We start from the raw sequence: 57,671 nt of genomic DNA on the forward strand, positions 1-57,671 counted from the left end.
GCAAACATTTCTTCGGTGTGTTTCGTCCGATGATCTCTGTAGAAAATCCTGCATCTAAGAATATATCTAAAGGTGTTTTTCCTTGTTGATAGGCTTGGATACTAGCTACCTTAAACGTTGGTGAATAAGTGATGTTTTTTTCCGACACATGTAATACATTTGAATTTTTACTCAATAACTCTATCTCATGTTTAGTGAAGCTCTTTCTGATTCTTTTATTCATAATCCGCATCCTCATCTACTTCTCAATACTATGATTAAAACATAAAAAACCGTAAGAGGGCACTTTTTTTAAAAGTGTCCATCTTACGGGTTACAGTTCAATGAACAGTGAGGTGCCTTTTTATTTTTTAGCGTATGTAAATACCTCTAGATCGCAGTTGAAATGAGGAAGTTTATATTTGTAAAATAATATGTTTTTGTAATATTTTTGATATTGTTATCGTATAAAACTACGGCTAGTACAGAGAAATAGGGACAATAGTCCCTAAATTTCACAAAAAAATATTCAAATAGACGGTTTTCTTTTTAGGTAAATTAGGGTAAAATCTAATGGGCATATAGAGATGCTGATGAATTAGACACTTTACAAGGATGGGAGATCTGACTGTGAGTAAAAAATGGATGAAGAGCACACTTGTGCTTCTATTTGCAATGACATTAGTAATTGCTGGCTGTGGTCAAAAGGAAAGCCCAGCGGCTGCTTCTAAGACGGCTATGCAAAAAATGACTGAAATGAAGAGCTACGGCTTCGAAACGACTGTAAAGGTTAATGACCTTCAACTTCCACCATCATTGCTGCAAAGTGATCCAAGCACTGGAATGGTCGTTCAAATGTTGAAAAATGCTAGCCTTTCTGTGAGTGGTAAAATGCAAAATGAGCCGGTACAAGCTGAAATGGATCTAGATGTAAAATTGGAAGGCGACATGGCTTTCAGCTTCAAGCTTCCAATTATGATGAACAGCGAGAAAATGTATATGAAGGTTCCTAGTCTTCCTATCCCTGGTTTCCCAGCAGATTTGGCTGGTAAATTCATTGAAATGGATATGAAGGAACTAGCTAAAGAAGCAGGTCAAGATATTTTGCCAACAGCAAAAGATATAGAGCTTATGAACAAGTTCTACAATGATGTGTATACAAGTTTCGTTGCTAAGTTTGATGAGAAAACATTCTTCTCAGATGTAAATGTGAAGGATGCTAAGCTTCCAGAAGACATCAAAGCGAAGCAAGTTGTGAAATTCTCCATTACGAATGAAAATGTTGATCAAGCAGCAAACACGCTTGTAAAAGATGCTTTGCCAGCATTGCTTGATGTAGTGGCGAAGGATGAGTACAAAAAGTTGCTAGGTGGCGAATTAACAGCAGCACAGATAGAGGAAGCGAAAAAAGAGCTTAAGGCACTTACAGATGGCGACCTGAAAAAAGGTTTGGACGAAATGAAGAAAGTGCTTAAAATCAATGATGTCAGCTTCACTACAGCAATCGATAAAGACGGTTACCCTGTATACACTGCATTCGTCATTAATGTTGACCTAACAAATGAAGGGGAAACAATGAAAATCGGTGCTCAAATCGATACGAAGTTGAAAGATATCAACAAGAAGCAAGAATTCAAGCCAGCACCAACGGATACAATTACAATGCAAGAGTTGGAAGCAGGTAACTTCTAATACAGCAATTATATAATTATTATAATTAGAGAAAGTGCCTAGGTTATTCTACAGAATGACTTAGGCACTTCTTTTTTTCGTAAATATAGAGTGCATCTAATTGGTTGAGAGTTGATGAAAGGGCATTAGGAAAAGTGACGAAAAAAATCATACCTAATGATCTGTTAAACCCTATTTACAAATTATTGAAACAACGTAAAATACCTTTAAGGATGACTCTATTTCATTATCTAGCTATTTCTCTTCTATTCTGTGTAGGTGCTAGTGAAGATATGGGTAATAAATGGTACGGTGAAAAGCAGCAAGATAATATAAGTGAAGGAGTGGGTGATAACGATGAAATGCTCACTGCTGAAGCAACTGGACGAGCTTCGTGAGAAGCTGTGTGAGGTAGCTCTTCATTGCGAAGTACTGACTGATCCACGTGTATTGCGTATTAGTGAAGAGACTGATCAGGTCATTGTCAGGTATTATCAACATCAAAGAGAGCATAAGCAGACGGTTGTACAGACCTAGTCCATAACGGGCTAGGTCTGTTGTTTTCTTTTATGGCGTAGTTTACGGAAGAATGAAATAAGTAGTGAAGCACATTCCTCTCGCAGAACACCTTCGATTACTTCTGATTGATGATTGAAGCGGGACTCCTGAAGCAAATTCATAAGCGTACCAGCACATCCAGCTTTGGGATCTGTCGTCCCGTACACGATTCGCGGTATACGTGACTGTACGATGGCGCCAGCACACATTGGGCAAGGCTCTAATGTGACATATAGGGTACAGTCCAATAGGCGCCAAGCTTGCAGGCGTTCGCTTCCCTCTCGAATAGCTATCATCTCTGCATGAGCAGTAGAATCATGTGTAGTTTCCCGTAAATTATAGCCTCTTCCTATTACGGTACCTTCATGAACAAGAATAGCACCAATAGGGACTTCGCCTATTGCCTCTGCTTTATTCGCTTCTTCTATAGCGAGTCGCATCCAGTACTCGTGCTCTTCCATTTGATCAGGAGGTAAAGGATTGGATGGTTGTTGGGTCATACGATTGTTTCCTTCTTTCTAATTAGCAGTTATGATTTATCGTATAGGTCTATGTTATCAAAAGTGTGCAGGTGATTCGACATAAATTAGGTCTTATGCACCGAACAAATATTCGTTGTTAACACAATGTTAATAATCCTGTGTATAAGTATGTGGTTATCCACAGCTTTATCCACATATTATCCCTAATCCACACAAACTGTGTATAAAATGTTGATAACAACTCTAATTGTAGGTAACATATCGATCAATTGCAACTCTTTATACACAAGTGAGCTTTGTAGAAATCGATAGACAAATAGGGGTGGACTAGGTATGATCATAGTTGTTCCATAATAAACCATAATAATTTTATCGTGATTGCGTTGTGTTTAGAGGTGAATTATGCGGTTATCGATTAAAGGTAAGTTATCATTATCCATATCATGTACGGTACTGGTCGCATTGCTGCTCCATATGGTACTCAACTATTATACGACGAAGTCAAAGCTCGTTGATGCATTGGAAGACCAGATGGCAGCGTTAACACAGCAAATATCTTTATCTGTTGAACAAGCGTATGAGACCGAAAGAGTCATTGATGACTTATTGGCTAAGCAGTTATACACGGACTCGTTGTATATTAATGCGCGACTTCCTGTTGATGTAGACCAGATTAGCAGTGAGCAACTGAAGGAAATAAGTCAGGAACTTGGAATTGCTCATATTTCACTACTACAAAAGACTCCAGATGGCAGCGATATTGTTATTGTACAATCATCAGATCCTAAAGAAATTGGTTTATCCACAAAAGAATGGGGATTTTGGTACACTGCTATGCAGGAGCTGTTTGATCAGCGAGAGGTCACAGTAGGCCCAGGACAGAAATTCAAAAATTTCTGGTCAGGTCCATTTGATGCTTCCACATCAGATCCTCAGTATGATGATAAATGGGGATATTATTACGATGGCTCGCGGGACTATATGCTTAATCCTTTCATTCGCAATAATAACCTAGAATCTACTTTGCATATTACGAGGCCGGATACGGTTATTAAGCAAACGCTGAAGATGCAACAAAATTTGCTGGAAGTTACGGCCTTTAACCCAGTAACATTTGATAAACCTGCTGTAGTAACAGAACGTAGTGACGGTATTCGTTATATTAAGGTAGAGGACCAACCGATCAAGTATGGCTCTCATCTCTTTAAACATCAGGAGGACAAGCATCATATTCAAACAGCCTCAGCCGGCGAGCCTGTATTTATACAGACCAATATTCAAAATATGAATGTAATGAAGAGTTACGTTTCGATTGAAATGGATGGTCAGCCGCCGTACGTGCTCGGGGTCGTGATGGATGCGGAGCCGCTCCTTGCGACACTGCACGAACAACTGATGCACAATATTGCGATCGGTCTTGTGCTTATTGAGATCGTATTAGTTGGTTCGTATATTCTTGCGGGGACATTCATTCGTCCACTGCAGTTTATTCTGCAAAAGGTTAATATGATGGCAGTGGGTCAGTTCCACAGTCCTCTAGAGATAGAGCGTAATGATGAGCTAGGCACATTGGCATCTAGAGTTAATCTAATGGCAGATAATTTGGAGCAGTCCACGACAAGGCTTCGTTCCTTGTATGAAGAGAATCGAGCGATGAAGGAGCAATTAGAGTCATTTATCAATCAGTCAACAGATGCGATTCATGTTATGGACTTAACTGGAAAGCTGGAGCGGATGAATCAAGCTTTTGTTGATATGTTTGGATGGTCTGAGGAGGAACTGTTAGGCAAACCGCTGCCTAATATACCAGCAATGCTCAGTAATTCGCATAGCGAAGTAGAGCGGCAGCTGCTAGCTGGACGAGCGACAGGTGCGCTTGAGACTCAGCGGCTTACAAAAGATGGCCGATTGTTAGAAGTAAGCGTTAGTACCTCTCCTATTTATGATGAATACGGCAATTGTATAGCGTGGGCCAGTATAACGAGGGATATTACGAATCGCAAGCGGATGGAGGAGCTGTTGCGGCGCTCGGAGAAGTTGACCACGGTAGGGCAGCTTGCTGCGGGGGTTGCTCATGAGATTCGTAATCCGCTTACTACGCTGAAGGGATTTTTACAGCTTCAACAGCAAACACATAAAATGAATGAATATCATACGGATATGATGCTGTCAGAGTTGGATCGGATTAATTTAATTGTTAGTGAGTTTTTAATCTTATCCAAACCACAAGCTGTGCGCTTTATGGAGCAGGATCTTCGTGTCATTTTAAGTGAGGTACAATCTTTACTAGATAGTCAGGCTCATTTGCATAATATTGAATTTACTACACATTTTGATGACGTACCGTTAGTGCTGTGCGAAGAGAATCAATTGAAGCAAGTATTTATCAATGTAATCAAAAATGGTATAGAGGCGATGCCTACCGGTGGCGATATGGTCTTACGGCTTGAGAAGCTGAATGAGGATTATGTTCGAATTAGCATTCAAGACTTTGGGGTAGGTATTCCACCTGAGCATCTGGGACGTCTAGGGGATCCTTTCTTTACAAATAAGGAGAAAGGAACGGGGCTAGGACTGATGGTCTCACAACGAATAATTTATAATCACCGTGGGACAATGGAGATTACTAGTGAAGAGCATGTAGGTACAATTGTCAAAATCGTACTTCCAACAGCACATATGACGTCTCAGTACTTATCGGAAGAGCAGGTACAGCTCCAAATTCGTTAGAAGAGGGATTGCAGGTATCTGGGAAATGTTAAAAAGTTGGAGTTCTGTCGTTGCCGTCCAACTGTATAGAACATGTTAAAGGCTGCTCGTCAGAGCAGCCTTTTTCTTAATTTACTGGTGTAGTAATGGTTTTGTTGTGATTGCTGTATTTACGAACAATGGTAACCTCAACGCGCCGGTTCTGTGCACGTCCTGCCGTAGTATCATTCGAAACGATAGGATGATACTCACCCATTCCAACGGCTTGGAAATGTTTCGGATTGAGCTGGGAGCGTTCAAGTACGACTTTCATAAAACTAAGCGCACGAGCAGAGCTTAGGTCCCAGTTCGATGCAAAGCGGCTGTTTTTAATCGGGACGTTATCCGTATGTCCACGAATAATAATTTGGTAACCTTTGTACGGTTTCAGCATACTGCCGATCGTTTCAGCTAGTTTCTTAGACTCATCCTTTAGGTCAGCGTGACCTGAGTCAAACAAGGCGCTGTCCTTAATGGTAATCCGAAGCTCGGAATGATTAAGTTTCGTACTTAATTGATCGGATAGGCCGTTCTTTTTCATATATTCATTTAATTGAGCTTGCAGCTGCTCTAACTGTTCTTGTTCCTTTTGAGCTTGCAAGTCTTTAGCGCGTTCCTTCGCGGCTTCTATCTCTACATTATCCATCGTCTTCGGCGTCTTCGATGATTGTTCGAGCGGGACAGCTGAATCATGATCGAGGATATTGCTACCTCCACCGGTGCTGTTGAATGCTGAACTGAAGGCGGCACTCATCTGTTCGAACTTTTGTGCATCGGCAGCGCTCATTGCATAGAGGACAAGGAAGAGAGCGAGCAAGAGTGTCATTAAGTCCGCGTATGGAATAAGCCATGACTCATCGGCATGTTCTTCATGGTGTTCCTTGCGGTGCTTCTTACTCACCTCGACCTTCCTCCTTCTCATTCAGCATTGCACGCTCCGTCGGTGTCAAGAAGACGGATAGCTTCTGATTGATAGCAATCGTAGATACGCCAGACTGAATGGACAATAGACCTTCAACCATCATAAGGCGAATTTGAATTTCTGCTGCGGATAGTCGCTTCAACTTCGTTGCGATTGGATGCCACATTACGTATCCTGTAAATATACCCATTAGTGTGGCAACGAAAGCCGCAGCAATTGCTTTAGCGAGTGTTTCCATCTCTGACATATCAGAGAGGGCAGCAATTAGACCGATAACAGCCCCGAGAACCCCGAGTGTCGGTGCATACATACCCGCTTGTGAGAAGATAAGCGCACCTGCACGATGACGTTCTTCAGTTGCGTTAATATCCTCCATGAGCACATCACGAACGAAGTCTTGATCGTTGCCGTCTATAATCATCCGCATTCCACCACGTAGAAAATCGTCGTCGATTTCATCGATGCGTGACTCTAGTGCTAGCAAACCTTCGCGACGAGTGATGGACGCCCACTCCATAAATAACTGAATTAGTTGTACACGATCGACCAATTGCTGCTGCTTGAAGAGAATTTTTATCAACTGCGGGAACTTCTTAATCTCTTTCATAGGGAAAGCCATGAAGAGAGAAGCAGCCGTACCAACAAAAATAATCATAATTGCAGCAGGCTCGACTAGGCTGGTAACCGGGGCACCTTTAAGGGCCATACCTACCAATACGGCAACGATACCGAGTACTATGCCTATTACCGTAGATTTCTCCATAATCCTACATCCACCTCATCCATGAGAATATTGATGCTTCCTGCGGCTGCGTTCGCTGGTATTCATATTTGATATGACATGAAAATGCGATGCAACACCCTATTTATCGGCAAATTGCGGGCAAAAATTTAGATGTGAATCAAGGATGGATGAGGAAGGTTGTTAAATTTGGGAGATAGATTGAACATATGCTACAATATCGACAATAAGATGTTGCAGCAGGAGAGGGGTTATACGGATTATGGCAGTTTCCTTTACTCGACCTTACAAAGCGATACTCGATGACATGTCTGAGGCGCTTATTCGCATACCGAATGCGTATACTAGTTTAGATATGGAGCAAGATGATTGGACTGGATTGACTTCCGAGGAGCAAAAAGAGGTCATGGAGGCATTAGCCGATGATTTGTTCTATGGCTTAGGTAAGGAACGTCTGCAGTTTATTGGAGATGGCAGCATTCATTATGATCGGGAATTTAACCATTTTGAGTTTATGTTTAACAATGAGACAGTAGCAGTAGTTGGCCTAAAAGAAGAATAGTTTCTACTTTAATACATATGCTAGATTTGTAATTTTAATGTAAGTTCGATGCAAGTAGGTATAACTGAATGAAGACTCTACTGAAGGCAGAAACGCAGGGAATGCTGTTCTAGGTGATAGGCTGTACCATGTTGTACCGTACGATACTATTATTGCTATTCTCACAACGCTTTGAGGAAGGGATGAGTATATGGTTAGTTCAAGAATAAGTGAGCAATCTTTGTACATGGAAGTGACGGAATTAAAAGAGCAGTTGAAAAGACAAGGGCAGGGGCAAAAGCAACTGCACGTTGTCGATTGCCGTTTCTGGCTGGACCAGCCTGCTAAAGGTTATGAATCTTATTTGATTGAACACATACCAAATGCTATTTACATGGATCTTGACCGTGATCTGTCTTCTTCACGGAAGGAGCATGGGGGTAGACATCCGCTCCCTGAACCAGAGCAGTTGGCACGTACATTAACACTTCATGGAATTAGCAAGCAGGATACAGTTGTTGCTTACGACGAGCAGGGCGGTGCGATGGCAAGTCGTCTCATTTGGCTGCTGCAATGGATAGGCCATGAAGGAGACGTATATGTACTTGACGGAGGTTATGCCGCCTGGCAGCAGGCAGGGGTGGTGAGCGAGGCAGGTACAGCCAGTCCGCGTGCAGAGCTTAAGCAGCCCTATGAACCTAATGTTCGATCCGAGCTGGTGGTGGGCGTTGAACATGTACGTTCTAAGCTGGGCAATCCTACTGTGCGTTTCATTGATTCACGTGAACATGTACGCTATATCGGTGAGGTAGAACCAATCGATCCGAAGGCAGGCCATATTCCTGGAGCATTGAACCGATTTTGGCGTGACGGGTTGAATGAACAGGGATACGTACGTAGAAATAATGAAGAAAAAGCGGTTTGGCACCATCTTGTCGATGGGGCTGAAGAGATTATTGTATATTGCGGTTCAGGTGTGACTGCTTGTCCGAATGTACTGTCTTTATGGCGTTCTGGGTTCCAAAATGTGAAGCTGTACGCTGGTAGTTGGAGTGATTGGTGTTCGTATGAGGAGTCCCGGTCTCCTGTTGCGACGGGTGAGGCAAGTTTGAACGATCCAATTAAGGACAGCGAAGGGTAAATACAACTATAACACGTCGAATAAGGGTAGCGACACCTACATAGGTAGGCTGTTGCGCCCTTTTTTGTTTGCACTATATGTATGCTCAAATCATTACAAGTCGATAAGATGCAAGGAAGAAAATGTAGTGTACAAACGACTGTCAACATGAAATGGAATTTGATTTCTTATTGTAAAGTACCTAAAATAGTTAGGTACTATTTTTTCTAAACTTGTTGCCTATCATAATTGTTGTTATGATACTCTAGTAAATGGATTTCATTTCATATTCATTTTATTTTTTGTGTGTTGCATACATGGATACAGCAAGATTACGCAGATTGTATTTTAATATTGATTATTGAAGGAGTTTAATAATGGAAAACTGGATTACAGGTATTATGAATGATTTCGGCTATATCGGCGTCTTCTTATTGATCGCGATTGAGAATTTATTTCCGCCGATCCCCTCAGAAGTCATTCTGACGTTTGGTGGATTCATGACAACGTACTCGGATATGAGTGTCGTAGGTGTTGTCATCGCTTCCACATTGGGATCTATCGTAGGAGCCATTGCGCTTTATTACGTCGGTTATCTTGTTGATGTAAATAGAATGGAGCGCTTTGTCGGTAAATATGGCCGCTTCTTGCAATTAACTCCTAGTGATGTAACGAAAACGTACAGTTGGTTCACGAAATATGGGGTATGGGCGGTATTCCTTTGTCGCATGGTTCCTTTGCTTCGCAGTCTTATTTCTGTACCAGCGGGTAGTACGCGTATGAACTTCGGATTGTTTATGATACTGACAACGGTCGGTTCATTAATTTGGAATATCGCGCTAGTGTTGGTTGGAGCAGCTGTCGGTGCTTCATGGGAAACGATTGTTTCTTACATGGACACATACTCTAATATTGTCTATGCGCTTATCGCTCTAACGGGTCTAGGTGTACTCGTATTCATTTTCAAAAGAAAGAAAAAAGCAAACTAACCTTTAAATAATGATAAATCCACCTTAAAAAAGGGATTACAGGCTGTGATGGTTGTCGGATGATGACGGGTCACAGCCTTTTTGCAATCTGCTCCATTCATTTCAAAATAGAGGCTAGTCTCTGAACGCCTTTTTTTATTTGCTCCTCAGATAAATTTCCATAACCAAGAATGATGCGCTGCAGATGCTTTCCTTTTTCGATCGCATGAATTTCGACAGAATATACCCGTACACCGTTTTGCTCTAACTCCTCTAATCGTTGGGCTGTGAACTGGATATTTAAAAATTCAGCGATAAGATGAAGGCCAGTAGAATGTCCTAATACAGTGATCTGATCACCGAAGTTATCGGTTAGGCAGCCCACTAAATAATTTCTTCGCTTGCGATATATTTTTTTCATTTTAGCAATATGGCGCTCTAAGTGCCCTTCCTCAATAAAGCGCGTAAGAATCATTTGCTCCCATGTCGGTGTGTGCAGATCGGTTAACCATTTCAAATGGCGCCCCCTATTAATAAGTGTCGGAGGCAGTATTAAATATCCAATTCTCAATGCAGGGGATAATATTTTGCTAAAGGTTCCGATGTATATGACTCGCTCAGGATCTAACCCTTGTAAGGAGCTGATAGGGGCACCTTCATAGCGAAACTCACTATCATAGTCGTCTTCTACAATATAGCAGTCGGTTGTTCTCGCAAAGTTAATAAGCTGAACCCGTCGTTGTATAGGCAATACTCCTCCAAGAGGATATTGGTGTGAGGGCGTTACGTAAACAAAACCTGGTTGTGTATGAAGCGGGAGGTCTTGTGTAATCATGCCTTGCTGGTCTACTGGTACTGGACATAGACGTGCCCCAGGTTGGGTAAAAATCGTGTGAATTTCATGCGTAATCGGATCTTCTAAAATGACGTCGGATGTGTGTGTAAGCAGCAGCTTAGTGATCAGTGAAATAGATTGTGTAGCACCAGTTGTAACAATCAACTGATCAGGGTGGCACACGACCCCTCTTGTGCGAAGTAAATAACGGGCGAGTATAGTTCTAAGTTTCAGCAGTCCTTCTGGTTTCCCATATCCCCAAGCTTCATCAGGTGCATGCGTACATTCTTGTTGCGCGAGCTGCATCCATATTTTGCGTGGAAATAAGGACAATGCAGGAATGCCGGGGCGAAAGTCTACCAAATCATGCTGCTCAGAACTAATTTTTTTAATTAGCTCTGTTTCCAACTTACTTACAGTTTGATGACGCGATTCTAAGTAGGTTCCTTCTGCTACAAAAGTACCTGATCCATGTCGTCCTTCAATATATCCTTCTGCAAATAGCTGTTCATAAGCTTCAACAATAATGTTTCGTGAGACTTGTAGCTGAGTGGAAAGCTCTCGTGTACTGGGGATGCGCTCTCCACTTTGGAGTTCTCCGTTGAGAATTTTGGTTCGATAGCTTTTATAAACTTGGCGGTAAAGAGGAGTGCCTGACGAACGATCTAGCTCGATCCATGTCATATGATCAGTCCCTTATTATAAAAGTGGTACTCTCTGTTTGGTTATGGATTGGCCCTGTTATCATCCATTTTAACACGGTAAGCTGGTGGCTAATAAAACTCTTTTGAGTGTGAGGGAGATGGTAATGATGATAGGAACAGCAACTTCAGTATCAGTGTCAGCATGGGAAGCTTCAGCTTCTCAGGCGTTGAAGGCTATTGCCCGCAATGAAAAAATGAAATCCCAAGTTCAACGTGGTGAAGGTTTGTATCCGTTGTTATCAAGTGCTGCGAGGCGATTTGTCGTAGGCGAAACACGAGAGGAGGCCATTTCAGAAGCGAGTGAATTATTATTGAAAGGGTATGGCGTATCTTTGGAATGTATCCGTGAGAATGTCCGTGATGTACGAGATTGTATCTCGGCAAAGGATGAATTTCTTGCAATCATTCGCACTGTTGGCCAAGCGAATTTACAATCTACGGTGTCCCTTGATTTATCCTATATGGGAATGAACATGGATCCCCAGCTTACTTATGAACATTTACTAGAACTAGCGCAAGAAGCTGAACGCTATGGTATCACGATTATGATTAGTGCAGAGGAATCAACGAAGATCGATCAGATTATTAATATTTATAAAAGAATAGGTGAACAGTACGCAAATGTAGGGATAACGTTACAAGCTCATTTGCACAGGACACTCCATGATTATTTAGACATTCAGGCTTATCCAGGAAAAATCCGAATTGTAAAAGGGGCTTATCAAGAAGCTGCAGATGTTGCACTCCCCAGATCAGAGGAACTGAATGAAAGGTATTTAGATATAGTCGAAATGGTAGCTGCTTCAGGTCGCCAAATCTCTATTGCTACTCATGACGAAGCGATTATTGAGAAAGTAGTGAAGAAGGGATATTTACAGCAGCCGAATGTGGAAATAGAGATGCTCTACGGAGTTAGGCCAGAGCGACTGAAAGAGCTGAAAGATGAGGGATATCGAACAAAAGTTTATGTATTGTACGGGGTGGAGTGGTATTTATATGTCTGTCACAGGCTCGCTGAGCATCCCCCGAATATATACAAAGCAATTGAAGATATGGCTAATTTCTATGCAGAGACAGAGAAGGAATCTCTCTATTAAAAAGTTCCGCATGGGGCATACAAGGACTCATATTTATCAGAGCATGGGAATAGAGAATCGGGGAGTAAACGAACAAACGTGAAGGCCGGAAGTCTCCCCTTGGAAACTCCGGCCTTATATATGCTAAAACTATGATTCACTCACTTTGAATTTACCGATACTTGTAGAGACAACCTCACTAAGGGAATGTAGACGCTCTGCTGATGTATGTAACGACTGGAATGCCGCCAGTTGATCAGAGGACGAGGCACCTATCGTTTCCGTTGTCGCAGCTGCTTCGGCAGCAACATTGGATATTTCTTTGATGGCATCCAAAACATGACTTCTTAACTGTTCAATTTGTTGGATGTCACTATTAACCGTATGAATAGAAGTAACAATCTGCTCGAAAGTGACAAACATCGATTCAAAGACCGTGCCAGCTTCAGCAACAATTTGGCTTTGTTTGCTTGCAATCTGTTCAGTCGTTTTCATAATAGACAACGTGTTGCTGAATTCATTGTTGATACTGGAAATCGTATTTTTAATTTGTGCAGTAGCATCAAATGATTGCGTTGCTAGCTTGCGGATTTCAGTGGCTACTACGCCGAACCCTAGTCCTGCTTCGCCTGCGCGTGCCGCTTCAATACTAGCATTTAAAGCAAGCAGCTTCGTTTGCTCAGTAATCTCATTAATCGTTTGTACGACGACACTAATATTTTTCATATTATCGGCCAAACGGGCGAGCTCCACAGTAGCCTTGCGTTGTACTTCGTCGGCTTGTGCAGTGTTTTCCTGGAGATCACGGACTTTATCCATGCCACCGCCTAATACCTGTTCGGCTTGAGAAGATAGGCCGTTAATTTCCTTGCTCTTCTCACTAACTCGTTCAATATTATTAGACAATTCTAACGTACGCTGGTGTGCTGCCTCTGTCAATGAAGCTTGGAGAGCTGCACCATCTGCAATATTTACAATAGCTTTTTGAATACTCTCGCTCGTAGCGGTCGTCTCCTCTGAGATCGTACTCAATTCCTCGGCAGATTCACTAACATCCTGTATGGAACTACCTACCGTGGCAATGAGTGACTGGGTTTGGTCGATCATTGTTCTAAAGTCTTTAGATAGTGCACCAAGCTCATCTTCCGCCATAGACTGAATTTGCACCGTAAGATCCCCTTCTGCCATTCGTTTCACATTGTCACGCAAATGGCTAATTGGACGGTTAATAGAGCGAATAATACCCCAGCCTAGAAGCGAACTGAGTAGGACACATAGTAAGATAATGATAACGGTATACCACAGTAAACGCTGATAGTCTTGTTTGACTTCAGTACGCATCCGTTCATTTTCCTCATTATAAAGTTCGCCGATTGCATCCAGGTTTTCTTCCATGCTATTAAACTTGTCATATGCCTCACCATAGGAAAGTTGAATACCTTGTTGGCGTACAGCAGGATCTGTGGACGAGATGTCTTGTAGAACACGATCCGCAATGGCCTCAAACTCTCCCCTAGACTTGTTATAAGCTTCGATAAGTTCCATTTCTTTGGGAAGAGATAAATTGTTGGCGGTATATTCACTAAATCTTGAATGGGCCTGATTTTTTTGCTTTTCATAATATTCGAGCTGGCTTTTAAACTTATCCGTCCCGGGCTCATGCATATGAAGCGATCTTTCAGCCGTTATCCACTGATAAAGATCGATACCAACTGCCCGTATAAGTTCGGTATTTTGTGCGTGAACATTCAGACTTTTTTCCAGTGTGCTTTGTACTTTATAAAGATTGTACAAGCCAGTTCCCCCGATAAAAAGATTTGTTAAAAGGGCGACAGCGACGGCAATTAGTATTTTGGTACGAATAGATATTTTCTGAAAAACCTTTCCTAAGCGAATGGATTTCCCTTGTTGTTTCATCTCTCTATTATCCCCTTATTTTCATGGTAATTGTGTGAATCTAATAAATAGAAGTTCTAATATTGCATAAAATAAGAATATTATGGATTGAAATATTTATGTTAATGCTAACATAATGAACTCGGTTAATCTAGTAATTGGGGCAAAGGTAGAGCTTATCGTAGCATTAGTTAATCATTCTTGTTCGTCCCATCCAGTACTCCCTTCTAATAGCTGCTTTATTCAACTTTCCTACCGTGGTTCTGGGGAGATTGTCCATAATTTCTAGTCGAGTAGGAACCTTGTAGTTGGCTAGTTTTCGATAGAAGTATCGCTGTAATTCGCTTAATGTAATCCATGATTTTTTATTCAAGGTAATGACAGCCGTAACTTCTTCTCCTTCATCAGGCAGTGGAGTCCCTATTATAGCAATTTCACGAATAGAAGGGTGTCTGCTTAGTACTTCTTCGACTTCCGAACAGTAAACATTTGAACCGTTCACGATGACCATATCCTTTTTTCGATCAACGAGATATAAGTAGCCATCTTCATCAAATTTTCCTAAGTCTCCTGTGTATAGCCAACCATTTCGAATAGCCTGTTTTGTTTCTATGGGATTGTTCCAATAACCCAGCATCATCTGCTCGCCTTTACAAATAATCTCTCCTACAGTTCCTGATTGGACGTCGCGACCGAGCTCATCAACGATACGTATCTCAAAAGGCTGTTGGCCCCAAGTTGTTATATCAGAAGGGTTTCCTACAGATAAGAGACGCTCTAACTTACCATCGATCATGCACTGGTTAACAGATAAGAAGCTAATGCATTGACCGCTTTCTGTCTGCGAATACACTTCTTTAATGTGAGCGTTAGGAAAAACTTTACGTGCTTTATGTAAGGTATCCACGCTGATGGGTGCCCCTCCACAGGAGATGACTTCAATGGAATCTAGACATCGGTCTTGTATACCATCCATTGTAACGATATCTCTAAGCAAAAGACCGACCGTGCCGAGATTTTTTATTTGCTCGCGCTCAATCATATCAATAACTTCTTCAGCTCGCAAAGGATAAGATTGCGCATAAATAAGACAACCACCTTCATACAAGGTCGTCCAAAGCATAAATTGCCCAGTTATATGAGCCTGATTCAATACGATAGACTTCTTTGTAGGATTATGACCTCCCCCTTTATGAGGATTCATAAAAGACCAGTGACTTATACTGCGATGGGAATGCATAACACCTTTAGAATGGCTGGTTGTACCCCCTGTATAAATGATGAGTGCTATATCATCTGGATCAGGCTCATACCATTGTGATAACGATGGAGATGCAGCTATGAAAGTTTCTATGGAGTGTGTACCATCTCTAGCATGTAAAGGAATAGCGTAAGTACTGTTTAGTAAAGGGACATATTCTTCTGCTTGTAAATGATGAGAGTCGTATACGATAGCGATAGGGTCTGCACTTTGAAGTATTTGTTTGATTTCATTAGGTACTAAGTTGGGGAATAGGGTAAATGGAACAGCACCTATCACTACAGCAGCGCATTCTGCAATAGCGAGATAGGGACTAGGGTGGCCTAGCAAAGCTATTCGATCTCCAGGTTTGAAGCCTAGTTGATGAAAGCTGTAGGCTACGCAATTGACATGATGCAGCAACTGCTCATAAGTAAGGGTGATGTTCTGACTTTTGATTGCATAGTTGGTTGGATGCATGTTTGCAACAGTGGGTAATATTTTCGAGAGCAGCATGTTTTTCCCCCTATATAAGATAGCCGGATTATTCATCATCATTACTCTTGCTGCGTAATTAGAACGTATCATCATAATCCGTTTACAGCAATGACTTTTTACTGCGTTACGGATAAATTTTGCTGCTGCTTCGTACCTAGGTGTATATAGATTTCATTTTATACATGCCAAAATGGCCGAAGCTACCTTGTTTAGGTGTCTTCGGCCATTCCTATTTATTACATATGTCTCGATGCTAAGGGATTACTTTCCATACATCTACATTGCCAGGTGTTTCGCCTTGTGTCCACCATTTAGCTTCATAGTTAGCACCATTATGTGTGACTTTACTGCCGCCTACGTAAGCAGTGGTTGCGCTCCATGTCGGATAGGTAGTTGGGGATGGAGTGGTAGTGACGTTAAGCACGTTGCTTGCAGCTGATACGTTTCCAGCAGCATCGATGGCTTTGACTGTAAAGGAATAGCTTGTATTTGGCGTTAAGCCTGTAACGAGATATTCGATTGCTGTTCCTGGAACGGTCGTAATCAGCGTAGTGCCGCGGAATATTTGATATCCTGTAACTCCGATATTATCTGTTGATGCATCCCACATCAGAGGTATTGTGGTGGAGCCGATTGCACCCATAACGTGAAGACTGCTAGGAGCAGTTGGAGCTTGCGTATCTGGACCGCTTGCAGCAAGGGTTTTGAAAGTCGCGGTGTTGCTGGCTCCAGATACGTTGCCAGCAGCATCAATTGCTTTAATCGTAATATTGTAGGTTGTATTGGCAGTCAAGCCAGTCAAAGTAGTAGTCAATGCTCCGTTCGTAGTTGCGATTTGGCTGGAGCCATTGAAGATACGATAGCCAACTACGCCTGTATTATCTGTGGATGCATTCCAATTGATTTTTGCACTTGTGGTACCAATATTGGTTGCAACCACACTTGTCGGAACAGTTGGAGCCGACGTGTCGGAGCTCCCTCCTCCAAAGTTAACATCAATAACATTATAGAAAGCGTTTAAGGTATCAGAAATTTCCCATACTGCGAGAATGACTTGATAGCCTGTCCGGCTAGGGACGTTACAAGTATCAGAGTAAGTGCCGCCTGGCTTCTGTCCATTGGAAGATACGCTGCAGAATGGGGTTAAGTCGAATGAGGCACGAGTAAGTGGGGCGTTAGGGTCCCAATTTTGCTTGGTGATGTAATATTTCCAGCTTGCTGTTGCGTGAGGGACTTTGATACTCCAGTTAAAGGTATTGGAGCCTGCGCTTATATTAACCTTCGACCATCGAGTAGAGGATTGCTGATCCAGTTGAGAGAACATGCCGACACCTGCACTTGCAATTTTCCCATCAGCAGGCCCTCCAGATGGAAATACTTTAGTTCCCTCGAGGCTATATGGTTCATAAATAATTAAACCACAGTTAGCATTTACGTTGTTCGCACAAAGTCCTGCACGGCTGTTCGTTACGTAACCGTGTGCAGAAGCATGATCCGCTAGTATGAGGGACAAGGTGTAGAGGAGTGCGAATGTAATGCTGCTAGCGATAAGAACTTTTAACGGATTGCGATTTGATAAGTGTAAAGAAGACATTATAAATCCCTCCATTTTCATATTCATTCATAGACGAACATAACCTGTGGAACAGGTACTTGCACTGGCCCTAGCGTTTTAAAAGCGCAGCCAGCTTGTTTGTTAACTTAAAAATATCCGCCTCCTTCCGTCAGTACGACTATGTATAGGCTCTTATCTTAGCAGAGCTTATACCCCGTTCTTTACGATTTAGTAGAAAGCGATTTCAATAGTAAATATGCAAGAAACTAGAAGCAACTCTATCATATCGATGCTGTAAAAAATGAGCAATACTGATCTCACCGCGAATCCAATTTTGATTCTATGGATTCAGGCAAGGTCGTAGGTTCATTGAGCAATATGGCTTAGATCCTTTCCTCTATCCAGTTCTTGAAAACTATCGCCTTCAGGATATGTCGGATTTTCAAAGTAAGTTAAGTAAGAAAAGAAAGAGATAGAGCCCTGTTATCAATGGGTCATGCTTCAGTGGTTGAAAAAGATGTTCAGCTTTATACGAGATGGAAGCGGACAGTTTCATGTTAGGCCCCTCCAGCAATTATATAAAGTTAACGTGTATTTCATTTCATTTTCAGGTTTATCTTTCATAATCATTATTAAGCTGCTTCAAACCTAATGTTCTGGTTAATAACGTATGGGAAATAGTTATAGAAAACGGTCTATAATCGAATTTTTTAATAAATGAAGGAAAAACAAGTTTCAATCGGAAAGGTGGAAATGAAAATGAAAAAATCGACAAGTGCCGCGGCGGCATGGTCGTTTTCAATGATGATGTTATTAGCGCCCACGATATCCGCACAAGCGGCTCCATCTACAACTACACCATCTGTCATTAAAATGGCGGAAGTGCAAAAGCGTGTCGATAATCCAGATAAGCGGCTGCTGACGCGGGAAAAAAGCAATTTGTTCCACGAGAAACATGTCGAATCAGAACGTAATAAAAGCGAGAAATAGTGAATGTGTCGAAGAGGGGTTTTGTAATCATATAAGGTAACTTATGTGCCTATAATTCCTCATTACTACAGTAGACGATCACATAGAAAAGCAGGCTTAAATCGGACGACAAAAATCCGATAAGCCTGCTTTTTTCATTTATTTTGCTTCAGCAGCAAGCTGTATTGCTCAATGGCGCGAAGGCGAGCTTGCTTCAAATCGACAATGGCATTCGTTTGTGGCTGATGTATCGCTTTGTCAGAGAGGTGAGCGAGCTGGGGCAGCCAACGCCGAATATAAGCACCGCTCGGATCATAGGTCTCTGATTGGCGTACCGGGTTCATTATGCGGAAATAGGGCGCAGCATCATAGCCTAGCGAAGAGCTCCACAGCCATCCACCTCGATTGAGTACATGATCGTAGTCGGCTAGCTTGTCTCTGAAATAAGCTTCCCCATAGTAAAAAGGACAAAGCAACTGCTTCGTTAAGAACATGGCTGTCACCATCCGAAGACGATTAGGCATTTCACCTGTTTCTTTTAATTGTGTCATGGCGGCATCAATGATGGGTATTCCCGTTCTCGCTTCCGCCCAATAATCGAAAGCATCTGTGCTGAACCCAGACCAATCCAAGTTCTTTTCATACGAGAAATAATTAGGATTTCGCCATGCTTGATAGAGATAGAAGTCGCGCCATGCGAGCTGGCGAATCCAGCTATCTACATAAGAACTTCCATTCAGCGTCGCTTGTTCGTATACTTGTCGAATGGAAATAGCCCCTGTATTGATATATCCGCTCATTTGGCTCGTGTAGCTCCATCCATACCTATCTCTTCCTTGTTCGTAGTCAGGAAGCTTTTCTACGAAAAATTGCTGTAGTTTTTTCTGCGGATCTTCTGTTGAAAATGAAGGGGATGTCGACTTTAAAGCGTCATACAACCATACAGGTAGCGCAAAAGCTTCTACAATACTTTGGGAAACTTGTACCGTTTCCAGGTCAGTTAGCGAACTAAGCATAGGTGGTTCCGCAAAAAGATGCATAGCCTGTTTCCATTTGCTATAAAATGGGGTAAATACTTTGTAAGGCTGATCGCGGTTGGCGAAATGATCAAAAGAATCAGCATCGATAAGCATATGATCCATATCTGTTATTGTTTCTAGCCCGCAAGCTCGAGCCGTATCGAGTAATTTTTGATCACGCTGCTTGGCATAAGGAGTCAAGTCCTCATGAAATGCAACTATTTGCAGTGAGTAGTGGGAGGCTAACTTGAGTAGGACTTGATCAGGTGAGCCGTAGACAATCACTAGCTGCTGGTTGGCTTGTTGGTAGTTTTGTTGCAGGCGACTAACCTGCTGCAAGAAATGTCTACCGCTGTGCTCGCGAGCGCGTCGTTCATCTAACAGTATAGTATCTATAACGAGCAAATGAATGCCAGTCATGTGCAATGAGCGAAGCTTATTGAATAATCGCATGTCTGTCGTGCGCAAATCACGTCGATGAAACCAGACGTACATGGAAATTCTCCTTTCGAATAGTAGGTGAAGGATAATAAAAAACCCGACAGGATGTGTTAGCCACCTCCCACCGGGCTTGGTATCGAGTATTTCGTATAAATGAAATAATTGCTATTTCGCGTGTTTCTCGTATTGTGTGTCGCTCATTACGCGACGAGCACCCAAGTAACGCTCTTCGTAGTAGTTCATGCTAAGCTTGTCGATTGTAACACCCTTATTCGTAGCAGAGTGAGCAAACTTGCCGTCGCCTACATAGATACCAACGTGGGAAACACCTTTGCCGCTAGTGTTGAAGAATACGAGATCTCCAGGACGAAGCTCGTCTTTAGAAACTTTAGTACCTTCTTCAAACTGAGAGCCAGATGTACGAGACAAATCCAAGCCTAGTTTGTTGAATATGTAACCAGTGAATCCTGAGCAATCAAAGCCGCTTGTCGTTGTACCACCATATTTGTAATCTACTCCGATTACTTTGTCGATTGCGCTATCCATAGATGTTGCTGCGAATGCACTTCCTGCTCCAAATGAAAGCAATAGGCTTGTCGCTAGTGCGGCTGTGATTAATTTCTTCTTCAACTATAGGTTCCCCTTCCGTGCCTGCGAGGTTAGCTGTAGGGTTCGGTTGAAGGTCTCCCTATGATCCCTGTGCAATCCGAGATCAATTCACCCAAAAACTTGGTTCCCCCGCTTCCCGGATGTCTCGGGAATTCGGCGTTCATAATAGGACATCTTTCTTTCCGTCACACGTAATTACAATTTTGCAAGAATTTCATCGTCGTTCATGACAAACTTGTAATAAATCTAAGGTTTATTTTAACAGACATTTTCCGATTTTACAAACTGCTTATGTCCAAAAACGCAAAAAAACTTGCTTAAACCCATTGTTTAGGCTCAAGCAAGCGTTTACTTCATTCTTTTTTGTTTATTTACTCACTATATCTCGATTTTACGCATGCAATCTGTTTTAAAACGGCCTGTTGTCGATCTTTTGCCACACATCAAACCGACTAGAAAGACTCCATATTTGTAACAAAGTCCTTATGGCTGGATAAGCCTGCTGTAATAAAAGTGCGGTCATTCCTGTCCAAAACATAGCAGCCGCTGTTACAAGTGCACTTCCGAGAAAACCTATAACAAGGAATAATAAAGATATTCCGAGAATAGGCAGGAGGCCACGCACACCAGTAACCAAGGCTGACCCTATCGTTTGTTCACTGGCCTTTCCAAATTGCATAAATAAGAACAAGTGATGCACAATCCAGCCGCCAACAAGCCACAGAACGAGTAATGGTGCTGCATTTTGTAATAGTTCAGTTGCACTCATAGCACTTTGTAGAAGGACCGTTAATTTGGGTACGATCCAATAGGCAGGGAGAAGAACAATAATCATTTCGAATATATATAGTAAGCTCATCGATTTCCATAGTGTTTTCATACCGCGAAAGAATGCAAGTCCTTTACTATTACGTTGAGAATAAGACATGCTGTATAGCAATCCTGCATGAATGAGTGGAGTAAACAGCATCCGAAGCGCAACAAATCCGACAAGTGTCCATAAATAAGGTGCGTATTCTGTTGTTTTGGTCAATTGAAAGTGCGCCTCGATATGGAATAAGGCACGGCTTAATTCTGTTGGCGCAGGCTCAGGATAGCGCTGCAGCAACGGAACGACGATATGATCAATGAAGCGGTATAAGAAGAATCCCCATAACAGCTGATAAATAAATAGAATAATCCAGATGTATAGATGCTCTTTGACCCAATCCCAGCCCGCACGAATATGAGGTTTGATCGTCATCTACTGATCACCATCCTAACAGCTTACTCATCATTTCGATCCATTTCATTGCTGTCCAATCGACACGAGTGCGTACTGGCTCTGTAACAGACGCTTTCATGAAGTTATTAATTTGCTTATTGTCCAGCACAATTGTATGCAGAGGATCGACAAATACCCAAGAGAGCGGTGAGGAATGGGTCAGCTTGTATTGTATGCGGTCTCCTTCACCGGACCATATTTTTCTCGTTGTACTCCCATCTTCGAATCGGAATACAATGGGCACCTCGGGATAGTCGGCCCCACGTTTCGTAATATGCACGATTGATTCATACTGATTGCCGGTTTTGTTTAGTTCAATGGATTCTACTGCAAAGTCAGCCATCTGCCGATCGTACACATATTGATTAAAAAAGGAAGACCAGTTCTGTTTAGTAACCGACTCAACTACACGTTGAAAGTCGGCAGTCGTGGGGTGTTTAAAGCGGTATTTCTCGGTGTAGGTTTTTAAAATCCGTTTCATTGTCTTTTCGCCTACTTGGCGCTCCAAGGCTACTAGTACAAGCTTTGCTCTCACGTAAACATTTTCTGCATAGTGCTCTTGATTATGATACTGCCAAGCCGACTGCTTTAATGGGGCAGGGGAAGTAATGTAACTAGACTCCACCATGAAATTCGGAGTAATCCCAAATTCCGATTCCATAAGCTTATCTTCTGCGTAAGATGTAAAGCCTTCATCCAACCAAGCTTCCTCAAATTCGTTGGAAGCGAGCAGGCCGTAGAAATACTGATGGCCAATTTCATGTACAACCGTTCGTTCTAGGTCATAGCCAGGGCTATCGTCTCCTGCTCCAAATGTCGTCACCAGTGTTGGATATTCCATGCCGCCTGCACCGTTTGCCTCAAGTGGCGGCACAACAATAGATAAAGTGGAGTACGGATACTCTCCATACCATTGACTAAATTGGTTTAATGCGGCTTTGGCTGCATACATATATCGTTCTTTTAACGCTTTATGCTTCGGGTCCAAATAAAGCTTAATACGCACACCAGGTACATTTTTGGATGAGAAAGGTTCTTCTACATAGATGAAATTAGGGGACGCTGCCCACGCGAAATCATGTACATCATCGGCATAAAAGTGATACACCTTGTTACTATTGGTGGTCATAGGCGTTTTTGTGGGAAATCCAGTTGCTGCGACGATATAAGTTTCGGGAACTTGAATTCGGACATTGAAAATCCCATAATTCGAGTAAAACTCGGAGTTGCCATGGTATTGATGCACATTCCATCCATCCGTATTGCGTCCTCTTGTACCTGCCTTTTCATAGGCTGCCAACTTTGGGAACCATTGTCCTGCCATAACAAAGTTGTCAGTGGCGCCCATACGTGCGAATATGCTAGGCAGTTTAACTTCATACTTCATCTTTAATGTAATGCTCTCACCAGCTTTAACCGGTTGGGGTAGGCGTAGTTTCATCACCGTTCGGTCTTTCGCATTGCCATCGTCTGGCTGAACGTATTCCAGTCGATTCATAAGGGGCAATCCATCTTCCGTCTGAATCGCGGTGAGCCGCATATTACCGTAGCCGTTTGTAGGCATTTTATCTCCGCGAAGCTTTCCTCCCGACTCTTTCATAAAGGTGGTATCTGCGGATTCAAAGGCATTCGGATAGAGGTGAAAATACAGCTCATTTACGGTCTTGCGCCCTGGATTGCTCCAAGTTACTGCCTGTAGGCCTCGTAGGGTCTTGGACGCCTCGTCCAACTTCACGTCAATATGATACTCGGCAACTCGCTCTGAGCGCGGAGTATCGATCGGAGGTGGCGGGGTGACAGTGTTCCCCTCTTTCCTCGTAATCTGTTCGATTGCTTCAGGTCCGACAGATGGGACTAGTTCATTAGGCAGCAGCCATAGTAGCAAGCAGAATCCCGTTGTCATCAACACGATAGCATATAAGGTGGAGCGATAAGCGTGAACTCGGGTCATTAATTCGTACCTCCCGTTGACAAGCATCTACCGCATGTATATGTTGGCTTTTACCCGATTATTAGCTAAAATAAAAAATGATTGTGATCCGGTTGTATGCTGCGATCTAGACAATAAGGAGAGAGCATGTGCATACGAGGAAGGAGTAATAGACAATGGAACAAGAAAAGAAAGCTAAGAAGCAGCTTGCATTCAATGTTGTAAGCAGCAATGATAAGCATAAAGGATTCGGTGCAGGCAGCATCGATCTGAATAGTGTATCTCCAGTCATTATCGATGAGGGCCGAGCTTACATCGATATGGGTGCGATGCACGCAAAAAGTAAAGTAGAGCGTGGCATTAAATTCTCCATGAATAAGGAAGACGTGCCTAACGGTCGTCAATGCTGGATTGTGTGGGTTGCGGTAGATCGTTCACCTGAAGGCTCTTTTTACGGAGGATTGTCTGCTTGCGAGATGCTGGTGGATACGGAAGCTAAGCGTGGATGGAAAATTCTAGCTGAACACGTAAATAAGATGGATTATGCGATGAAGCGCCGTGTTATCGTTGACGGGCTTGGTGCCGAAGAAAAAGCTGCGCTTCGTCAATTGCTTGAAACGCATAATGCAGAATGGTGGGAACGTACTCCAGACGAGTTTAAGTCGGCGTTGGAGGCGTAATGATTATGAATAAACAACCTTTGTTCCGTAGCGTGCTGCGGTAATGGGGGTTGTTTTTTTGTACTTACGATTGAGGCTGTGAGATGAGAAGGGTACTATAGGGGGAAGCAGACAAAAAAAGTCCCACCCCATAATATAAAGTCGCGGGGTGGGCAAACGTCTGTTACCTAATGAAGGGATTTAATTCAACGCAAAAATGTAACCTCAAGCATTAATTCAATGGTGAATCATGTCTAAAGGCTACGTTACAAATATTAGCAAAATTTTCTTTCGAGTTCAATAGGTAAAATTCGACAAAGTTCGCGGAATTTCACGCCCGGTAATGTTTACTCCGACCACAAGCGTTTTACATGCACGTTAGTCGCTACTTTTTCATTGCCCCTTGCCAAAATAGATCCACAATGGATGTCGCCAACTGTTCAGGGGATGAGAATAACTGGCGTGCACTATCGCGATTACCCATCATGAGCAATGAGGAGAAAGCATGAGCGAGCAGCATAGGCGATCCTGATTGCAGTTGTCCTTGTGTCATGGCTTTCTCAAAATGTTGTGCAAGCAAATCATACAACATATGCTCGGCTGAACGAATTCGTTGTATGTGTTCCTCAGACAACTGTTTCTCTGCCTCTTTTAACATCGTTTCCAAGTCGCTGTGCGGCTGTGCAATCTTAACATAAGCGACTCGTTCCAATCGCTCGCGCAGGTGCTCTTCACTATCCAACAGAGATTTAGTGGCTTTGTGTGCAATCGTCAGCATATATTCGATAGCAGCAGTGAACAATTCAGCCTTGTTCGAGTAGTAATAGTAAATAGTCGCTTTCGTAACACCGCATATAGCAGCAATTTGCTGTAAAGATATAGCTTCATATCCTTGTTCCATAAATGTCCTGGCAGCCGTTTGAATAATGACAGCCTGAATGGGCATTTCTTGTTCATTGAGCTTTGGTCTGCCAGGGGTACGAGAAACTCGTTTTTGTTTCGACATGAATAGGTCACTCCATTTCTGCGTTTCGTGCATCTATTAGAGGTTGTTCAAAAAATCATCTTTTGATCACGAAGTGTCACAGGAAGTGAATTCGACATCAAATCTTACGTTCACCCTCGAAGTCCGCTACTCCTTCTTCGGGTTCTCGCAACCTTCTCGGTGCTGAAAATCTGACTTTTTGAACACGCACTATTAATAAAAAGTAGTTGTTAAAATATTAACCTTCGGGTATATATAATATTAGAGTTCTTAGTTAATGCTTTTTACACATCAGATGAAATTAGCCAGTAGTTACGGTCTAGTATACCTTTCCAAGCTGTAAAAATCACCCGCAGCATAGTCGGGAACTGGCGTAACTAATGGTAACTAATGTGTAACTATAAAAAGGAGGAGCAAAATGGAAGGTTATCGTGGAATAACCAAATGGGTTACTGGAAAGTATGGCAGATGGATAACACTTGCGGTATGGATTGCTGTCGTGCTTGTGTTAAGTTTCATGTGGCCGAATGTTAATTCACAAGAGAAAAATAATGAATCAAACTTGCCGGAGTCGGCTCAGTCCGTTCAGGCGGAACAAATGGCGAATAAACAATTTCCAGGCGAAGATGGATCGCCGGCCCTTATTGTATGGAAGCGTGAGGGAGGCATTGAGGTTGAAGATATTCAAAAGCTGCAAGCATTAACGAAGCAATGGCAGCAAAGTCCTTTGCCTTATATGGAAAGGGTTGTACCCTTGCATCAACTTCCAATTCCTGCAGTGATGTCGCAGTTATCAGAGGATCGTTCTACACTTGTGTTCCCAGTTATTTTTGATGAACAGGCAGATCCCGATCAATTGAAAGAGGGTATAACGCAGTTAAAGCAGGATGTCACAGATCAGTTCGCTGATGATCCATTCAGCGTAAGCTTAGATGATAAAGAGAAGCTGTCTGCACGTATTACGGGGCCTGTCGGTATTCAAATTGATGCTACAGGATTGTTTAAAAATGCAGATGTATCTTTGCTTATTGGAACGGTTCTGCTTGTTGTGGTCATATTGCTGCTTATTTATCGCTCGCCGATACTCGCACTCATTCCATTAATTGCGGTAGGGTTCGCCTTTGGTGTTACGAGTCCAATACTAGGTTATATGGCTCAACAGGGCTGGATTACAGTGGATGCGCAAGCCATTTCCATTATGACGGTGCTTTTGTTTGGAGCAGGTACGGATTACTGCTTATTCCTAATTTCGCATTATCGTCAAATGTTGACGGTAGAAGCTAATAAAGTTCGCGCCTTAGTCTCTGCTTTCCGTGGTTCGGCTGGTGCCATTGCAATGAGCGGCCTTACGGTTGTGCTTGCACTATTTGCCCTGCTGCTTGCTGAATATGGACCTTATCAGCGTTTTGCGGTGCCATTCAGTATTTCAATATTTATTATGGGGATAGCTAGTTTAACGTTAGTTCCTGCTATGCTTGCTATTCTAGGAAGAGTTTCCTTCTTCCCATTCATTCCTCGCACGCCACAGATGCAGGAAGAAAGAGCGAAACGTACTGGTAAGACAGGACGCGTTCAGAAGAAGCAGGCTAACCCTTCAGACAGTCGTGTAGGGAGACTGGTCGTGAGTAGACCTTGGAGTGTTATTGTGGCGACGCTGCTTTTGCTAGGTGGTCTTGCAAGCTTCTCACCACAAATCAAGTATACGTATGATCTGTTGTCTTCCTTTCCGTCCAACATGGAATCCAGAGAAGGGTTTACCGTAATCGGAGAGCAATTTGCCGTTGGTAAGCTGGCCCCCGTTCAAGTCATCTATGATTCAAATGGCAAGCCAACTTCTGTGGAAGAAAATTTGAGTGCCCTGCCGTTTGTATCTAATGTGTCCGAACCTCAGGTGGGAAAAGAAAACAAAGAGATTATCGCTCACAATATTGAGTTAAATATAAACCCTTACTCCATAGAGGCAATGGAGTATATCCCTGCTATTCGTTCAGCTGTGGAACAATCGCTTCAGCAGGCAGGATTATCGGAAGTCGAGCAAAAGGTATGGATAGGCGGTCAAACTGCTGCACAGTATGATACGAAGGTGATAGGTCAACGAGATACGCAGCTTATTATTCCAGTTGTTATTGGTCTTATTTCCTTACTGCTGCTCGTGTATTTGCGCTCTATTGTCGCAACCATTTATTTAATTGCTACGGTAGTATTGTCGTATTTCTCTGCACTTGGCCTTGGGTGGATCATTTTCCATTACGGATTCGGTGTTGAGGCGATACAAGGTGCAATACCGCTCTATGCCTTCGTCTTTCTAGTTGCCTTAGGTGAGGACTACAACATCTTTATGGTCTCTCGTATTTGGCAGAAGAGTCGGTACTTACCGCTTAAGCAAGCTATTCGTGAAGGTGTGAGTGAGACGAGTTCGGTCATCACTTCGGCTGGAATCATATTAGCGGGCACATTTGCAGTATTGGCCTCATTACCGATACAAGTGCTGGTGCAGTTTGGTACGGTTACTGCGCTAGGTGTGCTGCTTGATACATTTATTGTTCGTCCGCTATTAGTGCCAGCAATTACGGCTGTACTAGGACGTGCTGCTTTTTGGCCGGGATTACATCGGAAAGTTAATAGTGGGCAATTAAATAGCTCTACTACCATGGAAGAATCTTAGTTGGCAAAATGTTATAAATAGTGATTCGACCATAATGATGAACCAATGAAAGCCCTGAAGACGAAGCATCTTCAGGGCTTTCATTTCATTTATTTTAAATTTTACTCCGACCACCAGCGTTTAAAATGCTGCCACCACGATTTCTTCTTGCCCTCGGCTTCAGGTAATACAGTCTCTGACTTAGACTTGCGAACTTGTTGTTGATCGTGCTCATTGCATATTTCTTTAGGTTCTGTACCACGAACAAAGGTTTCAAGTTGTTTGGCGGAACAGCCTTCGCCAGCAAGCTTCCCGGTATTCGGATCAATATAGGTACTTACAATGTTATCTGGTACAGGGAACAGCTTCGGTGGTACATTAGCTAGTGCTTTTTCCGTGAATTGGGCAAATATCGGCGCGGAGCGACGGGCGTCTGTCTGATTGATTTTTTTCCCTTTGTCATAGCCTACCCAAACGGCAGTGGCCAGCTCAGGCGTATAACCAACGATCCAGGAATCAGAATCGGTAGTTCCTGTTTTGCCGGCTACAGGTCGTTTAATAAGGGTAGACACCCGATTGCCCGTTCCTCCTGCCTCAAATACACTCTCCATCAGGTTAGTAAGGATATATGCCTCCTCGGGGAGGACAACTTGCTTCTCCACGGGTGCAGGCGCTTCATACAATAAACGTCCACCCGCATCGGTTACCGCTAGCACGGTGCGCGGGGTTACTTGTCGTCCCTCATTGCTAAGTACAGCATAGGCGGTTGCCATTTGAAAAGGACTAACAGGAAACGTGCCTAGTGCTAACGAGGGAAGTGGCTTAAGCCCATTATGAATGCCTAATCTTTCCGCCATATGGACGACTTGCTCAGCTCCAACCTGCATTAGCGTATTAACGGCATATATATTATCGGATGCTGCTATGGCTTGTCGAAGCATAATATCGCCATAATATTTATCGCCATAGTTATTAGGCTTGTACACTTTGCGGCCTTCGTCATAGGTAAATGAAGTCGGTTGGCTCACGAAGCGCGTAGCTGATGTTATAGCTTTCTTTTCAAGTGCGGCTAGATAGACGATCGGCTTAAACGATGAGCCAGGCTGCCTTGTCTCCGCAAATACGCGATTGTATTGATTGGTGCGATAGTCTTTGCCCCCAATCATCGCTTTCACATCACCTGAGCGAGGGTCAATGGAGACCATGGCTGCCTGCAATTCGCCTTCCTCAGGGATATGCTTGGCTATTGCGGCTTCGGCAGCTGCTTGGGCCTGGCGATCCAGCGTCGTATAGATACGAAGGCCTCCTGTGGCGAGTGTTGCCTCAGAAATCCCTAATGCACTCAGCTCTTTTTTCACATAGTCACGAAAATAGGGGGCAACCAGCAGCTCAGAACGATCGTTGCGTGAACGAAACGTAAGCACTTCGTCATAGGCTTGTTTTGCCTGTATCTCTGTAATTTGACCAAGCTCAACCATGCCGCGAAGGATAACTTGCTGCCGATCTTTTGCATTTTTCATATTTAACCAAGGTGAATAATAAGAAGGCCCGCGCGGGATGCCAACAAGCATCGCACTTTCAGCAAGTGACAGCTTATGAGCTGACTTGCCGAAGTACATTTGTGAGGCAGCCTCAATTCCGTAAGAGCCGTGCCCATAGTAAACGTTATTTAAGTACAACGCTAAAATCTCGTCTTTGTTATATTTCATTTCCAACTGTAAGGCTAGCAACGCCTCTTTCAGCTTGCGCTTCCATGTTCGTTCATGCGACAAATATAGATTGCGCGCTAACTGTTGTGTGAGTGTGCTTGCCCCTTGTCGCTTGGACATGTGCTCTAAGTTAACAAGGGTCGCTCTAGCGATGCCTCGGGCATCTATTCCCCAGTGATTATAGAAGCCACGGTCTTCAGTCGCAATGGTTCCATCGATGACATACGTTGAAATTTGATCAATCTTGACGGATTGTCGCTGCATCGATCCTGATGTGAGCATAGCGACAGGCTTACCTTCTCGGTCTAACAGCTCAGAATCTTGCTGAATTTGCGAAGGAGGCAGGTCTGTCATATATAAGTAGCCTAGTACGGTTACTGTCGTGCCTAGGCCGAGTACGAATAGAGTGATAAAGCCGGTCAACAACCATCGGAGCCAGCGATTTTTGATTTTGCGTTGAGGTGTGACGGCCATTTCGAGTTCCTCTTTTCCTGATGCGACAACGATGCCGCAACTGATCTTAGTAATCAGTATGGAAAAGGAACATTAAGGATATTCATTGCAGCGTGATTTGCACTCAAAATAGATTGTCTAGGCAATCCCTTTGACTAGTTAACAAAATAAATTCCGTTAACTCTATTGAATTCATCGAAATCGATACCAATGACTGCACTTTTTTTCTTATATAGACGTAATTGATGGGTCTCTGTATTGAAAACAGGCTTATAGCTAGAAATATCGATGCCTAGTATTTGCTTAACAAGTGGCTTTGCGATGAGGACTGCCTTTAGTGAAGCTGAAAAATAATAGTAAGCACACAATCATAGATGTTAGTAATCGTTGGTACATTTTCATCGCTGTTCGATCCCCTTTTTTGAATAGAAATAAGAGTGCTACGCGAATAATGAATTTAATTGCTGCAAGCCTATTTTCCATTTTACTACAGTTTAATCAGAGTGTAAGCTTGTTCATTTTTCTATCGATGATATAAATAGGTTGATTTTTGGGGGGGATTCTATATAATATCTTTTGTTTGGTGCAAATTGGAGATGAAGTGTTACGAATGTTACACCTGAACCATTACGAGCATTTCTAACTGGGACCAACGATACCATCACCAAAAGAAAGAAGGTTGATTGTTATGGAATTGTGGTTTACGGAGAAGCAAACGCCGGCATTCGGCATTACGGCAAAGGTTCGCGAGACTTATGTAGATGAACAGACGCCATTCCAACATTTAGCGATGGTGGAGACCGAAGAATTCGGCAGAATGCTCGTACTGGACGGCATGGTTATGACGACAGTGAAAGACGAGTTTGTATATCATGAAATGGTTGCTCATCCTGCGCTTGTGACGCATCCGAATCCGAAAAAAGTTCTTGTTGTAGGCGGCGGAGACGGTGGCGTTATTCGCGAAATTTTGAAGCACCCTTCTGTAGAGAAAGCTGTACTTGTTGAGATTGATGGCAAAGTCATTGAGTACTCCAAACAGTACTTGCCAGAAATCGCTGGCGAGTTGGACAACCCTCGTGTAGAAGTCATCGTAAACGATGGCTACATGCACATTTTGAACAGCAAAAACGAGTATGATGTAATCATGGTAGACTCAACAGAGCCTGTAGGCCCTGCAGCACCGCTCTTTGAGCGTGGTTTCTACCAAGGCATCTACGAAGCTTTGAAAGAAGATGGCCTGTTTGTTGCACAAACGGACAACCCTTGGTTCAAAGCAGACTTGATTCAACAAGTTAACCGTGACGTGAAGGAAATCTTCCCGATCGTACGTGTGTATGGTGCGAACATTCCAACTTACCCAAGCGGTTTGTGGACGTTCACAATGGGTAGCAAGACGCATGATCCACTTGAAGTGGATGCAGCTGCAATCCCTGAAATGCCAACAAAATACTACTCCTCACGCCTTCACCATGCAGCATTCTGCTTGCCGAAGTTCGTTGAAGATTTGACGAAGTAAGCGGAGCGCAAAGGAGAAGAAGACGATGAGATTAGATCAAAAATATTCAGGCAACGTATTTATTCTAAGCTCTGACAACTATGAGGAATCCAAGGCAGTTATCTATGGTATGCCGATGGACTACACGGTATCATTCCGTCCTGGTTCCCGATTCGGCCCTGGCCGCATTCGTGAAGCATCTGTTGGCTTAGAAGAATACAGCCCTTATCTCGATAAGAGCTTGGAAGAAGTAACCTACTTCGATGCAGGCGACTTGCTATTGCCTTTCGGTAACGCAGCACGCAGCTTGGATGTTATTCAAGAATATGTAGCGGGTTTAATGAAAGACAACAAGTTCCCAGTTGGACTTGGTGGCGAACATCTTGTTTCGTGGCCGGTTATTCAAGAAGTATTTAAGAAGTACCCAGATCTCGCGATTATTCATATCGACGCGCATGCTGACTTGCGTGAAGACTACGAAGGCGAGCCGTTATCGCACTCAACACCACTGCTTAAAGCAGCGAAGTTGATCGGCAGCAAAAATATTTATCAGTTCGGCATTCGCTCTGGCTCCCGTGAGGAGTGGGCGTATGCTCGTGAGAACATCAATTTCTATCCTTATGAAGTAGCTGAGCCTTTGCGCAAAGTACTTCCTGAGCTTGCTGGCCGTCCGGTATATGTAACGATCGACATCGACGTATTGGATCCTAGCTGCGCACCTGGTACAGGTACGGCGGAAATTGGCGGCATTACAACGAAGGAATTGCTTGAAGCGATTCATTTGATTGCTGGTTCTGAAGCGAACATCGTGGGCTGCGACTTGGTTGAAGTAGCACCGATCTATGATCCAACGGAGCAAACGCAGATTGCAGCGAGCAAACTCATTCGTGAGATGCTACTGGGATTTGTAAAATAGCATGATCTGATGAATAACCACCCTTCTGACTATGCGCTTGGTTTGCGTAGAAGAAGGGTGGTTTTTCGCTGTAATCAGTATCACTCCACATCCGGAAAGTTTCTTCTATTGCTTAGCCGTAATGACGAATGCAGCTTGACGTGTATAGTCGGTAGGATTGTAAAGAACCGTGACCCAGTCATAGTCATCAACAGCATAGTTGGAATTGCATATGACGAGGTCTGCTAAGTTATTTACAGCCCACCATCCTCCACTGATTGGTTTATAATTGTTATATTCCCTTCCTCTGAAGTAGAACGTGAAGAAAGAGCCCGGATCAAGGTCATAAAAAAAGGTAAATCGATAAAATCCCTGACCTAAATCCTGAGTTGTTTTTGCATCGTTAGGTGCAACAGTGACTTTTTGTTTCTTAGCGTTGTCAGGAATATTTACTGCTGTATTAGCAGATCTAGCTGTTTTTAATGTTTTTGCCGAGCCTCTTGGTTTAATCACCTTCGTGTTGAATCTAACTTTCATATTTTACCCCTCCGTTTATTTTGTTTGTCGCATAAGAAAAAACATAGGAAAGTAAAGTGAAAGTGGTCTGCTCCATTTAATTTTGAGTTCTTCTTGCGATGATGACAAACCGGGCTTCTCTAGACTCCGTACTTGGATTATAAAGGACCGTATTCCATTGGAATTGGGAAGCGGAGTAGTTAGTAGTACAAGTTGGAAGATCAACATTATTATCTTCAATCCACCAACCCCCGCTGACAGGTCTATAAACTCTGTTGTTGTCCACTTGTCTTCCGTCAAAGAGGAATTCATGAAATACGCCAGGCGCGAGGATACGATTGTATACGAGTCGATATAGATTTCCGCCATTCAAATCTTGAATATCATCTGGATTGCTTGCTCTTACTCTAGCAACCTGTTTTGTTGTATTGGCGCTTCTAACCGTGTTAAGACCTCGTACCGAACTTCTTGGTCTGACAACTTTCATATTGACTTTATATTTCATTGGATTCCCTCCTTATTTATCTGCTTATAGTAAATGCAAGAAAATAGTAAGGGATTGTACTGATAGTCTGATATATTTGCATGATTTTCAAAGACAGGTGTCGGCAGAGAAGGCACTAACAGGATATAAATAGAGCAAAAAATAAATAGAAGCGTCCAGCATCCATCTTGGAAGAGGAATGCTGGACGCTCATTTCTAGTTATAAATTCTTCATTAGGTGACGCGTAGAAGTACAGGGCTATTTTCTCTTTATATGTTCATAAGCCCGGAATTAACGAGTATACGGTTCAGCTCCGCTTTTTTCTCGTTCGAAATCGCATTCGGCTGAAGCCCCTTTTGTTGAATCTTTGTCATGTCCGGTGCAAAAAACTCTTGCGTCGTCAGCATCAAGTAAGAGCCGTCGCTCAGCTCATAAGGCATTTGCATAACACCTTTGCCGTATGTTTTGGTACCTACGACAGTTGCCAGCTTATAACCTTGTAGGAAGCCTGTAAGGGCTTCTGAAGAGCTTGCTGTATACTCATTTACTAGCACCGTCATCGTGTAGTCTGGCTTCTTGCCTTTATTAAGGGTAGAAGTAGATACTAATCCTGCTGGGCTCTTGTAATAAGTGAACACGCCTTTGTCACGCAGTAAGGAGGCAACTTGTCTCGTTTCTTCCATCAGCCCGCCTGTATTGTAGCGAAGATCGAGAATGACAGATTTCATCCCTTGTTTGCGCAGTGCATTCCATTGTGCTTCGAATTGCTCATATACCATTTGGTCCATAAATGTGTAAATGCGAATATAGCCTGTGCGTTTGTCCAACATTTGGCCTTCTACAGCAGCCATAGGGAGAACGGCGCGTTTAACTGACTTCGTCATCTTAGCTTTTCCGCGTTGTACAACCATTTTGACCGATGTATCTTTTTTACCAAATAGAACAGAGAAAATATCTTGTTTTGTTTGATTTTTAACAGCTGCACCATCAATGGAAACGATAGCATCTCCTTGCTTAAGGCCTGCTTGCTCAGCAGGTGATCCTGGAGTCACCGTAACGATTCGATATTGGCCTTGCAGCTTGGCAAATGTGATCCCGATATGAGCCATTTCTTCACTCTCAGACCAGTTGTTCATTTGCTCCCATTCTTTAGCCGTAATATGGCGAGAAAATGGATCATTAAGAGTAGCCGTTAATTCTTGCATCGTACTGTTCTTTATTTGTTCTTCTGAAAATGTAATGCCGTAATGCTCTTCAATAAGCCCTGCTGCTTCTTTTTTAACTTCTAGAGAAGTTGTTGCAACCGTTTCTGTATTTGCATATGCCTGATTAGGCACGATAACGAATACACTAGTTAGTAACGCAAATGTCAGGAAAAAGCTAACGATTGTACGCATAGAACGAAGTTGAAGGTTCATTATCATTCACCGCCTATTACTGTAGTTGAGATTTCATCGATTGAAGAGACTTTCCATGTGCCATCTTCTCCTCGTTCCAACGAATAGAGCATTGTTGATTCCATCGGCGGTGTATCCGTCTGATTCAACATCGTATATTTCTCAACGGTTGCGAAAAAGGCATGTTTGTCGTCTGCGGCAAGCACAACTTGCTGTTTGAGCTCTGCTTTCATATCAACTTGTGCAAACAACGTTTTAAACTTGCTGGACAGCATCATTTTCACAAGATAATTATCCGCTGTGAATAGGCTGTTCAGTTTCTCCCAGTTCTCCGTGTTAATAGATTCAATCACGAGGTTGGCTATATCTTTGAACGCTTGCTGATCAGCTTCAGGTAATGTTGTTTTCGTTTTCTCCCAGCCATCTTTCAGTTGATAGGATATGGAATTTGGTGTCATGGAAATAATACTCTCTAGCGATTCCTCACTCTTATCTAACTTTAATAAGAAGGAAGTAGGCATGGTCATAGATGCAGTTGCTTGGTCACCGCTATAAACGCTGGACACGACAGTTGCGCTTACGGAAACCCCATTTTCGTTCACATCTGCTACCAATACATCTTCATAGCTCGTTTTTATAAGCTTGTGGCTATATTGACTCAGGTTCTTCTCCATTAGCTTATAGAAGTGAGATTGTTTGTCGAACATGTTCAGGTAACCAGTTCTATCACCACTATTTTCATATGCAGCTAATTTGGCAAAGAAGTCTTTCGTTTCTTCGAGTCGTCTTTCTTCTAGTGCCGCAGCTTGTGAATCATGCAGGGTATATGTATGTTTAGTGCCGTCTACCTTTAATTCAAGTCCAATAATATCGCTTACAGAGCGCAGTGGGACATAGAGCTGTCCCTTCACTAGCTCGGCAGATGCAAGCATGTTATGGTTGGTCTCTGCATTTCCTTTATATTGCTTCACTTTCGCTGTATTCGCTTGGAATACGATGGTTTGTGAACCATTGCTTGCGGTAAGGCTTTTATTGTTTTTGTTCCATTTGAGTTTGTACCCGAGCTGCTGCAAGAGCGGGCGAACTTCAACTAAGGAAACTCCATCTTTAACAATTGGATTGACTTGACTAGTTGTGGATTGATCGTAGTTAATGATGATGCTAGGTGCTGCACTTGCTGTTAGGCTTCCAGTAGCGATGGTTAGTGCTAGTGTAGAAGCAATAACGGTTTTCTTCATGCTGACGTTGAACATGCTGTTCCCTCCGGTTAAAATATATGCACATATACTCATAAAAAATATCCCAGAACACTAGTTTCATTTTATGACAATGAAATAGAGTCATTCTTTGTAATAAGTGCAGTATGAAACTTTTTAAAAACAAAGGTTTAATTTACCAACATATTGTATCAGGAAATAGGATGAAATAGGTTAAGAATCTATTAAATATAAAAATTTCACCTGAAATATTGGACTTAAATACTTCTGGATGTAAACAGAAAAATTGTTTGGAACCTGCCTAAGATTGTCAGGTAATACGTATGAATATCAGCAATTTATATTTTGAAAGAGGTGAAGAGAAAATGGCTTTATATACATATAAACCTCATTTTTACAAAAAAAGTACAAAAGAAATAGAAATTTTCGATGAGAATCATAAAAGAATAGGGTCGATGCAGAGATATTATAAAAATAAATGGATGCGTGTTGTTGATCACTTTATAGATGAATACGAAGTGAATCTTAAAGCGTTTTATGCGGATGGAGATTCTCTTATTAACGTTGTAGATATTACTCCATTTACAAAAATAATTGGCGGCGAATGGAAAATAGAGCGTGCAGATGGTGAAAATAATCGTATTTCAGATAAGACGAAGATAAAGACACATATCCGCTATGAACTACAGTATAAAGAAAAGAATTATCTCTTCACAAAAGATATAGGCGATCGGACTATGCGCTTACGAGACGAGTCGAATACACTCCATGCAGAAATTACATACGATAACATGCTTCCTCCTATGACGATTACAGTAAAAAATCATTCGGAAGAAATAGATGTATGGACGATAGTTTGTGTGTATTATCTGTATTCACTTCGAACCTAGAGCACTTCCATTTTCGAGCGTCAAAGGAAGTGTGGCAGAAATGGACTGCAAAAGCCCCCAAAAGGTTGCAAATTGCAGTCGTTTCCCGGATAATTGATGGAATCAGATTATTTAAGGAAATGGGAGTTACACGATGGCAGACAAGGTGCACTTGTCGAACGGGAATCCGGCGGCAGCGAATAAATATCGCACCCATCTTACAATTAAGAGTGTGCAGAATAAGGAACAAGTTGAGCATACTGTGGATGCGGACGTATACTGCAAGGGCAATCATATCTACATTAGATATGAGGAGCCGATCTTGGCTGCTGAAGGGGATCGTTCCCAGGCGGTTAAGCGACGAAGTAGCTCAGCTGGAACGGCAGAAGACCAGGTCCAAGCAGCACCGGTCACCAATGTGATGCTAAAGCTCAGTGCGGATGAATGGAAGCTGACTCGACGCGGGGATGTGGAATCGGAAATGTCTTTTGCACCCAACATGCGTTTGAATGGCTACTATCGCTCGGCAGCATTACGATTTCCACTCGTTACAAATACAAAGCAGTGGACACGCCGTGATCGTGCTATTGAACAGAATGGAGTTATTGCGCAATTACCAGAGTATGTCGCATGGGCATACGACTTATATATAGAAGAAGACTGCGTCGGCCAATTTGCTTTGGCATTGACATTGGATTGGTCGAGCACATCAGAGAGGGAGCAATGAATATGAGCACTGGAGTTATTGAACGGATTAATCAAGGGGTTATAAAGGCTATTGAAGAATCAATTTTGAAAGCAGGTATCGTAACACGTGAGGAAATGCCTGCATTTGTGATAGAAGTTCCAAAAGACAAAACACACGGTGACTTGGCGACAAACGTAGCTATGCAGCTTACTCGTATTGCGAAGCGCAATCCTCGTCAGATCGCAGAGGCGATTATCGAGAACTTGGATAATGCTTCAGCTTCCATTGAGAGTGCGGAAATTGCAGGCCCAGGCTTCATTAACTTCCGTATGAACAAGAGCTACTTGTACGATGTAGTTAAAGAAGTAGCAGAGCAAGGCGACAACTACGGTCGTATTACAGCTGGTGCAGGACAACGTATTCAAATGGAGTTCGTTAGTGCGAACCCAACAGGAAGCCTTCACTTAGGCCATGCTCGTGGTGCAGCCGTTGGTGATGCAATTTGTAACGTACTAGACTTTGCGGGTTATGAAGTAACACGTGAGTACTATATTAATGATGCTGGTAATCAAGTGGTGAACTTGGTGCTTTCTCTTGAATGCCGCTACAAACAGGCACTTGGCCTTGATGCAGAGATGCCTGCGGACGGTTATCATGGTGAAGATATTAAAGGTTTTGCTCAAGAGTTAGTTGAGCAAGAAGGCGATCGTCTGCTCCAGTTGTCAGAAGAAGAGCGCACGAAGTTCTTCCGTGAGTTCGGCTTGAAGAAAGAGTTAGATAAAATTAAGCGTGACTTGGCTCGTTTCAAAGTTGGCTTTGACGTATGGTTCAGCGAGACTTCCCTGTACGAGAGCGGCGTAATCACGCAAGCGTTGGATGAGCTCAAAGCACGTGGAAAAGTGTTTGAAGAAGGCGGCGCTACATGGCTGCGTACGACAGAGTACGGCGATGATAAAGACCGTGTATTGATTAAAAATGACGGTACTTACACGTACTTGACGCCAGACATTGCATACCACCGTGATAAATATGCTCGTGGCTTCGATCGTGTCATGAACATCTGGGGTGCTGATCACCATGGTTATATTCCTCGTATGAAAGCAGCGATGGAGGCGCTTGGCAATGACCCAGATAAGCTGATCGTACTTGTAGCGCAGATGGTAAGCTTGTTCCAAGACGGTGAGAAAGTGAAGATGTCTAAGCGTACGGGTAAAGCCGTGACGATGGAAGACTTGATGGACGAAGTTGGCGTAGACGCAATTCGCTACTTCTTCACCATGCGTTCGACAGATTCTCATCTTGATTTCGATATGGATTTGGCGATTTCCAAATCCAACGAAAACCCTGTCTTCTACGTTCAGTATGCGCATGCACGTATTTGCAGCATCTACCGTCAAGCAGAAGAGCAAGGTGTTGCTCTGAAGCCATTGAACGAAGTGAACCTCGGCACATTGACAGCTGAGCATGAACTTGACTTGCTGCGTAAAATGGGTGAACTTCAAGCGGAAATCGAAGTTGCAGCACGCGACTATGCACCGCATCGCTTAATCCGCTATGTGTATGAGCTTGCATCTATGCTGCACAGCTATTACAAGGCAGAGCGTGTTATTACGGAAGATGCAGAGCAAACACAAGCTCGCTTGGCACTTCTAGGTGCAGTTCGCACAGTAATTGCAAACGTCCTTCGTCTTGTGGGCGTATCCGCTCCAGATCGTATGTAATTTTAAAAATTCTAGCGTCGGGCTAGTCCTTCTATAGCATGATGGAACGGACGGTATCACCTTAGTGGTGGTACCGTTTTTTATTCCTTATTTTCGGCCTATATATTCTCTGTCATATATCTCCTGTAGTTTAACCTCCTCGCAATTGCCCTGTTCTTGTATAATGAAGTCACAGAACGTAAATAGAAGCACGGAGGTGCCTATTCCATGTTACAATTACTTCCTCTTATGCTAGAGAGAGTAGGTATCTTGCTTATTATCGCCTTTGTCTTATCTCGGATGAAGTCGTTCCGACGGATTATTCACTATGAGCATGGATGGAAAGAGAAAGTGCTGCTCATTGTTGTGTTTGGTTCATTTGGCGTTGTTAGTAACTATACTGGGGTACACATATACAATGAACTCGTATCTTCGCAGGCATGGAATGTAGCTGTTGATCCAGATAGTGCGATTGCGAATACCCGAATTATGGGGGTCGTCATCGGTGGCTTGCTGGGAGGGCCGCTTGTTGGATCGGGTGTGGGTGTAATTGCAGGATTACATCGTTTGTTCCTAGGGGGATTCACGGCTGTTGCCTGTGCGTTTTCCACCATTGCGGCAGGTGTTGTAACCGGATTCATAGCGCGTAAGTTCCGAATTCGCAATCCACATGCGCCTTGGCATGCAGCGGGGATAGGCATTTTAATGGAATGCGCCCAAATGGGTATTATTTTGCTAGTAGCGGCTCCGTCAACCGAGGCATTTGCGCTTGTGCAGGTTATTGCTATACCGATGATTGCGGTAAATGGCTTTGGTACGTATTTATTTATGACCATTATCCAATCCATTTTTCAAGAAGAAGAACGTTCCAGAGCTGTGCAAACACATAAGGTGCTGCACATTGCGGATCAAACGTTGCCATATTTTCGTCAGGGTTTAAATGCAAGCTCTTGCCGCGAAGCAGCACTTATTATTTTGAAAGAAACGAATGCGGATGCCATCTCGATTACGGATAGAGCACGGATCCTCGCCCATGTAGGCGTAGGCGCTGATCATCATATTGCTTTGCAGCCGATTACCACAAGGCTAACTCGGCGGGTATTGGACGAGGGGCTCGTCCATAAGGCTTGTTCCCGCGAAGAAATACAATGCTCCAGTGGACACTGTCCACTGCATGGAGCTTATGTGATACCGCTGTATGTACGCAATAAGACGGTAGGGACATTGAAGCTGTACTTTAAAAGTCCATCTCGGCTAGATCAAGTAGAGAAAGAGCTTGCGGAGGGTCTTGGTAAGCTGTTCTCCAATCAATTGGAGTTGGCAGAAGCAGAGCTGCAGAGCAGATTGCTCAAGGATGCAGAGATTAAAGCGCTGCAGGCGCAAGTGCATCCGCACTTCTTATTCAATGCGATTAACACCATATCTGTACTTTGTAGAACGAACCCTGAACAAGCACGCAAGCTGCTGCAGCAGCTTAGTGTCTTTTTCCGCAGCAATCTTCAGGGGGCTCGCTCGATGCTCATTCCGCTTCATAAGGAGCTAGAGCATGTGGAAGCTTATTTGTCGCTTGAGCAGGCTCGTTTCCCGGGTAAGTATACGATTGAATTTTGCATTGATCCTTCATTTAAGGAAGTGCTCATTCCGCCGTTTACTTTACAGCCGTTAGTGGAGAATGCAGTGAGGCATGGATTCGGTAAAGGCTTCAAAGGAACAGGGTATGTTCGTATTTGCTCGGAAGCGGAGGGAGATACGATGCTGCTTATAACAGAAGATAACGGTAGAGGTATTTCGGCAGATGCTATCGGTGCGCTTGGCAGGGAAGTGGTGCCTTCGCAGGAGGGTACGGGAACAGCACTTGTTAATATTCGCAGTCGGATTCAAGAAATTTACGGCAGCCAAGCTTCTTTTATAGTAGAGAGCAGTCTAGGAGAAGGGACTACGGTAATCATTAAACTGCCGCGAAATGACACTAAGGAAGGTGCGTAGGCATGATTAGGGCGTTTGTTGTTGATGATGAGCCATTGGCAAGGGATGAGCTCATGTATTTGCTTCGCAGAACGAAGCGGGTGGACATTGTCGGAGAGGCTGAGTCGTATGAAGAGGCGCTGGATGGCATTCAGGAAACAACGCCTGATGTGATCTTCCTTGATATTCAGCTGTCGGATGCAACAGGCATTGAGATTGCAGAACGACTCAAGGAAGATGGATGCCACTCTGCGATCGTATTTGCGACAGCTTATGATGAATATGCCCTGAAGGCATTTGAGTTGAATGCTACAGATTACATCTTAAAACCATACGAAGAGGCGCGTATACAGCAGACAGTGGAGAAACTTGTCCAGCGGTTAGCGGTTCCTGCATCTCAGCCTGCTGCGGCTGGTGGCTCATCTGTCTCAGCGGCTTCTAAAACTCTGGAGCGAACAGAACGTTTAGCAGTGACCGTAGATGAGCGAATTGCGGTTCTACATGTGGACCGTATTATTTATATCGAGTCTGAAGAAGGTAAAGCAGTCGTTGTGACGGAAGGACAGCGTTATAAGGTATGTGAAGCGTTGACCGTGCTGGAGCGCAAGCTGAATCACCCTTCTATGCTTCGTGTTCATCGCTCCTATTTAGTTAATGTAGATTATGTAAAAGAGATTGAACCATGGTTCCATTCTACGTATGTGATGAAAATGAAAGACGGTGCAAGTATACCGGTCAGCCGCACGTATGTGAAAGACTTGAAGCAGAAACTTGGTCTATAAAAGGCAGGCAAAATATTGGTGCATAATTACACGCACCTTGCTATAATAATGCTTGCAATCTAAGCCATTTGCCATAGAAGGTAGTGGCTTGTTTTATGTACAACTAGATTGGCATATAGATTGTAATATACAAATGATGCTACCTGCACAAGCGGGCGCGCGATACATCCATATTGGAGAAGAAAGGGTGAAGATGATGAAGCAATCTATTTTCAACTTGGACACGAAGACGGTTGTTGCGATTGGAATCGGAGCGGCATTGTACGGTTTGCTTAACTGGGTTTCGATTCCGGTAGCACCACAGACTGGACTGCGTCCAGCAATTGCAATCTTGACGATATTTGGAGCTTTGTTCGGTCCTATCGTTGGCTTTTTGAGCGGGGCTATCGGTCACATCGTGTTCGACTTATCTAGTGGAACGATCTGGTGGTCCTGGGTGTTGGGATCGGCGATTAGCGGTCTAGGTATGGGACTCGTATTTATGAGCAAGTCATTTAGTGTTAAAGAAGGGCGTGCAACCAAAGGTAATATTGCCACTTTAGCTATTGTCGGATCATTGGCATTGGTCGTTGGGTTCGGTATTTCTAGCGTGCTTGATATTTATCTGTTTGGAGAAGCGCCAGATAAAATGCTATTGCAATTCACAGCGGCTTCTTTGTCTAACATTACCGTGCATGTTGTTCTAGGTGTTGGTGCTGTACTTGGATTGTTGAAAGTGAATCGCAGCAATTCCAATCTCAAAGTATCAAAGTAATAGGATTGCAGTAATCCTTGAATAAAGGCAAATAGGGGCAATGAATAAGATGGCAGAATCCATTCTTTCTTTTAATCAGTTTAGCTTTCAATATAGCAGCTTGGCTGAGCCTACCCTTCATGACATATGCCTCGATATTTACCCTGGGGAAAAAATATTAATAGCTGGCCCAAGCGGTTCCGGCAAATCCACGTTAGCCCATTGTATCAATGGGCTAATTCCATTCGCCCACAAAGGGAAAATATCAGGCGATTACACATTGAAGGGTCGCTGCCCAGCAGAGCAAAGTATTTTTGAGATTAGCCGCAGTGTCGGTACGATCATGCAGGATCAGGACAGTCAATTCATTGGATTGACGGTAGACGAAGATGTTGCCTTCGCTTTCGAAAATGATTGTGTTGCTCCTGAAGAGATGAAGCCGCGGGTAGCCGAAGCGCTTAGTATGGTTGATATGCTGGAGCACTTGAATCAAAGTCCCCATGAACTGTCTGGCGGCCAGAAACAGCGAGTTTCTTTGGCAGGGGTCATGTCCATGGACGTTGATATTCTGCTGTTTGATGAGCCGTTGGCGAATTTGGACCCTGCGAGTGGTAAACATGCGATGAAGCTGATTGAAGACATTCATCGTGACAGCGGCAAGACCGTTATTATCATTGAGCACCGAATTGAAGATGTGCTGGAACAGCCAGTTGACCGCATCGTTGTGATGTCAGAAGGCAGAATCGTTGCGGTTGGTACGCCTGACGAGATACTTTCATCAAATGTGATGCAGGAAAATGGTCTGCGAGAGCCTTTGTATATTTCAGCATTGAAGTATGCGGGATGCGAACTGACACCAACGGTTCAACCATCTTCTTTGGAGATATTGAGCAGCAATGAGCAAGTGCGGCGAGCACTTGGAGAATGGGTTGAAGTGATCGATAACTCTTCGATGAAAAGTGAGTCTGCACCCCTGCTAGAGCTGCAAGATGTTCGTTTTGCCTACGGGGAAGGTAAGGAAGTGATTAAAGGTGTTTCCTTGAAGATCGGAGCAGGTGAACGAGTAGCGCTGCTTGGCAATAATGGAGCAGGAAAGACTACCTTATCTCAGCTGTTGACGGGCATGGTGAAGCCGACATCAGGCGATATTTTGCTTAACGGAGAGTCTATTCGTCAATGGTCAATCCGTCGTAGAGGCGAGCAGATTGGTTACGTGATGCAGAACCCGAATCATATGATTACCCAAACGATGATTAGGGATGAAGTCGGCTTGGCACTGCGTATACAAGGGGTGCCTCAAGCAGAAATCACTGCTAAAGTAGAAGAAGTGCTGCGTATTTGCGGCTTGTACAGTTATCGTGATTGGCCTGTATCTGCGCTTAGCTACGGGCAGAAGAAGCGGGTTACGATCGCGTCCATCTTGGTGACGGAGCCGAAGCTTATTATTGTGGACGAGCCAACTGCCGGGCAGGATTTCAAGCATTATACGAAGTTTATGAGCTTCTTGTCACGACTAGCGGAGCAAGGCGTTTCGCTGCTCTTTATTACCCACGATATGCATCTGGCGCTGGAATATACAGAGCGTGCTGCCGTACTTTGCAATGGAGAGATTATTGCATCAGGCTCTACGGCTAGTGTACTGACCAACACAGAGATTATGAATCGTGCGAATTTAAAGGAAACATCCTTGAGTATGCTTTCCCGTTCGACTGAGGTGGCAACTCCAGAAGCGTTGGTGCGTCACTTTATCCAATACGAGAAACTTAAGAAGCAGGTGAGTGAGCATGAGTAAAGCGGGCATGTTGTATATCGAGCGGGATACTCTGTTCCATCGATTAGACGGTGCCGTTAAACTGCTTATGCTGCTTGCATGGACAGTAATCGTCTTTTTATTCCAAGACATTCGTGTTTTTATAGTTCTTTTCCTCTTGGGGATTGGACTCCTTAAGAGTGCACAGCTGCCTTGGACACGCATCAGGCTGCTCGTATGGGTTATTATCGTATTCAATATATTCAATTCTATATTTACGATACTTGTTTCACCTGCCTATGGAAGTGAAGTGAACGGGACGACGACAGTACTCATAGACTTAGGTTATGAGGTGCTTACACTTGAGACCGTATTTTATATACTGACACTATCGATGAAATATATGTCGCTGATGCCTATTTCGGTATTGTTTGTATATACGACGCATCCGACTCGTTTTGCGGGCAGCGTGAACCGACTAGGTGTGCCATACAAAATTGCCTATGCCTTTAATATTGCGTTTCGCTACATTCCTGACCTGAAAAAAGACTTCCTTAGCATCTCAAATGCGATGCAGGCTCGCGGAGTCGGATTGGCTCGCGGGGAAGGGACGATTGTTCAGCGTTTAAAACATTATGCAGCAATAGCAATTCCGCTTGTACAATCTTCGCTTGCGCGGATTGATACGGTGGCGAATGCAATGGACTTGCGTGGCTTCGGTAAACATGCGAAACGGACATGGTATTCCTCTTCTCCATGGGGAAGAGTGGATGTTATTGTCGTCATCGTCTGTGCAGTTGTATTGGCTGTGTCTATTACGGTACGAGTAAAGGGCTTCGGGACATTCTGGTATCCGTTTTAATAATAGTAGATTTGAGAGATCGAGCCGTGGTTTGTAGGAACCTGAGCTCGATCTTTTTTGTTTGTTGCAACTCAACCCTCGATTTTTGCAAGTAGAAGCGAATCTTGTGCATTTTATTTTGAAAACGCTTTATTTCCATTTTCATCTCATAAAATACAAGTATAGAAAGTTGAGAAGGGAGTCGATCTCCATGAACGCGGTAACGATAGTAATCGGTTCTATATGTATTCTTATGATAGCTTATCGTCTATATGGAACATTTATGGCAGCGAAGGTATTGAAGTTGGATGATTCCAAGCCTACACCTGCGCATGAATTAAATGACGGTAAAGATTATGTGCCATCTAATAAATGGGTGACATTTGGTCACCACTTCGCAGCAATTGCTGCAGCAGGTCCGCTCGTTGGACCGATACTAGCAGCCCAGTTTGGTTATTTACCAGGTTTGATATGGCTATTGGTCGGTGCGGTTATCGGGGGCGCTGTGCACGACATGGTCGTGTTGTTCGCTTCGATGCGCAAAGAAGGAAAGTCACTTTCTGAGGTAGCGAAAGAAGAGCTTGGCCCTGTAGCTGGTTTCTGTACAGGCTTGGCAATGTTGTTCATCATTACGATCACAATGGCAGGTTTGTCAATGGTTGTCCTTCATGCGTTGGAGAACAATCCATGGGGAACATTCGCAGTTGCGATTACAATTCCGATTGCAATCGGGGTTGGCTTGTTCCATAAGAAGACAGGCAACTTGAAGCTTGCAACGACAGTCGGATTTATTTTGATGATGGTCGGCGTATTCGCTGGTCCTTACATTCAAGGCACAATGCTTGGCGACTGGTTAACGCTAGATGCAAGTACATTGGCTATCATTTTGCCGATATACGCATTCTTTGCAGCAGCATTGCCAGTATGGCTCTTGCTTGCACCACGTGATTATTTGAGCAGTTTTATGAAAATTGGCGTGTTTATCGCCTTGATTATCGGTGTGTTTGTTATCAACCCGGCGATTCCTTTCCCGGCTGTAACGGAATTTATTAATGGCGGCGGTCCAATACTGGCTGGTCCGGTGTGGCCGTTCATCTCGATTACGATTGCCTGCGGTGCGATTTCTGGTTTCCATGCCTTTGTTGGTTCTGGAACAACGCCAAAAATGGTTAACCGCTGGAGCGATATTAAGAGTGTTGGCTTTGGTGCGATGCTGGTAGAGTGTGTAGTAGCGATTATGGCTCTTATTGCAGCAACTGCATTGCAGCCAGCTGACTACTTTGCAATTAACTCGACACCTGAAGTGTTCAAGACACTTGGTATGGAAGTTGTACACTTGCCTGAATTGGCACAGCAAATTGGCTTGGATCTAGAAGGAAGAACAGGCGGCGCAGTTACGTTGGCGGTAGGGATGACGTATATTTTCACACAAATTCCTTGGTTTGAAAACTTGGCAGCGTTCTTCTTCCAATTCGTAATTATGTTTGAGGCAGTTTTCATTCTAACAGCAATCGACGCAGGTACTCGCGTATCTCGTTACTTGATTCAAGACTTCTTCGGTGAAATTTACAAGCCGCTTAAGCGTGTAGATTGGGTACCAGGAGCAATCTTTGCAAGTGCATTGGCTTGCTTTATGTGGGGCTACTTGCTCTTCTCTGGCGATATCGGCTCGGTATGGGCATTGTTCGGGGTATCGAACCAGTTGATGGCATCGATTGGTCTTATTATCGGAGCGACGGTTATTTTGAAAATTGCGGATAAGCGTTGGTATGTACTTACTTGTCTCGTCCCTCTTGCATACTTATTCATTACGGTAAACTATGCAGGGTTCTGGATGATTCAAAATGTGTACTTGAACGAAGCTGCGAAAGGCTACAGTGTTCTAAATGCAGCATTGTCGATCATTATGCTAGTTCTCGGAATCATTATTATGGTTTCTGCGATTAAGAAATGGACGCAATTGTGGAACACACCACGACCAATACTAGAAAAAGTATCTGCGACTTAATGTAATCCCAAATTACTATATACCATCAGGTACAGTCATCTTAGATGGACAGGGCATCTCTTCGGAGGTGCCTTGTTTTTTTGTGTCTAAAACTTTAAGTAGTCTATTTACCTGACAATACTGTAAGCTTCATGGCTTATGCTGCAAGGGTAATCTAAGGTACTCTATAGAATCCACTTTTATAATAAAAAACAAATGCATGAAAGAACTCATTAAATGACACCCAGCAACTTGATCCGCACCAGGAGGTTTGAAAATATGAAAAACAAACAGTCAAATCGCTTCATCCGAATGGCTGCTGGCCTATTATCGGTCACACTAGCAGCACAATTTCTAATGACTCCATCTTTCGCAGGGGCAGCAGCCAGTAATCAAGCCGTAAAGAACGCACAGGCTGTTACTCTACCAGCAGACCATAAAGTGAATCTAGTAGAAGATGGCCAACGGACGAGCCCTATTCAATATACGATTAATCTCCAACTAGATGAGAAACAAATGAAGCTTTCTGGTACTCAGTCTGTCTTGTTTCGTAATGAAACGAAGGACGACTTGTCAGAGCTTGTTTTCCATACGTTTGCGGACTCTTATCGTTCCGTCGATACGCAGACATCTATGTTTCAAGGACGCAACAAGGACATTGCCAAAGCGTATCCTGATAAGAAGCCTGAAGACTTTTTAGGTGGTATAGATGTTCAGCGAGTTATGGACAAGTCGAACGACGGTAAACTTAGTTTCGAAAATAAAAATCAATCATTAACCGTTAAGCTTGGCAAAACAATCAAGCCAGGCGAGGAAGTGATCGTTGAGCTTGATTATACGATTGATATTCCATTTGGAATGCAGCGTATGGCACATTATAAGGATTTAATCAGTGCTGTTCATTTCTATCCTATTTTAGCGATGTATGATGAAGGGAAGCATGAATGGAATCGCCTGCCGTATAGCAAGACGCTCGAATCCGATTATTTTGAAGCGTCTGACTATAAAGTAAGCCTGAATGTACCGAGCAAGTATAAAATAAGCATGCCGGGACAGCTGCAAGAGACACCTGCTGGGAGTGGTCGTAAAGTTATCACGGCCACTGCCGATAAGACGCGCGAATTCGTATTCTTTGCTAGTCCAGACTACAAAGTGAAGTCAAAGAACGTAAATGGAATCCATATTGAAATGTACTATTTCGGAGATAGCAAAGAAAAAGAGAAAGTGGCCGAGCGTTATGTCGAACAAGCAGCTAAGGCGATTGAGTTTTTCGGAAAAAACTTCGGAGCCTATCCTTATAAAGATTTCCGTATCATGGAGACATATGTTGAGGGCGTTGCGATTGAATATACACGGGTAATCCAGATGGGTCAGATTTCTGATCAACAAGCTGTGGAAGATGATTCGGTATTTATTCATGAAATTGCCCATCAGTGGTTCCATGCGATTATCGGTAACAACTCCGAGACAGAAGCATTTTTAGATGAGGGATTAACTCACTTTGCAACTTCCTACTTCTATGAAGAACAAAAGGATGACATGCAAGGCTTTAACGGGATGCGTATGGCATCAGAGCCTTTAGATAAAGCAATCGCCTCCAACAACGAAGAGGCAGGAGATGAGGCGCACCCGCTTTACTATGAAAGAGGTCGGTTAGCCGTTTATGAGTTGTATCGAAAAGTAGGACAACCAACCTTCGATCGTATTATGCAAGAGTACTACAATCGTTATGCACTTCGAAACGCTGCGATTACAGACTGGCTGCAAACCATAGGAGATATCGCTGGCGCAGACATTCAAAAGCATATGCGCAAAGCGCTGTATGAACCAAACTTTGATATATCGGACGAGTATAAGCTAACACCTGAAGAAGAGCAGCGTCTTATGGGACTCATGATGAAGTCGACGTACGATCAAATTTTCGAGGGTAACTCCAACTTACCGCAAGAAGTGTTTGCCCGTATGTACCATCGTGCCTATAATGGGGAGCCCGTAACGATCGTGCTTAGCGATGGTGTAACAAAAAGGGCTATGGAACAACAAAAGCAGTTAGCAGAACAGATTCAAACTCTGATGCAAATGGGTGGGGCTGAAGCGGAAATTGTAACAGAGCGCTCGTTAGTGAAGAAGCAGCTGGAGAAAGAACTTTCGAAGAGTCATATTATTGCGATCGGCAGTTCTGGCCGCAATCCGGTTATTCAAGCATTGAAGCCAGGCATTCAAAAGGGAGCAAAGGCTATTCAATTGGATTGGAACAAGGCGATGCAGCAGAAAGATACATCCGGAGTTTATATGGTAAAGCATCCTTATCATAAAGACCGCCTACTTATGCACATGTATTGGACGTCAGAGCAGGTTAACGCTAAAGCTTGGCCTATTATGCTGCAAACCATAATGAAGACATCGAACTTTAGCAGCGACTTTTATCAATGGTTCCAAATGAATGGACAAGGTAAAGTGACTGCGGAAAAGTCTCAAGATAACCCAATCTCAAAGCTTTTTGAATAGAGGCTGACGTCTAGAAGAAGTGAAGCCATATAACGAATACCCGTCTCTGGGCCAACAGGGACGGGTGTTTTGGTTGGGTGCTTATCTACATTCTTGAAGTAGTCTTGCGATATCAATTTCTCCTGCTGCACTCTCTTTAATACTGCTGGCACGTCCACGCAATGGATAAATAGGGTTGGCTGTACGACGAAGTAGAGCTTTGATTTCGGTTGGCTTTAATTCAGGCTTAAGTGCAAGAAGTAGAGCAATAGCGCCGCTTACATGGGAGGTAGCCATCGATGTTCCGCTCATTTCGTGATAATTGCCGTGAAGCCATGCCGATACAATTTTATCTCCAGGTGCATATATATCAACATAGGTCCCTCGGTTGCTGAATGGTGCAATACGACGACTGTTATCGGTAGCTCCTACAGAGATGGTTTGGCTGTAGCGGGCAGGATAGTCAATCGTTTTTCGCTTGGCATCATTGCCAGAGGAGGCGACCACGGCAATGCCTGCGTTGGTAGCTTGAGTTACTGCATTTAGCAAGGATTTACTGCGCGTCTTCATGCCAAAGCTCATATTAATAAGGTGAAGCTTGTTGCGCACACACCACTCGATGCCCTGCACGATATCAGATACATAGGCGGACCCATTCTCATCAAAAGACTTGACGGGGTGTATGAGTGCACGTGGCGCCACTCCGATGATGCCGTACATTTGATTGGCGGCTGCGATCGTTCCGGCTATATGAGTACCGTGTCCATTATCATCTTGTGGAGGGCGTCCAGGTTGAACAAAGTTGATTCCTGACAAAAGTGAGTGTCGCAGATCGGGGTGGTGGTAATCGGCTCCGGTATCAATAACACCGATCCGGACCCGATGACCAGTCGTGGTGCTCCATGCATGCGGGGCTTTAATGTGGCGTACTCCCCATGGAATACCTCTTTCCCCAGTAGAAGTCGTGCGGAAGGTGGTCTTGATCAACATACGAGTATCCTCTTCGACAGTGAGCGCTTGTTTGAACGGATACCAACGCTGTTCCAACCTCTTAGGAAAATAACAGCGGAGGCTGGATATAATCGGCCTTTCCTCGATGCTTGCTAAAGCGGGGTGGCTATAACGCAGATCTTTTAGGGCTTTACGACAGCGCTCGTAGAGACTCTGATCGTTGAAGCCGATAAGGTATGGGCGTAAGCCTTGTCCGCCAGAGGAGATCTCTTGAAGTACTAGGTGGAGAAAGACAGACACATCCAATGTGCATTCCCCTCCCGACAGGTCTTGTGAATGTATCGTATGCGATTTGGTGTGAGGTGGACTGGTATAGCTGCCTTTTTTAATGAAGTTAGGCCTTATTCCGTGTCAATTAAAGACTCAGGACATAGTATGGAGTAGAGCTTTATCAGGCTCTGCAGGCCATAGCTGGAGCAGCGAACTGCCCTCCGGCGCGGATACAGTCGAACGCGAAGGGGAGCCTTCGCGTTTCTTTTTATTTTGACGAATTTAAGCGTAATTGCTCCTAGATTGGCATATCGGCTCATTTGGAATAAGAAAACTTGCATTTTCACTTCAAATCGGTTTTACTAAGGTGTGAACATGGATATGTTTGTAGATAAAGCAGTGTTTTATTGAACTTTTGCGAGAGGATGTGTACGTATGAGCACCCCGTTGGAATTGAAGCTGGATCCCGACAAAGTACAAGAAATGCCGATGGTGGATCTTGCTTTTGAAATATTGAAAGCAGCCAACACGCCTTTCTACTACCGTGACCTTATGAATGAAGTAGCGAAGCTTCGTGGATTGACAGAGGAGCAAATTCTTGATGTCATCGCTCAGTTATATACCGAGATTAATATCGATGGTCGATTCGCTTGTGTAGGAAGCAACATGTGGGGCTTGAAACGCTGGTACCCAGTTGACCGCGCTGATGAGAATATTACAGGTGGTACGAAGCGTCCGCGCATTATCAACGATGATGATGATGATCTAGAGGACGATGACTACACAGAGGAAGACGATTCCTATAACAACGACGACTTTGACTTTGCAGATGATGACAGCGAAGATGATGCATTCAGAGACGAAGATTCTGAAGTCGAAGAAGACGAAGAAGAAGTTATGATCGAAGAAGAGGATTTGGATGAGGAAGCATCGGAAGATGAGGACTCAGAAGATGAATATGAAGACGAGGAAGAAGAAAAATAATAGGCAATAGCGCCTCGTTTTTCAAAAGCCGTCCAACTATTGGAGCATTGTTGCTTTAAGTAGGTTTGGATGGCTTTTTTATACTTATTTTTTCCCCTTCTCCTTCCCTTGACATTGGACAACCTAACGAGTAAACTAGCATATGGGCTTTGGATTTATCTATTAATTATATATATATTGTGAGTATAAAGTGCCCCGTGACCACGGGAGTCACTTTTTTGTTTTTTATAGGTATTGATTTGTGGAAACGGGCGGAGAGATCATGATAAATTTCATGCTTCTCAGCATCAATTTTTCACCTGCAAATGGGTTACGATAACTACATGCATCAAATGGCATCGAACCTGATTCGCAATCAAAGCCTCCCGAGGACTTGTCATGAATGCACTTGATCATAGGAGGGTTTCACCAGTGACAAAGTATATTTTTGTAACGGGCGGCGTCGTATCATCTTTGGGTAAAGGGATAACGGCTGCATCCCTGGGCAGATTGCTCAAAAATCGCGGATTGAAAGTTACAATCCAAAAGTTTGACCCATACATTAACGTGGACCCAGGAACTATGAGTCCTTACCAACACGGTGAAGTATTCGTGACGGACGATGGTGCAGAGACGGATCTCGATTTGGGTCACTACGAACGTTTTATTGACATTAACCTATCTAAGAACAGCAATGTAACTACAGGTAAAGTGTACTCTTCGGTTATTTCCAAAGAGCGTCGCGGTGAATACTTGGGTGGTACTGTTCAGGTTATTCCTCACATTACGAACGAGATTAAAGAGCGTGTATTCCGCGCTGGTAAAGAATCTGGTTCGGATGTAGTCATTACAGAGATTGGCGGTACGGTTGGTGATATCGAAAGCTTGCCATATCTAGAAGCTATTCGACAAATCAAGAGTGATGTAGGCCGCGAAAATGTGATGTATATTCACGTAACGCTAATTCCTTACATTAAAGTTGCTGGTGAAGTGAAGACGAAGCCAACGCAGCATAGCGTTAAGGAATTGCGCAGCATCGGTATTCAACCAAATATGCTGGTGTTGCGTACTGAAGTACCGATCACAGAAGAAATGAAGAAGAAGATTGCTCTCTTCTGCGACATTGATGCAAATGCAGTTGTAGAATGCCAAGATGCTTCTACTTTGTATGAAGTACCATTGATGCTTCGTGAACAAGGTATGGATGAAATCGTTGTGAATCACTTGAAGCTTCAGACGCCTGAACCTGATATGGGTGACTGGTTGCAGCTTGTTGATCGCGTGAAGTCGCTTGAAGAGCAAGTTGAGATTGCAATCGTTGGTAAATATGTTGCGTTGCATGATGCATACTTGTCCGTTGTAGAAGCATTGTCTCATGCTGGCTTTGAAGCGAACTCGGATGTTAAGGTTCGTTGGGTCGATGCAGAATTAATTACAGCAGAGAACGTAGCTGAGCAACTTAGCGGCGTACACGGTATTCTTGTACCAGGCGGATTTGGTGATCGTGGCGTAGAAGGTAAAGTAACTACGATTCGCTATGCGCGTGAGAACAAGGTTCCATTCTTCGGTATTTGCTTGGGTATGCAAGTGGCAGTAATTGAGTATGCTCGTTCTGTTGTTGGTCTTCAAGATGCGAACAGCTCTGAGATTAACCCGGCTACAGAATATCCTGTTATTGATATTCTGCCAGAACAGAAGGATATTGAGGATCTTGGCGGTACGATGCGCCTTGGCTTGTATCCATGCAAATTGCTACCAGGTACACTTGCGATGGATTGCTACCAAGATGAACTTGTTTACGAGCGTCATCGTCATCGCTACGAATTCAACAATGAATATCGTGAGCAAATGGAACGTGCAGGATTTGTGTTCTCAGGTACATCTCCTGATGGGCGTCTTGTTGAGATTGTGGAACTTCCAGACCATCCGTGGTTCTTGGCAGTTCAATTCCATCCGGAGTTTATCTCTCGTCCTAACCGTCCGCAGCCACTATTCCGTGAATTCGTCAAAGCTGCAATTAAGAACCGCGGTTAATTATTGTTGAAAATATATAAGAAGCGAGTGTGTGCCTAGTTATTGCAAAGGGCATGCACTCGCTTTTTTTATTACATAGGCTTTAGTAATGATGTTGTTGTTCGACATTTTTTTGGAAACTTTAAGCGATTTCTTTTTCAAAGAAGGAATTTTAAGGGAAGACGCGAATATGTACTTTTACGACGTTTTTGCCCATCATGACGATAAGATGGTCGGGCAAGCGAGGGATAGTCATTTGGCTACCATTGCTCGTTCGTGAAACACAATGGGAGGGGTACCAGTTGGATAAGAAGAAAGTATTGATCGTAGATGACCAGAACGGTATACGTGTTCTTCTCATGGAAGTGTTCAGCAGCGAAGGGTATATAACTTATCAGGCATCCAATGGCAAGTTGGCCTTAGAAATTGTGCGCAACGAGACACCTGACATTGTGCTGCTTGATATGAAGATCCCCGGCATGGATGGCCTTGAAATATTGAAGCAAATTAAAGAAATGAAGCCAGACTTAAATGTGATTATGATGACTGCTTATGGTGAGCTCGACATGATAAAGGAAGCGACCGATCTGGGAGCACTGATGCATTTTACGAAGCCGTTTGATATTGATGAAATGCGTGTTGCTGTCAACATGACACTAGAGCGTTCTTCAGGTTCGTCGGTATCTATATCTTCGTAAGCGCTATAAATGGCATACTTAGATAAAGTTTTGGTGAGATAATTAGGCTTAATATCCATGTATATATAACAACGGACATTTTAACCATATAATCCTTGACAATGTCGTTTGGGAACTTCGTTTGTTGTCAAGAGTTTGTATATTTTTTGATGTGCAATTGTGGTATAATAACGACTGTAAAGATGTCGGCTAGCCATAACAGAAACAGACGACAATCCATAGGAGGAAGTAACCATGCCATTAGTATCGATGAACGAATTCCTGCCTAAAGCTAAAGCAAACAAATTTGCTGTAGGTCAGTTTAACATCAACAACCTTGAGTTTGTACAAGCTATCACAGAAGCTGGTATGCTTGAGAACTCCCCACTTATCTTCGGTGTTTCCGAAGGTGCGTTGAAGTACATGGGTATCGAGTACACTGTAGCAATGGCTGAAGCAGCTGCTAAGAAATCCGGCTTGCCAATCGCATTGCACCTTGACCATGGTAGCACATTTGAAGTAGCTATGAAGTGTATCCGTGCAGGATTCTCTTCCGTTATGTTCGATGGTTCCCATCATGCATACGAAGACAACATCCGTTTGACTAAAGAAGTTGTTAAAGCTGCACACGCTATGGGCGTATCCGTTGAAGGTGAATTGGGTACAATCGGCGGTACAGAGGACGACTTGACAGTTGATGAAGCACATGCACAATTGGCTGATCCAGAAGAAGCAATTCGCTTCTATGAAGAGACAGGCGTTGATGCTTTGGCAATCGCTGTAGGTACTGCTCATGGTATGTACAAAGGCGAGCCTAAGCTTCACTTTGATATTATGGAAGCTGTTACGAGCAAGATTCCAGTTCCAATCGTTCTTCACGGTGGTTCTGGTGTTCCTGACGACGCAATCAAGAAAGCTGTTGCATGCGGCGTAGGTAAGATCAACGTGAACACGGAGAACCAAGTATCCTTCACGAAGACGATTCGCGAATCTCTTGCGAAGCAAGAAACAGTTTACGATCCTCGTAAATACTTGACTCCAGCGCGTGAATCTATCGTTGAAGTTGTTCGTGAAAAAATCCGTTTGTTCGGAAGCAGCAACCAAGCATAACAAGCGATGATCGCATTCGCACGTTAACGGATATGGGAATGACACTGGGACTGTCCGGTGTTCTTCCCATTTTCTACTTATTCAACATTTTTCATTAGTCTAGTTATTGTAGTACAATTGTATAGATATAGCGAATTCATAGGGAAGAATGTAGGACGGGACAATTACAATCAGTTACATGTGCGTAATGGGTTCCGTTGTGTTGTATCGTAGAAGTGTGTTGCTGTGATCGCGATATGAGTTATTATTTCGAGCAATCCGGGTAAGCAGGTATGCAAGGCGTAGGAGGAGCATTTTACAACTATGGAAAAGATAATGATTCAGGGCGGTCGTCCGTTGCATGGTACTGTACAGATAAGTGGGGCTAAGAATAGTGCAGTTGCGCTTGTTCCTGCTGCTATTTTGGCAGAGACAACCGTAGTGTTGGAGAACCTGCCAGTGATTAGCGATGTAGAAACGTACAGTGAAATCCTCGTTGAATTGGGTGGGGATGTAAGCTGGGACGGGAATACGATGCACATTGATCCTTCTCGTATGATTTCTATACCTATGCACAATGGTCTTGTAAAGAAGCTGAGAGCTTCTTATTACTTGATGGGTGCTTTATTGGGGCGATTCGGAGAAGCGACAATTGGCATGCCTGGTGGCTGCAGTTTTGAACCGCGTCCTATTGATCAACATATTAAAGGGTTTGAGGCACTAGGGGCTACGGTCACCAATGACCATGGTTCCATCCATATTTATGCAAAAGAACTTCGTGGAGCTAAAGTTTACTTGGATGTAGCGAGTGTAGGCGCTACGATTAACATTATGCTGGCGGCAACAAGAGCTAAAGGTATTACTACGATTGAAAATGCGGCTAAAGAGCCTGAAATTATAGATGTAGCCACCTTGCTGAACGCGATGGGTGCGAAAATTAAAGGTGCCGGTACCGGTACGATTCGTATCGAAGGTGTAGACAGCTTGCATGGCTGTCGTCATTCGATTATTCCAGATCGTATCCAAGCGGGTACTTATATGATTGCTGCAGCGGCAACACGAGGTAATCTTCTCGTTGATAATATAATTCCTAAGCATATGGAGGCTTTAACTGCAAAGTTGGAAGAAATGGGTGTAGAGATTCTTGAATCAGGCGAATCACTTCGTGTTATTGGCAAGGCTGAGTATGAGCCTATTGATGTCAAAGCACTAATATACCCAGGCTTTGCTACTGATTTACAGTCGCCTATGGCAAGTCTACTTACACAGGCATCAGGTGTAAGTATGCTGACGGATTATGTGTATAGTAATCGCTTTAAATATGTTCCTGAGCTAATGCGTATGGGGGCCAAGATTCGTGTGGAAGGACGTTCTGCTATTATTGAACGCTCTAAGTTACATGCTGCTACAGTCAAGGCCGCTGATTTGCGAGCTGGGGCTGCTTTGGTTATCGGGGGATTACTTGTAGAAGATGGTGTTACCGAAGTGTTAGGTGTCGAGTTTATTGACCGCGGGTATGATAACCTTGTTTCTAACTTGACGATGCTGGGCGCAGAAATATGGAGGGAATAAGAATAAATGTTCACATTGCGGGTAATCATATATAAATAGTCTACGCTATCCATTCTATCGCCTGTCATTCTGATTCGAATGACTCCATTCTACTAGGCGTTAGGTACCCGTT

46 protein-coding genes and 1 riboswitch are annotated in these 57,671 nt (G+C 43.5%); of the genes, 27 read left to right on the plus strand and 19 right to left on the minus strand.

Features of this window, described 5'->3' with window-relative positions; genetic code table 11:
- On the minus strand, positions 1-223 hold a 223-nt coding region (locus tag H580_RS0111570), incomplete at its 3' end, for an HTH domain-containing protein (protein WP_028594926.1).
- A gap of 386 nt (positions 224-609) precedes the next feature.
- Between H580_RS0111570 and H580_RS0111575 the strand changes: the two genes are divergently transcribed.
- A complete protein-coding gene (locus tag H580_RS0111575; protein WP_028594927.1) occupies positions 610-1,671 on the plus strand; it encodes a hypothetical protein in 1,062 nt (353 codons plus the stop codon).
- Between the two features lie 336 nt (positions 1,672-2,007).
- Positions 2,008-2,187 (plus strand): aspartyl-phosphate phosphatase Spo0E family protein, encoded by a 180-nt coding sequence (locus H580_RS0111580; protein WP_036605142.1) that lies wholly within the window; start codon positions 2,008-2,010, stop codon positions 2,185-2,187.
- 11 nt (positions 2,188-2,198) lie between these two features.
- Here the strand turns inward: H580_RS0111580 and tadA are convergent, their stop codons facing one another.
- Positions 2,199-2,708: a tRNA adenosine(34) deaminase TadA gene (tadA, locus tag H580_RS0111585; protein ID WP_245583548.1), complete on the minus strand. Its 510-nt coding sequence runs from the start codon at positions 2,706-2,708 to the stop codon at positions 2,199-2,201.
- A gap of 384 nt (positions 2,709-3,092) precedes the next feature.
- Between tadA and H580_RS0111590 the strand changes: the two genes are divergently transcribed.
- Positions 3,093-5,420 carry a PAS domain S-box protein gene (locus H580_RS0111590; protein ID WP_028594930.1) on the plus strand — a complete coding sequence of 776 codons (2,328 nt, stop codon included), beginning with the start codon at positions 3,093-3,095 and terminating at the stop codon, positions 5,418-5,420.
- 106 nt (positions 5,421-5,526) lie between these two features.
- On the opposite strand, the gene H580_RS0111595 is transcribed toward H580_RS0111590, so the two are convergent.
- On the minus strand, positions 5,527-6,339 hold the full coding sequence (locus H580_RS0111595) for a flagellar motor protein MotB (RefSeq protein WP_028594931.1): 813 nt from the start codon (positions 6,337-6,339) through the stop codon (positions 5,527-5,529).
- On the minus strand, positions 6,332-7,123 hold the full coding sequence (gene motA / locus H580_RS0111600) for a flagellar motor stator protein MotA (RefSeq protein WP_028594932.1): 792 nt from the start codon (positions 7,121-7,123) through the stop codon (positions 6,332-6,334). Before motA ends, H580_RS0111595 begins: the two co-directional genes overlap by 8 nt.
- A gap of 241 nt (positions 7,124-7,364) precedes the next feature.
- On the opposite strand from motA, the gene H580_RS0111605 reads away from it, so the two are divergent.
- The 3 genes from H580_RS0111605 to H580_RS0111615 all read left to right on the plus strand — a co-directional run bounded on the left by H580_RS0111605 (position 7,365) and on the right by H580_RS0111615 (position 9,752).
- Complete coding sequence (locus H580_RS0111605) at positions 7,365-7,664, plus strand: hypothetical protein (RefSeq protein WP_028594933.1); 300 nt, start codon at positions 7,365-7,367, stop codon at positions 7,662-7,664.
- Positions 7,665-7,854: 190 nt separating this feature from the next.
- Positions 7,855-8,784: a sulfurtransferase gene (locus tag H580_RS24095; protein WP_245583549.1), complete on the plus strand. Its 930-nt coding sequence runs from the start codon at positions 7,855-7,857 to the stop codon at positions 8,782-8,784.
- Between the two features lie 356 nt (positions 8,785-9,140).
- A complete protein-coding gene (locus H580_RS0111615) occupies positions 9,141-9,752 on the plus strand; it encodes a DedA family protein (protein WP_028594934.1) in 612 nt (203 codons plus the stop codon).
- A gap of 97 nt (positions 9,753-9,849) precedes the next feature.
- Here the strand turns inward: H580_RS0111615 and pdxR are convergent, their stop codons facing one another.
- A complete protein-coding gene (gene pdxR / locus H580_RS0111620; protein WP_028594935.1) occupies positions 9,850-11,250 on the minus strand; it encodes a MocR-like pyridoxine biosynthesis transcription factor PdxR in 1,401 nt (466 codons plus the stop codon).
- A 124-nt stretch (positions 11,251-11,374) separates the two neighbouring features.
- Here pdxR and H580_RS0111625 point away from each other — a divergent pair, with 124 nt between their 5' ends.
- Positions 11,375-12,367, plus strand: a complete 993-nt coding sequence (locus tag H580_RS0111625) for a proline dehydrogenase family protein (protein WP_245583550.1) — start codon at positions 11,375-11,377, stop codon at positions 12,365-12,367.
- Positions 12,368-12,496: 129 nt separating this feature from the next.
- Here H580_RS0111625 and H580_RS0111630 read toward each other — a convergent pair whose 3' ends face one another.
- The 3 genes from H580_RS0111630 to H580_RS0111640 form a co-directional block, all read right to left on the minus strand.
- A complete protein-coding gene (locus H580_RS0111630; protein ID WP_051217425.1) occupies positions 12,497-14,263 on the minus strand; it encodes a methyl-accepting chemotaxis protein in 1,767 nt (588 codons plus the stop codon).
- Between the two features lie 166 nt (positions 14,264-14,429).
- Positions 14,430-15,998 carry a class I adenylate-forming enzyme family protein gene (locus H580_RS0111635; protein ID WP_028594938.1) on the minus strand — a complete coding sequence of 523 codons (1,569 nt, stop codon included), beginning with the start codon at positions 15,996-15,998 and terminating at the stop codon, positions 14,430-14,432.
- Between the two features lie 235 nt (positions 15,999-16,233).
- Positions 16,234-17,574: a lytic polysaccharide monooxygenase gene (locus H580_RS0111640; RefSeq protein ID WP_028594939.1), complete on the minus strand. Its 1,341-nt coding sequence runs from the start codon at positions 17,572-17,574 to the stop codon at positions 16,234-16,236.
- Between the two features lie 720 nt (positions 17,575-18,294).
- Here H580_RS0111640 and H580_RS0111650 point away from each other — a divergent pair.
- Positions 18,295-18,525, plus strand: coding sequence for a hypothetical protein (locus H580_RS0111650; RefSeq protein WP_028594940.1), 231 nt, complete (start codon positions 18,295-18,297; stop codon positions 18,523-18,525).
- Positions 18,526-18,659: 134 nt separating this feature from the next.
- On the opposite strand, the gene H580_RS0111655 is transcribed toward H580_RS0111650, so the two are convergent.
- The 4 genes from H580_RS0111655 to H580_RS0111670 form a co-directional block, all read right to left on the minus strand.
- Positions 18,660-20,018, minus strand: coding sequence for a cryptochrome/photolyase family protein (locus H580_RS0111655; RefSeq protein ID WP_028594941.1), 1,359 nt, complete (start codon positions 20,016-20,018; stop codon positions 18,660-18,662).
- A gap of 111 nt (positions 20,019-20,129) precedes the next feature.
- A complete protein-coding gene (locus tag H580_RS0111660) occupies positions 20,130-20,594 on the minus strand; it encodes a C40 family peptidase (protein WP_028594942.1) in 465 nt (154 codons plus the stop codon).
- A gap of 3 nt (positions 20,595-20,597) precedes the next feature.
- A riboswitch (cyclic di-AMP (ydaO/yuaA leader) is annotated at positions 20,598-20,742 on the minus strand.
- 240 nt (positions 20,743-20,982) lie between these two features.
- Positions 20,983-21,816 carry a carbamoyl transferase gene (locus H580_RS0111665; RefSeq protein ID WP_245583551.1) on the minus strand — a complete coding sequence of 278 codons (834 nt, stop codon included), beginning with the start codon at positions 21,814-21,816 and terminating at the stop codon, positions 20,983-20,985.
- Between the two features lie 7 nt (positions 21,817-21,823).
- Complete coding sequence (locus H580_RS0111670; RefSeq protein ID WP_028594944.1) at positions 21,824-23,788, minus strand: M1 family metallopeptidase; 1,965 nt, start codon at positions 23,786-23,788, stop codon at positions 21,824-21,826.
- 155 nt (positions 23,789-23,943) lie between these two features.
- Between H580_RS0111670 and H580_RS0111675 the strand changes: the two genes are divergently transcribed.
- Positions 23,944-24,447: a YwhD family protein gene (locus H580_RS0111675; RefSeq protein WP_028594945.1), complete on the plus strand. Its 504-nt coding sequence runs from the start codon at positions 23,944-23,946 to the stop codon at positions 24,445-24,447.
- 364 nt (positions 24,448-24,811) lie between these two features.
- Here H580_RS0111675 and H580_RS0111680 read toward each other — a convergent pair whose 3' ends face one another.
- Complete coding sequence (locus tag H580_RS0111680) at positions 24,812-25,432, minus strand: TetR/AcrR family transcriptional regulator (RefSeq protein ID WP_028594946.1); 621 nt, start codon at positions 25,430-25,432, stop codon at positions 24,812-24,814.
- A gap of 397 nt (positions 25,433-25,829) precedes the next feature.
- Between H580_RS0111680 and H580_RS0111685 the strand changes: the two genes are divergently transcribed.
- Complete coding sequence (locus H580_RS0111685) at positions 25,830-28,076, plus strand: MMPL family transporter (RefSeq protein ID WP_028594947.1); 2,247 nt, start codon at positions 25,830-25,832, stop codon at positions 28,074-28,076.
- Between the two features lie 101 nt (positions 28,077-28,177).
- Here H580_RS0111685 and H580_RS0111690 read toward each other — a convergent pair whose 3' ends face one another.
- Positions 28,178-30,238, minus strand: a complete 2,061-nt coding sequence (locus H580_RS0111690; RefSeq protein ID WP_028594948.1) for a transglycosylase domain-containing protein — start codon at positions 30,236-30,238, stop codon at positions 28,178-28,180.
- Positions 30,239-30,905: 667 nt separating this feature from the next.
- On the opposite strand from H580_RS0111690, the gene speE reads away from it, so the two are divergent.
- Together speE and speB are read left to right on the plus strand one after the other, a co-directional pair.
- Positions 30,906-31,733 carry a polyamine aminopropyltransferase gene (gene speE / locus H580_RS0111695; RefSeq protein WP_028594949.1) on the plus strand — a complete coding sequence of 276 codons (828 nt, stop codon included), beginning with the start codon at positions 30,906-30,908 and terminating at the stop codon, positions 31,731-31,733.
- Between the two features lie 25 nt (positions 31,734-31,758).
- Positions 31,759-32,628, plus strand: coding sequence for an agmatinase (gene speB, locus H580_RS0111700; RefSeq protein WP_028594950.1), 870 nt, complete (start codon positions 31,759-31,761; stop codon positions 32,626-32,628).
- Between the two features lie 105 nt (positions 32,629-32,733).
- Here the strand turns inward: speB and H580_RS0111705 are convergent, their stop codons facing one another.
- From H580_RS0111705 to H580_RS0111720, 4 genes are all read right to left on the minus strand, one after another.
- Positions 32,734-33,144, minus strand: coding sequence for a hypothetical protein (locus H580_RS0111705; protein ID WP_028594951.1), 411 nt, complete (start codon positions 33,142-33,144; stop codon positions 32,734-32,736).
- Positions 33,145-33,220: 76 nt separating this feature from the next.
- Entirely contained in the window at positions 33,221-33,628 is a 408-nt protein-coding gene (locus H580_RS0111710) for a hypothetical protein (protein WP_028594952.1), read from the minus strand.
- Between the two features lie 249 nt (positions 33,629-33,877).
- Positions 33,878-35,026: a S41 family peptidase gene (locus H580_RS0111715; protein WP_028594953.1), complete on the minus strand. Its 1,149-nt coding sequence runs from the start codon at positions 35,024-35,026 to the stop codon at positions 33,878-33,880.
- Positions 35,027-35,028: 2 nt separating this feature from the next.
- The gene (locus tag H580_RS0111720; RefSeq protein ID WP_028594954.1) at positions 35,029-36,258 is read right to left on the minus strand and encodes a copper amine oxidase N-terminal domain-containing protein; all 1,230 of its coding nucleotides are present in this window, start codon (positions 36,256-36,258) and stop codon (positions 35,029-35,031) included.
- A gap of 287 nt (positions 36,259-36,545) precedes the next feature.
- Between H580_RS0111720 and H580_RS0111725 the strand changes: the two genes are divergently transcribed.
- The 10 genes from H580_RS0111725 (at position 36,546) to H580_RS0111770 (ending at position 50,045) form a co-directional block, all read left to right on the plus strand.
- The gene (locus tag H580_RS0111725) at positions 36,546-37,112 is read left to right on the plus strand and encodes a tubby C-terminal domain-like protein (RefSeq protein WP_157282864.1); all 567 of its coding nucleotides are present in this window, start codon (positions 36,546-36,548) and stop codon (positions 37,110-37,112) included.
- 133 nt (positions 37,113-37,245) lie between these two features.
- Positions 37,246-37,818 carry a YwiB family protein gene (locus H580_RS0111730; RefSeq protein ID WP_051217426.1) on the plus strand — a complete coding sequence of 191 codons (573 nt, stop codon included), beginning with the start codon at positions 37,246-37,248 and terminating at the stop codon, positions 37,816-37,818.
- A 2-nt stretch (positions 37,819-37,820) separates the two neighbouring features.
- Positions 37,821-39,500, plus strand: a complete 1,680-nt coding sequence (argS, locus tag H580_RS0111735; protein ID WP_028594957.1) for an arginine--tRNA ligase — start codon at positions 37,821-37,823, stop codon at positions 39,498-39,500.
- A gap of 207 nt (positions 39,501-39,707) precedes the next feature.
- Positions 39,708-41,465, plus strand: coding sequence for a sensor histidine kinase (locus H580_RS0111740; RefSeq protein ID WP_028594958.1), 1,758 nt, complete (start codon positions 39,708-39,710; stop codon positions 41,463-41,465).
- Positions 41,466-41,467: 2 nt separating this feature from the next.
- A complete protein-coding gene (locus H580_RS0111745) occupies positions 41,468-42,226 on the plus strand; it encodes a LytR/AlgR family response regulator transcription factor (RefSeq protein WP_028594959.1) in 759 nt (252 codons plus the stop codon).
- 193 nt (positions 42,227-42,419) lie between these two features.
- Positions 42,420-42,980, plus strand: a complete 561-nt coding sequence (locus H580_RS0111750) for an ECF-type riboflavin transporter substrate-binding protein (protein ID WP_245583552.1) — start codon at positions 42,420-42,422, stop codon at positions 42,978-42,980.
- Positions 42,981-43,029: 49 nt separating this feature from the next.
- Positions 43,030-44,751, plus strand: a complete 1,722-nt coding sequence (locus tag H580_RS0111755; protein ID WP_028594961.1) for an ABC transporter ATP-binding protein — start codon at positions 43,030-43,032, stop codon at positions 44,749-44,751.
- Positions 44,744-45,571, plus strand: a complete 828-nt coding sequence (locus H580_RS0111760) for an energy-coupling factor transporter transmembrane component T family protein (protein WP_028594962.1) — start codon at positions 44,744-44,746, stop codon at positions 45,569-45,571. Before H580_RS0111755 ends, H580_RS0111760 begins: the two co-directional genes overlap by 8 nt.
- Before the next feature lie 190 nt (positions 45,572-45,761).
- Complete coding sequence (gene cstA, locus H580_RS0111765) at positions 45,762-47,558, plus strand: carbon starvation protein CstA (RefSeq protein WP_028594963.1); 1,797 nt, start codon at positions 45,762-45,764, stop codon at positions 47,556-47,558.
- 258 nt (positions 47,559-47,816) lie between these two features.
- Positions 47,817-50,045: a M1 family metallopeptidase gene (locus tag H580_RS0111770; protein WP_051217427.1), complete on the plus strand. Its 2,229-nt coding sequence runs from the start codon at positions 47,817-47,819 to the stop codon at positions 50,043-50,045.
- A gap of 81 nt (positions 50,046-50,126) precedes the next feature.
- Here the strand turns inward: H580_RS0111770 and H580_RS0111775 are convergent, their stop codons facing one another.
- Positions 50,127-51,281, minus strand: a complete 1,155-nt coding sequence (locus H580_RS0111775; protein ID WP_028594965.1) for a S8 family peptidase — start codon at positions 51,279-51,281, stop codon at positions 50,127-50,129.
- A gap of 399 nt (positions 51,282-51,680) precedes the next feature.
- Here H580_RS0111775 and rpoE point away from each other — a divergent pair, with 399 nt between their 5' ends.
- From rpoE to H580_RS0111800, 5 genes are all read left to right on the plus strand, one after another.
- Positions 51,681-52,229 carry a DNA-directed RNA polymerase subunit delta gene (gene rpoE, locus H580_RS0111780; RefSeq protein ID WP_028594966.1) on the plus strand — a complete coding sequence of 183 codons (549 nt, stop codon included), beginning with the start codon at positions 51,681-51,683 and terminating at the stop codon, positions 52,227-52,229.
- A 411-nt stretch (positions 52,230-52,640) separates the two neighbouring features.
- Positions 52,641-54,242: a CTP synthase gene (locus H580_RS0111785; RefSeq protein ID WP_028594967.1), complete on the plus strand. Its 1,602-nt coding sequence runs from the start codon at positions 52,641-52,643 to the stop codon at positions 54,240-54,242.
- Positions 54,243-54,523: 281 nt separating this feature from the next.
- Complete coding sequence (locus H580_RS0111790; RefSeq protein ID WP_028594968.1) at positions 54,524-54,919, plus strand: response regulator; 396 nt, start codon at positions 54,524-54,526, stop codon at positions 54,917-54,919.
- A gap of 234 nt (positions 54,920-55,153) precedes the next feature.
- Positions 55,154-56,008, plus strand: coding sequence for a class II fructose-1,6-bisphosphate aldolase (gene fba / locus H580_RS0111795; RefSeq protein ID WP_028594969.1), 855 nt, complete (start codon positions 55,154-55,156; stop codon positions 56,006-56,008).
- Positions 56,009-56,311: 303 nt separating this feature from the next.
- On the plus strand, positions 56,312-57,559 hold the full coding sequence (locus H580_RS0111800; protein ID WP_028594970.1) for a UDP-N-acetylglucosamine 1-carboxyvinyltransferase: 1,248 nt from the start codon (positions 56,312-56,314) through the stop codon (positions 57,557-57,559).
- The last annotated feature ends 112 nt before the right edge of the window (positions 57,560-57,671 follow it).

It is taken from the genome of Paenibacillus assamensis DSM 18201, from assembly GCF_000422445.1.
Classification (GTDB): domain Bacteria; phylum Bacillota; class Bacilli; order Paenibacillales; family Paenibacillaceae; genus Paenibacillus_B; species Paenibacillus_B assamensis.

Coding starts and splice junctions, on each gene's coding strand:
- H580_RS0111580 (WP_036605142.1), top strand. CDS start 2,008: ATGAAATGCTCACTGCTGAAGCAACTGGACGAGCTTCGTGAGAAGCTG.
- tadA (WP_245583548.1), bottom strand. CDS start 2,708: ATGACCCAACAACCATCCAATCCTTTACCTCCTGATCAAATGGAAGAG.
- H580_RS0111590 (WP_028594930.1), top strand. CDS start 3,093: ATGCGGTTATCGATTAAAGGTAAGTTATCATTATCCATATCATGTACG.
- motA (WP_028594932.1), bottom strand. CDS start 7,123: ATGGAGAAATCTACGGTAATAGGCATAGTACTCGGTATCGTTGCCGTA.
- H580_RS0111605 (WP_028594933.1), top strand. CDS start 7,365: ATGGCAGTTTCCTTTACTCGACCTTACAAAGCGATACTCGATGACATG.
- H580_RS24095 (WP_245583549.1), top strand. CDS start 7,855: ATGGTTAGTTCAAGAATAAGTGAGCAATCTTTGTACATGGAAGTGACG.
- H580_RS0111615 (WP_028594934.1), top strand. CDS start 9,141: ATGGAAAACTGGATTACAGGTATTATGAATGATTTCGGCTATATCGGC.
- pdxR (WP_028594935.1), bottom strand. CDS start 11,250: ATGACATGGATCGAGCTAGATCGTTCGTCAGGCACTCCTCTTTACCGC.
- H580_RS0111625 (WP_245583550.1), top strand. CDS start 11,375: ATGATGATAGGAACAGCAACTTCAGTATCAGTGTCAGCATGGGAAGCT.
- H580_RS0111630 (WP_051217425.1), bottom strand. CDS start 14,263: ATGAAACAACAAGGGAAATCCATTCGCTTAGGAAAGGTTTTTCAGAAA.
- H580_RS0111635 (WP_028594938.1), bottom strand. CDS start 15,998: ATGCTGCTCTCGAAAATATTACCCACTGTTGCAAACATGCATCCAACC.
- H580_RS0111640 (WP_028594939.1), bottom strand. CDS start 17,574: ATGTCTTCTTTACACTTATCAAATCGCAATCCGTTAAAAGTTCTTATC.
- H580_RS0111650 (WP_028594940.1), top strand. CDS start 18,295: ATGAAAAAATCGACAAGTGCCGCGGCGGCATGGTCGTTTTCAATGATG.
- H580_RS0111655 (WP_028594941.1), bottom strand. CDS start 20,018: ATGTACGTCTGGTTTCATCGACGTGATTTGCGCACGACAGACATGCGA.
- H580_RS0111665 (WP_245583551.1), bottom strand. CDS start 21,816: ATGACGATCAAACCTCATATTCGTGCGGGCTGGGATTGGGTCAAAGAG.
- H580_RS0111670 (WP_028594944.1), bottom strand. CDS start 23,788: ATGACCCGAGTTCACGCTTATCGCTCCACCTTATATGCTATCGTGTTG.
- H580_RS0111675 (WP_028594945.1), top strand. CDS start 23,944: ATGGAACAAGAAAAGAAAGCTAAGAAGCAGCTTGCATTCAATGTTGTA.
- H580_RS0111680 (WP_028594946.1), bottom strand. CDS start 25,432: ATGTCGAAACAAAAACGAGTTTCTCGTACCCCTGGCAGACCAAAGCTC.
- H580_RS0111685 (WP_028594947.1), top strand. CDS start 25,830: ATGGAAGGTTATCGTGGAATAACCAAATGGGTTACTGGAAAGTATGGC.
- H580_RS0111690 (WP_028594948.1), bottom strand. CDS start 30,238: ATGGCCGTCACACCTCAACGCAAAATCAAAAATCGCTGGCTCCGATGG.
- speE (WP_028594949.1), top strand. CDS start 30,906: ATGGAATTGTGGTTTACGGAGAAGCAAACGCCGGCATTCGGCATTACG.
- speB (WP_028594950.1), top strand. CDS start 31,759: ATGAGATTAGATCAAAAATATTCAGGCAACGTATTTATTCTAAGCTCT.
- H580_RS0111705 (WP_028594951.1), bottom strand. CDS start 33,144: ATGAAAGTTAGATTCAACACGAAGGTGATTAAACCAAGAGGCTCGGCA.
- H580_RS0111710 (WP_028594952.1), bottom strand. CDS start 33,628: ATGAAATATAAAGTCAATATGAAAGTTGTCAGACCAAGAAGTTCGGTA.
- H580_RS0111715 (WP_028594953.1), bottom strand. CDS start 35,026: ATGAACCTTCAACTTCGTTCTATGCGTACAATCGTTAGCTTTTTCCTG.
- H580_RS0111720 (WP_028594954.1), bottom strand. CDS start 36,258: ATGTTCAACGTCAGCATGAAGAAAACCGTTATTGCTTCTACACTAGCA.
- H580_RS0111725 (WP_157282864.1), top strand. CDS start 36,546: ATGAATATCAGCAATTTATATTTTGAAAGAGGTGAAGAGAAAATGGCT.
- H580_RS0111730 (WP_051217426.1), top strand. CDS start 37,246: ATGGCAGACAAGGTGCACTTGTCGAACGGGAATCCGGCGGCAGCGAAT.
- argS (WP_028594957.1), top strand. CDS start 37,821: ATGAGCACTGGAGTTATTGAACGGATTAATCAAGGGGTTATAAAGGCT.
- H580_RS0111740 (WP_028594958.1), top strand. CDS start 39,708: ATGTTACAATTACTTCCTCTTATGCTAGAGAGAGTAGGTATCTTGCTT.
- H580_RS0111745 (WP_028594959.1), top strand. CDS start 41,468: ATGATTAGGGCGTTTGTTGTTGATGATGAGCCATTGGCAAGGGATGAG.
- H580_RS0111750 (WP_245583552.1), top strand. CDS start 42,420: ATGATGAAGCAATCTATTTTCAACTTGGACACGAAGACGGTTGTTGCG.
- H580_RS0111755 (WP_028594961.1), top strand. CDS start 43,030: ATGGCAGAATCCATTCTTTCTTTTAATCAGTTTAGCTTTCAATATAGC.
- H580_RS0111760 (WP_028594962.1), top strand. CDS start 44,744: ATGAGTAAAGCGGGCATGTTGTATATCGAGCGGGATACTCTGTTCCAT.
- cstA (WP_028594963.1), top strand. CDS start 45,762: ATGAACGCGGTAACGATAGTAATCGGTTCTATATGTATTCTTATGATA.
- H580_RS0111770 (WP_051217427.1), top strand. CDS start 47,817: ATGAAAAACAAACAGTCAAATCGCTTCATCCGAATGGCTGCTGGCCTA.
- rpoE (WP_028594966.1), top strand. CDS start 51,681: ATGAGCACCCCGTTGGAATTGAAGCTGGATCCCGACAAAGTACAAGAA.
- fba (WP_028594969.1), top strand. CDS start 55,154: ATGCCATTAGTATCGATGAACGAATTCCTGCCTAAAGCTAAAGCAAAC.
- H580_RS0111800 (WP_028594970.1), top strand. CDS start 56,312: ATGGAAAAGATAATGATTCAGGGCGGTCGTCCGTTGCATGGTACTGTA.